At 39.2% G+C, this 57,671-nt stretch carries 52 protein-coding genes, 1 pseudogene and 1 riboswitch (1 of these 54 only partly in view); of the genes and pseudogenes, 36 read left to right on the forward strand and 17 right to left on the reverse strand.

Annotated features, from left to right (window positions below):
* The 3 genes from CEQ21_RS15070 to CEQ21_RS15080 all read left to right on the forward strand — a co-directional run.
* On the forward strand, positions 1 to 524 hold the end of the coding sequence (locus CEQ21_RS15070) for an endo-1,4-beta-xylanase (RefSeq protein WP_185765227.1). Its footprint begins 553 nt before the window's first position; the window shows 524 of its 1,077 coding nt (coding positions 554-1,077); the start codon falls outside the window, past its left edge; it ends in the stop codon at positions 522 to 524.
* Entirely contained in the window at positions 521 to 1,858 is a 1,338-nt protein-coding gene (locus CEQ21_RS15075) for a UDP-glucose dehydrogenase family protein (protein WP_185765228.1), read from the forward strand. The genes CEQ21_RS15070 and CEQ21_RS15075 overlap by 4 nt, the downstream gene beginning before the upstream one ends.
* A 140-nt stretch (positions 1,859 to 1,998) precedes the next feature.
* Entirely contained in the window at positions 1,999 to 3,186 is a 1,188-nt protein-coding gene (locus CEQ21_RS15080) for a nucleotidyltransferase domain-containing protein (protein WP_185765229.1), read from the forward strand.
* Between the two features lie 49 nt (positions 3,187 to 3,235).
* Here CEQ21_RS15080 and CEQ21_RS15085 read toward each other — a convergent pair whose 3' ends face one another.
* Together CEQ21_RS15085 and CEQ21_RS15090 are read right to left on the reverse strand one after the other, a co-directional pair.
* Complete coding sequence (locus tag CEQ21_RS15085) at positions 3,236 to 4,177, reverse strand: aldolase (RefSeq protein WP_419181618.1); 942 nt, start codon at positions 4,175 to 4,177, stop codon at positions 3,236 to 3,238.
* A 68-nt stretch (positions 4,178 to 4,245) separates the two neighbouring features.
* The gene (locus CEQ21_RS15090) at positions 4,246 to 4,437 is read right to left on the reverse strand and encodes a hypothetical protein (RefSeq protein ID WP_127738312.1); all 192 of its coding nucleotides are present in this window, start codon (positions 4,435 to 4,437) and stop codon (positions 4,246 to 4,248) included.
* A gap of 332 nt (positions 4,438 to 4,769) precedes the next feature.
* Between CEQ21_RS15090 and CEQ21_RS15095 the strand changes: the two genes are divergently transcribed.
* The 10 genes from CEQ21_RS15095 (at position 4,770) to CEQ21_RS15140 (ending at position 13,190) form a co-directional block, all read left to right on the forward strand.
* Positions 4,770 to 6,266, forward strand: coding sequence for a BglG family transcription antiterminator (locus CEQ21_RS15095; protein ID WP_185765231.1), 1,497 nt, complete (start codon positions 4,770 to 4,772; stop codon positions 6,264 to 6,266).
* 30 nt (positions 6,267 to 6,296) lie between these two features.
* Positions 6,297 to 6,773, forward strand: a complete 477-nt coding sequence (locus tag CEQ21_RS15100) for a PTS sugar transporter subunit IIA (protein ID WP_185765232.1) — start codon at positions 6,297 to 6,299, stop codon at positions 6,771 to 6,773.
* 15 nt (positions 6,774 to 6,788) lie between these two features.
* Positions 6,789 to 7,106 carry a PTS fructose transporter subunit IIB gene (locus tag CEQ21_RS15105; protein WP_127738309.1) on the forward strand — a complete coding sequence of 106 codons (318 nt, stop codon included), beginning with the start codon at positions 6,789 to 6,791 and terminating at the stop codon, positions 7,104 to 7,106.
* 16 nt (positions 7,107 to 7,122) lie between these two features.
* On the forward strand, positions 7,123 to 8,205 hold the full coding sequence (locus tag CEQ21_RS15110; protein ID WP_185767287.1) for a PTS fructose transporter subunit IIC: 1,083 nt from the start codon (positions 7,123 to 7,125) through the stop codon (positions 8,203 to 8,205).
* 18 nt (positions 8,206 to 8,223) lie between these two features.
* Positions 8,224 to 9,078: a class II fructose-bisphosphate aldolase gene (locus tag CEQ21_RS15115; RefSeq protein WP_185765233.1), complete on the forward strand. Its 855-nt coding sequence runs from the start codon at positions 8,224 to 8,226 to the stop codon at positions 9,076 to 9,078.
* Between the two features lie 28 nt (positions 9,079 to 9,106).
* The gene (locus tag CEQ21_RS15120) at positions 9,107 to 10,006 is read left to right on the forward strand and encodes a ketose-bisphosphate aldolase (protein WP_185765234.1); all 900 of its coding nucleotides are present in this window, start codon (positions 9,107 to 9,109) and stop codon (positions 10,004 to 10,006) included.
* A gap of 141 nt (positions 10,007 to 10,147) precedes the next feature.
* Positions 10,148 to 10,429 carry a hypothetical protein gene (locus CEQ21_RS15125; RefSeq protein ID WP_185765235.1) on the forward strand — a complete coding sequence of 94 codons (282 nt, stop codon included), beginning with the start codon at positions 10,148 to 10,150 and terminating at the stop codon, positions 10,427 to 10,429.
* 238 nt (positions 10,430 to 10,667) lie between these two features.
* A complete protein-coding gene (locus CEQ21_RS15130; RefSeq protein ID WP_185765236.1) occupies positions 10,668 to 10,814 on the forward strand; it encodes a hypothetical protein in 147 nt (48 codons plus the stop codon).
* Positions 10,815 to 11,342: 528 nt separating this feature from the next.
* Complete coding sequence (locus CEQ21_RS15135) at positions 11,343 to 12,521, forward strand: processed acidic surface protein (protein WP_185765237.1); 1,179 nt, start codon at positions 11,343 to 11,345, stop codon at positions 12,519 to 12,521.
* Between the two features lie 3 nt (positions 12,522 to 12,524).
* On the forward strand, positions 12,525 to 13,190 hold the full coding sequence (locus CEQ21_RS15140) for a class D sortase (protein ID WP_185765238.1): 666 nt from the start codon (positions 12,525 to 12,527) through the stop codon (positions 13,188 to 13,190).
* 119 nt (positions 13,191 to 13,309) lie between these two features.
* Here the strand turns inward: CEQ21_RS15140 and CEQ21_RS15145 are convergent, their stop codons facing one another.
* A complete protein-coding gene (locus CEQ21_RS15145; RefSeq protein ID WP_235907385.1) occupies positions 13,310 to 16,384 on the reverse strand; it encodes an Ig-like domain-containing protein in 3,075 nt (1,024 codons plus the stop codon).
* A 282-nt stretch (positions 16,385 to 16,666) separates the two neighbouring features.
* Here CEQ21_RS15145 and CEQ21_RS15150 point away from each other — a divergent pair, with 282 nt between their 5' ends.
* Positions 16,667 to 18,976 (forward strand): hypothetical protein, encoded by a 2,310-nt coding sequence (locus CEQ21_RS15150; RefSeq protein WP_185765239.1) that lies wholly within the window; start codon positions 16,667 to 16,669, stop codon positions 18,974 to 18,976.
* Positions 18,977 to 19,055: 79 nt separating this feature from the next.
* On the opposite strand, the gene CEQ21_RS15155 is transcribed toward CEQ21_RS15150, so the two are convergent.
* From CEQ21_RS15155 to CEQ21_RS15165, 3 genes are all read right to left on the reverse strand, one after another.
* On the reverse strand, positions 19,056 to 19,478 hold the full coding sequence (locus CEQ21_RS15155) for a hypothetical protein (RefSeq protein ID WP_185765240.1): 423 nt from the start codon (positions 19,476 to 19,478) through the stop codon (positions 19,056 to 19,058).
* A gap of 65 nt (positions 19,479 to 19,543) precedes the next feature.
* Positions 19,544 to 20,026 (reverse strand): competence protein ComK, encoded by a 483-nt coding sequence (locus CEQ21_RS15160; protein ID WP_185765241.1) that lies wholly within the window; start codon positions 20,024 to 20,026, stop codon positions 19,544 to 19,546.
* 159 nt (positions 20,027 to 20,185) lie between these two features.
* Positions 20,186 to 20,431, reverse strand: coding sequence for a helix-turn-helix domain-containing protein (locus CEQ21_RS15165; protein ID WP_185765242.1), 246 nt, complete (start codon positions 20,429 to 20,431; stop codon positions 20,186 to 20,188).
* Positions 20,432 to 20,763: 332 nt separating this feature from the next.
* Here CEQ21_RS15165 and CEQ21_RS15170 point away from each other — a divergent pair, with 332 nt between their 5' ends.
* Positions 20,764 to 21,561, forward strand: coding sequence for a hypothetical protein (locus CEQ21_RS15170; protein WP_185765243.1), 798 nt, complete (start codon positions 20,764 to 20,766; stop codon positions 21,559 to 21,561).
* A gap of 37 nt (positions 21,562 to 21,598) precedes the next feature.
* Here the strand turns inward: CEQ21_RS15170 and CEQ21_RS27265 are convergent, their stop codons facing one another.
* Positions 21,599 to 21,727, reverse strand: a complete 129-nt coding sequence (locus tag CEQ21_RS27265; protein ID WP_268878991.1) for a hypothetical protein — start codon at positions 21,725 to 21,727, stop codon at positions 21,599 to 21,601.
* A 349-nt stretch (positions 21,728 to 22,076) separates the two neighbouring features.
* On the opposite strand from CEQ21_RS27265, the gene CEQ21_RS15175 reads away from it, so the two are divergent.
* The 5 genes from CEQ21_RS15175 to CEQ21_RS15195 all read left to right on the forward strand — a co-directional run bounded on the left by CEQ21_RS15175 (position 22,077) and on the right by CEQ21_RS15195 (position 27,572).
* The gene (locus CEQ21_RS15175) at positions 22,077 to 23,054 is read left to right on the forward strand and encodes a glycosyltransferase family 2 protein (protein WP_185765244.1); all 978 of its coding nucleotides are present in this window, start codon (positions 22,077 to 22,079) and stop codon (positions 23,052 to 23,054) included.
* Positions 23,055 to 23,084: 30 nt separating this feature from the next.
* Positions 23,085 to 24,173, forward strand: coding sequence for a polysaccharide pyruvyl transferase family protein (locus CEQ21_RS15180; protein ID WP_185765245.1), 1,089 nt, complete (start codon positions 23,085 to 23,087; stop codon positions 24,171 to 24,173).
* 12 nt (positions 24,174 to 24,185) lie between these two features.
* On the forward strand, positions 24,186 to 25,712 hold the full coding sequence (locus tag CEQ21_RS15185; RefSeq protein WP_185765246.1) for a lipopolysaccharide biosynthesis protein: 1,527 nt from the start codon (positions 24,186 to 24,188) through the stop codon (positions 25,710 to 25,712).
* A 15-nt stretch (positions 25,713 to 25,727) separates the two neighbouring features.
* Positions 25,728 to 27,047: a glycosyltransferase family 2 protein gene (locus CEQ21_RS15190; RefSeq protein WP_185765247.1), complete on the forward strand. Its 1,320-nt coding sequence runs from the start codon at positions 25,728 to 25,730 to the stop codon at positions 27,045 to 27,047.
* A gap of 189 nt (positions 27,048 to 27,236) precedes the next feature.
* Positions 27,237 to 27,572: a hypothetical protein gene (locus tag CEQ21_RS15195; RefSeq protein ID WP_185765248.1), complete on the forward strand. Its 336-nt coding sequence runs from the start codon at positions 27,237 to 27,239 to the stop codon at positions 27,570 to 27,572.
* 366 nt (positions 27,573 to 27,938) lie between these two features.
* Here CEQ21_RS15195 and CEQ21_RS15200 read toward each other — a convergent pair whose 3' ends face one another.
* Positions 27,939 to 29,327, reverse strand: a complete 1,389-nt coding sequence (locus tag CEQ21_RS15200; protein ID WP_185765249.1) for an amino acid permease — start codon at positions 29,325 to 29,327, stop codon at positions 27,939 to 27,941.
* Between the two features lie 530 nt (positions 29,328 to 29,857).
* Between CEQ21_RS15200 and CEQ21_RS15205 the strand changes: the two genes are divergently transcribed.
* Complete coding sequence (locus tag CEQ21_RS15205; protein ID WP_235907263.1) at positions 29,858 to 31,135, forward strand: ATP-binding protein; 1,278 nt, start codon at positions 29,858 to 29,860, stop codon at positions 31,133 to 31,135.
* A 42-nt stretch (positions 31,136 to 31,177) separates the two neighbouring features.
* Here the strand turns inward: CEQ21_RS15205 and CEQ21_RS15210 are convergent, their stop codons facing one another.
* The 5 genes from CEQ21_RS15210 to CEQ21_RS15230 all read right to left on the reverse strand — a co-directional run bounded on the left by CEQ21_RS15210 (position 31,178) and on the right by CEQ21_RS15230 (position 35,908).
* Positions 31,178 to 31,315 carry a hypothetical protein gene (locus CEQ21_RS15210; RefSeq protein ID WP_185765250.1) on the reverse strand — a complete coding sequence of 46 codons (138 nt, stop codon included), beginning with the start codon at positions 31,313 to 31,315 and terminating at the stop codon, positions 31,178 to 31,180.
* Positions 31,316 to 31,395: 80 nt separating this feature from the next.
* Positions 31,396 to 33,339: an ABC transporter permease gene (locus tag CEQ21_RS15215; protein ID WP_185765251.1), complete on the reverse strand. Its 1,944-nt coding sequence runs from the start codon at positions 33,337 to 33,339 to the stop codon at positions 31,396 to 31,398.
* Positions 33,329 to 34,090: an ABC transporter ATP-binding protein gene (locus CEQ21_RS15220; RefSeq protein ID WP_185765252.1), complete on the reverse strand. Its 762-nt coding sequence runs from the start codon at positions 34,088 to 34,090 to the stop codon at positions 33,329 to 33,331. The genes CEQ21_RS15215 and CEQ21_RS15220 overlap by 11 nt, the downstream gene beginning before the upstream one ends.
* 127 nt (positions 34,091 to 34,217) lie before the next feature.
* Positions 34,218 to 35,222, reverse strand: a complete 1,005-nt coding sequence (locus tag CEQ21_RS15225; protein WP_185765253.1) for a sensor histidine kinase — start codon at positions 35,220 to 35,222, stop codon at positions 34,218 to 34,220.
* The gene (locus CEQ21_RS15230; protein ID WP_185765254.1) at positions 35,219 to 35,908 is read right to left on the reverse strand and encodes a response regulator transcription factor; all 690 of its coding nucleotides are present in this window, start codon (positions 35,906 to 35,908) and stop codon (positions 35,219 to 35,221) included. The genes CEQ21_RS15225 and CEQ21_RS15230 overlap by 4 nt, the downstream gene beginning before the upstream one ends.
* 129 nt (positions 35,909 to 36,037) lie before the next feature.
* Between CEQ21_RS15230 and CEQ21_RS15235 the strand changes: the two genes are divergently transcribed.
* The 3 genes from CEQ21_RS15235 to CEQ21_RS15245 all read left to right on the forward strand — a co-directional run bounded on the left by CEQ21_RS15235 (position 36,038) and on the right by CEQ21_RS15245 (position 37,305).
* Positions 36,038 to 36,859: a methyl-accepting chemotaxis protein gene (locus CEQ21_RS15235; RefSeq protein ID WP_185765255.1), complete on the forward strand. Its 822-nt coding sequence runs from the start codon at positions 36,038 to 36,040 to the stop codon at positions 36,857 to 36,859.
* Positions 36,860 to 36,936: 77 nt separating this feature from the next.
* Positions 36,937 to 37,113: a hypothetical protein gene (locus CEQ21_RS15240; protein WP_185765256.1), complete on the forward strand. Its 177-nt coding sequence runs from the start codon at positions 36,937 to 36,939 to the stop codon at positions 37,111 to 37,113.
* Complete coding sequence (locus tag CEQ21_RS15245) at positions 37,114 to 37,305, forward strand: YwbE family protein (RefSeq protein ID WP_185765257.1); 192 nt, start codon at positions 37,114 to 37,116, stop codon at positions 37,303 to 37,305.
* Between the two features lie 46 nt (positions 37,306 to 37,351).
* Here CEQ21_RS15245 and CEQ21_RS15250 read toward each other — a convergent pair whose 3' ends face one another.
* Complete coding sequence (locus tag CEQ21_RS15250) at positions 37,352 to 37,738, reverse strand: UPF0715 family protein (protein WP_185765258.1); 387 nt, start codon at positions 37,736 to 37,738, stop codon at positions 37,352 to 37,354.
* 228 nt (positions 37,739 to 37,966) lie between these two features.
* Here CEQ21_RS15250 and CEQ21_RS15255 point away from each other — a divergent pair, with 228 nt between their 5' ends.
* From CEQ21_RS15255 to CEQ21_RS15270, 4 genes are all read left to right on the forward strand, one after another.
* A complete protein-coding gene (locus CEQ21_RS15255; protein WP_185765259.1) occupies positions 37,967 to 38,581 on the forward strand; it encodes a PH domain-containing protein in 615 nt (204 codons plus the stop codon).
* A 166-nt stretch (positions 38,582 to 38,747) separates the two neighbouring features.
* The gene (locus tag CEQ21_RS15260) at positions 38,748 to 39,554 is read left to right on the forward strand and encodes an alpha/beta fold hydrolase (RefSeq protein ID WP_185765260.1); all 807 of its coding nucleotides are present in this window, start codon (positions 38,748 to 38,750) and stop codon (positions 39,552 to 39,554) included.
* Positions 39,555 to 39,573: 19 nt separating this feature from the next.
* Positions 39,574 to 40,776, forward strand: a complete 1,203-nt coding sequence (locus CEQ21_RS15265) for a SpoIIE family protein phosphatase (protein ID WP_185765261.1) — start codon at positions 39,574 to 39,576, stop codon at positions 40,774 to 40,776.
* A 111-nt stretch (positions 40,777 to 40,887) separates the two neighbouring features.
* Entirely contained in the window at positions 40,888 to 42,048 is a 1,161-nt protein-coding gene (locus CEQ21_RS15270) for an MFS transporter (protein ID WP_185765262.1), read from the forward strand.
* A 40-nt stretch (positions 42,049 to 42,088) separates the two neighbouring features.
* Here the strand turns inward: CEQ21_RS15270 and CEQ21_RS15275 are convergent, their stop codons facing one another.
* Together CEQ21_RS15275 and CEQ21_RS15280 are read right to left on the reverse strand one after the other, a co-directional pair.
* Positions 42,089 to 43,810, reverse strand: coding sequence for a sensor histidine kinase (locus CEQ21_RS15275; protein ID WP_185765263.1), 1,722 nt, complete (start codon positions 43,808 to 43,810; stop codon positions 42,089 to 42,091).
* The gene (locus CEQ21_RS15280) at positions 43,811 to 44,512 is read right to left on the reverse strand and encodes a response regulator transcription factor (protein WP_185765264.1); all 702 of its coding nucleotides are present in this window, start codon (positions 44,510 to 44,512) and stop codon (positions 43,811 to 43,813) included.
* 150 nt (positions 44,513 to 44,662) lie between these two features.
* Here CEQ21_RS15280 and CEQ21_RS15285 point away from each other — a divergent pair, with 150 nt between their 5' ends.
* The 8 genes and pseudogenes from CEQ21_RS15285 (at position 44,663) to CEQ21_RS15320 (ending at position 57,037) form a co-directional block, all read left to right on the forward strand.
* Positions 44,663 to 44,845, forward strand: a complete 183-nt coding sequence (locus tag CEQ21_RS15285; protein ID WP_185765265.1) for a hypothetical protein — start codon at positions 44,663 to 44,665, stop codon at positions 44,843 to 44,845.
* A 61-nt stretch (positions 44,846 to 44,906) separates the two neighbouring features.
* A complete protein-coding gene (locus tag CEQ21_RS15290) occupies positions 44,907 to 45,596 on the forward strand; it encodes an ABC transporter permease (protein ID WP_185765266.1) in 690 nt (229 codons plus the stop codon).
* Positions 45,596 to 46,498: an ABC transporter ATP-binding protein gene (locus tag CEQ21_RS15295; protein WP_185765267.1), complete on the forward strand. Its 903-nt coding sequence runs from the start codon at positions 45,596 to 45,598 to the stop codon at positions 46,496 to 46,498. Before CEQ21_RS15290 ends, CEQ21_RS15295 begins: the two co-directional genes overlap by 1 nt.
* A 329-nt stretch (positions 46,499 to 46,827) precedes the next feature.
* Positions 46,828 to 51,924 (forward strand): PA14 domain-containing protein, encoded by a 5,097-nt coding sequence (locus tag CEQ21_RS15300; protein WP_185765268.1) that lies wholly within the window; start codon positions 46,828 to 46,830, stop codon positions 51,922 to 51,924.
* Positions 51,925 to 52,106: 182 nt separating this feature from the next.
* Positions 52,107 to 52,208, forward strand: a riboswitch (purine riboswitch).
* A 116-nt stretch (positions 52,209 to 52,324) separates the two neighbouring features.
* The gene (locus CEQ21_RS15305) at positions 52,325 to 52,933 is read left to right on the forward strand and encodes a xanthine phosphoribosyltransferase (RefSeq protein ID WP_185765269.1); all 609 of its coding nucleotides are present in this window, start codon (positions 52,325 to 52,327) and stop codon (positions 52,931 to 52,933) included.
* A complete protein-coding gene (locus tag CEQ21_RS15310) occupies positions 52,933 to 54,228 on the forward strand; it encodes a nucleobase:cation symporter-2 family protein (protein ID WP_185765270.1) in 1,296 nt (431 codons plus the stop codon). Before CEQ21_RS15305 ends, CEQ21_RS15310 begins: the two co-directional genes overlap by 1 nt.
* Before the next feature lie 423 nt (positions 54,229 to 54,651).
* The gene (locus CEQ21_RS15315) at positions 54,652 to 55,833 is read left to right on the forward strand and encodes a NupC/NupG family nucleoside CNT transporter (RefSeq protein ID WP_185765271.1); all 1,182 of its coding nucleotides are present in this window, start codon (positions 54,652 to 54,654) and stop codon (positions 55,831 to 55,833) included.
* Positions 55,834 to 56,090: 257 nt separating this feature from the next.
* Positions 56,091 to 57,037: pseudogene (locus CEQ21_RS15320) on the forward strand (M42 family metallopeptidase).
* Positions 57,038 to 57,075: 38 nt separating this feature from the next.
* Here CEQ21_RS15320 and CEQ21_RS15325 read toward each other — a convergent pair.
* A complete protein-coding gene (locus tag CEQ21_RS15325; protein WP_185765272.1) occupies positions 57,076 to 57,567 on the reverse strand; it encodes a sigma-70 family RNA polymerase sigma factor in 492 nt (163 codons plus the stop codon).
* Between the last annotated feature and the right edge of the window lie 104 nt (positions 57,568 to 57,671).

The raw sequence follows: 57,671 nt of genomic DNA on the forward strand, positions 1-57,671 counted from the left end.
TTGAATGGTCATTTCAATGGGCACATGAGGCCGATCCTAATGCGTTATTATTTTATAATGATTTTGGAATAGAAATGGTGAATTCTAAATCAATTAAGGTTTTAGAAACATTAAATAGTTTAAAACAAAAGGGTGTACCGATTGATGGAATTGGACTCCAAATGCATACGCATTTAGCTAGTAAGATTAATATAAGTAACTTGGAAAACGTTATGCAGAATTTTAGTTCTGTAGGATTGCAAATTCAGATTACTGAGTTAGATATAGGAATAGCTGAGGGAAAAGAGTCAAAGAATATAAAAAGTAAATTACAAGCTAAGTATTATTCGGATATCTTTAAGATATGCTTGAAAAATGAGGATTGTACTGCAATCGTACTATGGGGTATCACTGATAAGTATACTTACAGAATAAAAGAAGAAGAGCCTTTAATTTTTGATACTAAATATAAACCTAAAGAAGCATATTGGTCTATTTCAGAAACTTTACAAACAATAAAAAGGAAAATGGAGGGAAACAAATGACTAATATCACAGTAGCAGGTACTGGTTATGTAGGGTTAGTAACAGGTGTCTGTTTAGCTGAAGTGGGTCATTCGGTTACATGCGTAGATAATATTAAGGATAAAATTAACCTTTTAAGAAAAGGTATATCTCCTATTTATGAGCCACAGTTGGATGAATTGATAGTAAAAAACTCACAAGCTGGCAAATTGAATTTTACTACAGATTATGAATGTGCCTATAGTCAGTCAGATATTATCTTCATTGGGGTAGGAACTCCTGAAAATGAGGATGGATCTGCTAATTTAAACTTTGTATATACGGTTGCCCACCAAATTGCAGAAAATATTCAAAGAGATTGCCTAGTTGTAATTAAGTCAACAGTGCCTATTGGTACAAATGATAAAGTAGAAGTCTTTATTAAAAATCACCTGAAATATGATGTGAATGTGGAAGTTGCATCCAACCCAGAATTTCTTGCACAAGGCACAGCCGTTAGAGACACACTAAATGCATCGCGAATTGTTATTGGAGTTGAAAGTGACCATGCAAAAAAGGTGCTGTCTGAAATTTATGAACCATTTAATCAGCCAATTCTTTCTATGAACCGTCGAAGTGCAGAGATGGTTAAGTACGCATCGAATGACTTCTTAGCATTAAAGATTTCGTTTGTTAATGACATTGCGAACTTATGTGAAGCAGTCGGTGCAAATATCGAGGATGTAACTAACGGTATGAGCTATGATTCTCGTATTGGTAATAAGTTCTTAAATCCTGGTATTGGATATGGTGGGTCCTGTTTCCCGAAAGATACAAAAGCATTACATTGGCTATCAGAGGAAGAAGGCTATGTTCTAAGAACTGTTAAAGCAGCTATAGAAGTGAATGAAAAGCAGCGCTTTAAGCTCATTAAAAAGGCAAGGCATGATTTCCCTACTTTCCAAGGGTTAAAAGTTGCTGTGCTTGGATTGACTTTTAAGCCAGGTACAGATGATTTAAGGGAAGCTCCGTCTATTCCTAATGTGCGTCTATTGTTAAATCAGGGTGCTCAAGTTCATGCTTATGATCCAGTAGGTACGGAGAACTTTAAGAAGATTTATCCTACACAAGTTGTATATGAGGACTCACCAGAATCTGCTTTGAAAGATGCAGATATATGCTTTGTTTTTACTGAGTGGGAAGAAATAAAATCACTTGATTTGAAGCTCTTCAGAGAAAACATGAGGACTCCTTATGTATATGATGGCCGAAATTGCTATACTTTAACTGCTGCCAAGGAAGCTAGTATTAACTATTATTCTATTGGTCGCCCAGACGTTAAGGAATTCAAATTAAGTTTACAAGAAACAACATAATAATGATGGAACCCATAAAGGGTTCCATTTTTTATTTTTAATTAAAGTTGCTGTATTGATAAATAGAACGAATTGATGTAAAATTGTTCTTATTAAAGAACGAGATTATGATAGTGCGGTAACTAAGCAAGGAGGATTAGATGAAGCTAAATAACCAATATAGGGAATTGACATCTCAAGTGACAGTTGAAATGAATTTATTGTTAGATATTATCAAAGCTATTACGGATGAAGAAAAAATAGAGAGTTACAAATTAGAAAGAATTAACTGGGAAAAATTTTACCAACTTGCTCTGCATCACAGAGTTATTCCATTGGTATATTCCAATATAAATAGAAATAAAGTGAAATGGATTCCGAAAGAGGTAATAAACGTTCTTAAAAATAAATATCAGCAAAATGTTTTCTCTATGCTGAAACTAACCTCTGAAATGGATTTAATTGCAAAGCATTTTAATAATAATAATTTACCAGCATTATTCTTAAAGGGACCAATACTCGGTGAACAGCTCTATGGAAATATATCTTTAAGAACTTCAAAGGATATAGATATACTGATATCTAATAGGGATATAAATACGACAAAAAAACTGTTATTTGAGATGGGTTACATAGAAAAAGAGGAGCCGGAATTTATTTTAAATGAGCACAAGTTAAGAACTCATCATTCTGTTTTTTTTCACCCAAACTCTAAGTTTTCTATTGAAATTCACTGGAGACTAAACGATCTTCCGGACAAAGAACCTCACTTTGATACTCTATGGGCACGAAGGAGAACAAGTCAATTAACCAATGAAACCATTAGCATGTTAGGGGAAGAAGATTTATTTTTATACTTAGTATCTCATGGAGCTAGACATGGCTGGTTCAGACTAAGATGGTTAGTCGATATTGATAGGTTAATATTGAAAGGGGTAATTTGGAAGAAATTGATCCCGGTTATGAAAGAGTACTCGAACGAGCATATCGTGGGTCAAGCACTATTATTAACTAAAGGGCTACTAAATACGCCTATAAATAAAGATTTATCTTTTTTGATAACTTGTAAGGCAATAGAACTTTCTAACCTTGCGATGATTTATATAAAGAGCATACAGTATGATCAACCTTTTCCTGAGGATTTAATTCCATATAATCGGTATGGTTGGGTACTACAAAAAAGTATTGGTCAAAAATTTAAATATTTTTTAATTTTATCATATCCGACCTATAAAGATTATCAAGTATTTAAGCTTCCAAAGAGTATGCATTTGCTTTATTTCCCTCTCCGCCCATTCATATATACGGGAAGGAAACTAGGTATACTAAAGCTAAAAGAAAATGGGTAAACAAAAAAAGGCTTTGAAGCCTTTTTTGTTTACCCTATAGAATTAAAAGTTAATTAGCAATAACCCTCCCACCAACAATCTCTCCCAAAACACAATCAACCAACTCCCCAACACTAAACCCCAACCCAGGCCTCCGCAGCTGAAAAATATCCACATGATTAATCACCTTCACCGCAGATTGAAAATGCCATTCTCTCAAATACATACCGTCAATAAAGTTATTGCGGTATGTATGGTTAAAGATGGTCTGCAGTCGATCGAGCTTTTGAATTGGCATTAGTGTTATATGGTCTTCCTTTGTTTTTACTAGTTCAAAGATTCCTGCTAGTGGGAGTGGCTTGTCGGAAAATTGGTTTGTGACTGGTACGGCGAATTTTGTTTTTCTGTTGATGAGTGGCTTGTAGTTTGATGAATCATGTCCAAAGTGTGCTAGGCTTTGCTGCCACAGTTTCTGCTGTGGGTATGTCGGTATTACGGATGGTTTGCCTGACTCCTTGGAAAAGGTCAATGGAATGATGTCATCTGTTAACAGGTCATATCCTTCTTCGATAAAGGCAGAGGCTAGTGTTGATTTGCCTGCACCTGAGTGGCCGACTATTGCGTATGCTTTGCCGTCAATAGCAATAGCACTGCCATGGAGAGGGAAGACTTTTCGCTGCATCAGGATGGCCCCCATACAAGATCCTAGTATATAAAGGCGCAGCTGTGATTCTTCTGTTCCTTCCATTGGTGATACGATTATCTTATTGCCGTTTTCTATGTTGTAGATGGCGATATGTGCTAAATGGAACATGATTTGCTGTTTGGATACAAAGAATCGGTTAGAAGGGGTTGAAACAGAATTCCATGCTTCTGTAAGGTTGCCGAATTCAATTTCAATATCAACAGTGTCTAAGGATGAGGGTATGCTTTTTAGTTCTGGTAATGAGATGCTGCTTTTTATAGTAAATCCGAATGCTTTATAATAATTTGCTGTTTCTTTCATGATTATCAACCTCTCTTATTGAAAAATAACAGCCCTTCTTTTAATAAAGAAAAGGGCTGATTCGTAGTTAAAAATTAGGAGTCTAAGATTGGATCGTTGTCAGTGTCATTGCAGTCGTCGTCATCCCAATGCCACCAATCATGCCCGTTTCCATGACCTTTATCCTGTCCATGGCCAGTATTATGATGCCAATTGTCTTTCATATGACCAAAGATTGATCCTAAATCTAAATGCTCTAAAAATGGAATTTCCCACAGTTTTTTCATTTCTTTTCCCCTCCGACTAGAATGCTGAAAAATACGTTATATTCTATTTAAAGAACGAAGTTATAAGGTTTTACTGAATATAACCCTAAAGTGTTCTTTATAAAGAACTTATCATTATTCTAGTAGATACAAGAAAAACTGTCAACTAATCTAACAAAATATTTGTATTTAATCAGATATCTTAATGAAGCTCCTTATTAAAGATAAAGAACTAGTTTACTATATCGAACATCTCCCTCCAATAAGGACACAAAATCCTCACCAAAATTGTAATTGTGTATCCGCTTACACGTTGGTAAGATAAGAGCATAGAAACGAGGTGATGGAAATTCATGAATAAGCGTCAATGTGAAATCATTGATATTTTGCTTGGGGAAAGGAAGTTTGTGACGGCTTCTGAATTGGCAGTGAGGCTGTCTGTGTCGAGGAAAACGATTTATCGTGATATGCAGGATATTGCGGATAATTGCTCTGATTACAGGCTGACGAAGAAGGAGAATAATGGCTATTTGCTTGAGGAAGTGGATAGTGTTTCTCTTAGTGATCAGTTTGAGCATCCTGATGAGAGGCGGCTGGATTTGCTGTTGTTTCTTCTTTCCATCGCTCCTTGTAAGACCTCGATTCAGAAAATATCGGAGCGGTATTTTGTCAGCCAAAGCTCGATTTTGAATGACTTTAAGCATATTGAGAGGAAGCTTGCTCCTTACAAGATCAAGCTATTGCGGACAAATGAAGGAACCTTTATTAATGGTGATCAGTTCTCTCTTTACCGACTGATGGCTGTTATTATTGAAAGCTATTTAACGCAAATAGGTGATCTCTTTTGTCAGTATGATATTCCTGATTCCATTAAGGACATTCAAGTGAGGAACAGCAAACTGGGTGAAATTAAGCAAATTCTCCATGAGTTTCAGGAGGAACAGGACTTGCTGTTGGATCAGCCCTATTATTTAACCTTATTTTGTTCGCTATTAGCTATTGTTGAAAAGCAGACACACCAGCTCCAGCCGTTTCCGAATGAAGAAATGATTTATGAACTAATAGACACCAATTCTGCCATTTATCCGATGACTATCGCATTAGCTAGAAAGCTAGAACGGCAGTATTCCTTCCAATTGAAGCAAAATGAAATGCTGAATCTCTACTATATATTAAAAGCGTATAAGCTCAACTCCCGCTTCCTGCTTAATCAGCAAACAGAGGTTGTCTTGAACAGCCAGGTAATTACCTTGGCAGACCAGCTGATTTTAAGGGTTGCGAAAAACAGCGGCTACCGGTTCACAGAGGACAGGGACTTGCGGGAAAGATTGACGATGCATCTTCACTCCATGGTTTACCGACTTAATCATCAAATTTATATTATTAATCCAATTTTGAAGTCCATTAAATCAAACTTCTCGAATATCTTTCAGCTTGTGAAGTTTTCGGCTAATGAGCTATTGGCAGAAAGCATCTATGATAAGCATTTAACAGATGAAGAGATTGGCTATATTACTCTCTATTTTCAAATTTCCTATGACGACCGCTTTGCAAACCAGATTCCAATTCTAATTGAATGTACGAGTGGAGTTGGCACATCTCATTTGCTGAGTGAAAAAATTAGGAAAAACTTTCCGAATATTCACATTAATAAAATCATCGCTCAAGAGCGCATTAAGCAGTCTGATTATGATGATGTCGAGCTAGTCATTTCAACAGTGAAGCAGCATAGCATCAGCGACAAGCCGACAATTCTTGTCAGTCCAATATTAAATGAAGATGACAAGTACAAGATTGACCAGTTCATTAAGGATTACTACAAAAATCAGGTGATTATCTATAACAGATGATTACGGTACTTAAGTAAAGGGAGGATTACGATGGATGTACAAATGGATGATTTAGATTTTACGAAAGTAGTGACAGAGGATTTAATCAGTCTCGACTTGAAGTCGACGACAAAGATGGGTGTCATTGCTGAATTAACCAACCTGTTATTTGTAAACGGTTGCGTGACAGATGAAGCTGCTTTTATAGAGGATGTTCTTTACAGGGAAAGTGCTGGACCAACTGGTTTAGAGAAGGGCATCGCCATTCCGCACGGCAAATCGGATTCTGTCCAGAAAACGTCGATTGCGATTGGGAGGACAAATAAGGAAATAGAGTGGGAGTCTCTTGACGGAGGGCCAATCAATATTATTATTTTGTTTGCTGTCAAGAATAGCGACAAGACAACAACGCACATAAAGCTGCTGCAAAAGGTTGCTGTGCTCCTTGCTGATGAGGAGAAGATTGAGAAGTTTCAAACAATGCAGACGAAAAGGGAATTCATTGAAATCTTTGCTGAAAACAATTGATAGGAGGAAGAGGTTATGAATATTGTTGGAATTTCTGCTTGTACATCTGGTATCGCTCATACGTATATTGCGAGGGAAAAGCTGATTAAGGCAGGGCAGGAGTTTGGTCATAAGGTCCGGATTGAGACACAAGGGACAATCGGGATTGAAAATGAGCTAACAGCAACGGAGATACAGGAGGCCGATCTTGTTATCATTGCCGCAGACATTAAGGTGAGTGGGAAGGAGCGGTTCAAAGGCAAACGGATTATCGAGGTGCCGACACATATTGCCATAAAAGCGCCAAAGCAGTTATACAAAAAGATTGAAGCTGAATTAAACAAAAACCAGTGAAGGGGTCTTTTCTATGCTGAAAAAACTGCAAATTAAAAAGCATGCATTAACTGCTATATCCTATATGCTTCCATTAGTAGTAGCGTCAGGGCTATTAATTGCCATTGGTAATCTGACAGGCGGGACAGTCATTGAAAATTACCAAGCAGGATTTTCGATTCCGTCTGCTCTTGTCTCCTTAGGTGTTTTGGGAATGGGCTTGCTTGCTCCGGTCATAGCTGGAGCGATTGCCTACTCGATTGCAGATAGACCAGGGATAGCGCCAGGCTTGCTGATGGGTCTTATCGCAAATGCGATTGGTGCTGGGTTCTTGGGTGGTATGCTTGGCGGTTTTATCGTTGGTTACTTTGTTCTTTTCCTGAAGAATAACTTGAAGGTGCCGAGATGGGCAGAGGGACTTATGCCGATGATGATTATTCCGCTCATCTCGAGCCTGGTTGTTGGTCTCCTCATGTTCTTCGTGTTAGGAGTGCCAATCGTTTGGGCGACAGATGGAATGACATCGTTCCTAACGAGCATGCAAGGCTCGATGCGCTTTGTGTTTGGGGCGATATTAGGCGGAATGGCAGCATTTGATTTCGGTGGTCCAGTCAATAAAGTCGCCTCCCTGTTTGCCGATGGTCTGTTACTGGAAGGAATTTACGAGCCAGAGGCAGTCAAAATTTTGGCATCGATGGTGCCGCCATTCGGTGTCACGATTTCATGGGTATTATCTAAAGCTTTGAAAAAGAAAAAATATACGAAGTCAGAAGAGGATAATATAAAAATTGCCTTTCCGATGGGAGTTTGTATGATCACAGAGGGTGTTATCCCGATTGCTGCGGTTGATATTGTCAGAGTAGTTGTTTCCTGTACACTCGGTGCCGCTGTCGGCGGAGGCTTCTCGATGCTGTGGGGTGTGGGCTCGCCTGTGCCATCTGGCGGTATGTTCATCGTACCGGCAATGAATCATCCAATATTGTTCTGTTTGGCATTGCTGATTGGCTCTGTCGTTACGGGCTTGATGCTGTTCTTCTGGAAGAAGGAGCCTGTTGAGAAAGCGGAAGAAACAACAGAGGAAGAGGAAATGGACTTATCTGATATTAAAATCTCATTCTAACTTGGAGGGAAAAAGCTTATGTATGTTTCCATGAAAGGCATGCTTGCGCGTGCCAACAAAGGGAAGTACGCAGTGATGGCTATTAATTGCTTCAACTTAGAGACAGCAAAGGCAGTGATACTTGCTGCTCAAGAATTGCGAGCGCCTGTCATCATTGATTTGCTGCAGGACCATTTGCAGGCACATCTTGGCAGTAACCTGCTGACGCGTCCAATCATTGAAATGGCTCGGAGTGCAAGTGTGGAGGTTGCTGTTAATCTCGATCACGGCAAGGATGTAGGCTTTGTGAAAAGATGCTTAAGAGATGGCTTTTCAAGTGTGATGATGGATGCGTCAGCATACCCCCTCGAACAAAACATCGAGATTACAAAAAGGATGGTTGAGTTTGCCCAAACCTATGATGCTAGTGTAGAAGGGGAAATCGGCAATATCGGCTCTGTTTCCCGCAATAATTTGACTAGTGATGAAATGTATACAGACCCTGATGCAGCGATTGAGTATGCGAGACGGACAGGAATTGACGCACTGGCGATTTCTTATGGCTCAAGCCACGGCGATTATCCAGATGGTTATGTACCGCCATTCCGCTTTGACATTGTCGAGAAAATCAAGGCCGAAACAAATATCCCACTTGTTCTGCACGGCGGGTCAGGCTGTGGGGAAGCTAATATAAAGCAGTCAATAGCGCTTGGCATTAACAAGATTAACGTTGGCTCTGACTTTATGAAGGCACAAGTGAATAGCATTCAAGAATACTTGAAGGGTAATGAAAATGTCGATTATGTTCGCCTTATACAAGGAACAGTCGATGCTGGCAAGGAAATGGTCAAATATTATATCGACCTGGCAGAATCTACAGGAAAATCACTATAAAAAATTCTAAACGGAAAGAGGAGAGACAATGTTAGTTAATATGAAGCAGTTATTAGAAGTGGCACAGGAGCATCAATTTGCGGTGGGAGCCTTTAATGTGGCAGATAGTAATTTCTTAAGAGTTGTTGTCGAAGAGGCAGAGAAGAACAATTCTCCGGCTATTATCGCAGTCCACCCGACAGAGCTTGACTTTACAAAGGATGATTTCTTCCATTATGTGCTTGCTCGAATTAAAAACAGCCATGTCCCATTTGTACTTCATCTCGATCATGGTGACAGTGTGGAAAATATCATGAGAGCAATCCATGTTGGCTTCAGCTCTGTGATGATTGACGGCTCCCTTCTGCCCCTTGAAGAGAATATCAGGATTACAAAGCAAATTGTTGATATTGCCCATCCCCTTGGTGTTTCTGTTGAAGGAGAACTTGGAACAATCGGCAATACTGGCACAACAATCGAAGGCGGTGTGACAGAGGTTATTTACACAAGACCAGAGGATGCTCAGGAATTCGTGAAAAGCACTGGTGTTGACACATTGGCAGTCGCAATCGGTACATGTCACGGCATTTATCCAAAGGATATGAAGCCAGAGCTGCGCATGGATATTTTGCGCCAAATTAAAGAGGTTGTTGATATCCCGCTCGTCCTGCATGGCGGCTCTGCCAATCCAGATGCAGAAATCGCCGAAGCAGTTAAAATCGGTATCCAAAAGGTTAATATCTCGTCTGATTACAAATACGCCTTCTACAAAAAATGTCGTGAAATACTGGCTGAAACGGAGCTGTGGGACCCAAATGCTATATATCCTGATTGCATTGATGCCGCAAAGGAAGTTGTTCAATACAAGATGAACTTGTTCCAATCGATTGATAAAGCGGATGTGTATAGACAAGAGAATGTTCTGGCGTGGAGAACGGCCCAGTTGTAAGAAAATATCATTAATCAAACCTGAAAGCGGACAGTTATTGTGAAGAAACTCACAATAACTGTCTTTTTTTTTCGAGAAAGGCAAAACTCCAAGGCCCTCAACATAAAATGTACTATTAATAACGATTGAGGGTGATGGAAGATGAAAGGCTTTAGCCGTCTCGCAGAGCTTTGGTGGCAGGGCATCACTTTACAGCATGTCTCACATAAAGGAATTATGATACCGTACTTGGCTTTTCTGGTTGTTGCCTTAATGTTTGAATTGTTTTTAGCCGTTCTTATCGTTGTGTCCTGCTTTATCTTCTATGTAAATCACCATTGGCCGGCGACCCCGTTTTATATTGGTGCCGCAATTCTGGCATTGTTAATTGGTATCACCATTTCCTCCGTACTTGCCATTCTTCAGCGGAAAAAAATCACCTAAAAGCAGCAACTAACTCCTCGCACTATATAGCGGCAGTTAGTTGCTGCTTTTTTATTTGTTTGTGCAAGCTACCAGTTTAGCAATCAAGAATTATGGGAAAGAAGAAGGGAATTGGGCACTTTGTTAAAGGAAAGGGCTTACCACAAGATAACGTTCCGCTCGTATCGGGCATATGATATTAAATATTTACTATTAAGACCTGTCTGTTGAAATAAAAAAATGAAAATGGAGCGATCACATGGCTGACAATAAAGACGAATTCAAGACATTATTGCTGAGTGTATACAATAAAGGCAATGAGGGTGCAACAATGAAGGAATTGATGAGCCTGTTAGAGTCTGAATTGGCAAAGTTGAATAGCAATGTAGGGCAACGTATCCGGTAGAGGGTTCCTATGTACTTTTGCGTTACTTGCCTATGCCCAGGATGTATTCTATGTCATTTGGGCGTATTAGGTGCAAATTTTTTTTTGAGAAGCTCCGAGCATTTTTGGGGCTTTTTTTATTGCTCAAGAGTTAGAGTATGCTTGCTTGTTTGAAAGTGTTCGATGCAACTTAAAAGAAGAATTTTCACAGAGTATTGTGCTGGTATGGTAATTTGAAAATGTTCATAGAAAAAAGTACATACTTAGCTAAATATGAAGGTGATTACAAATGATGTCCGATTAAGCAGAAAATGCTAGATTTGGTTAATATCGTTGACTCTGACTAGATTTCCACGCTATTTAAACGAGCGTAATAGAAGTACTCATAAGGTTGATTATGTAAAAAATATACTTTTTTTACTTCGTATGGAACTCTAGTAAAATTGCAACATAAATATTTTATTTTTACAAATTTTTTTTATTCCTATTCCCTTTTTCTGCAAGTATAATAAATTGAATACAAAAATATAGAATATTCAGGGGGAACCAATGAAGCGTTTATTATGTTTATTTACGGCTATTTTGTTGGCGTTAAGCCTTCAGCCTGCTGCTTCATTTGCGATGGGATCTAATGATAAGGATTTCGAAGCATACTTAGCAGAAATAGGCTGGGAGAAACAAGATTATCTTGATTATTTGAAAAGCAAAGATTGGTCTATGAGTGATTTCGAATCTGTTGATGAGTTAGGCACACCGTTAACAGAGGAATCTATTAAGCCAATATTGACAGACTATGATTTAACAAGAGAAGAATTAAATGATCTTCTTATTGAATTTGGTATTATAGAAGAGGGACAAGACGTTTTAGATAGTGAATATGATATCTTCGCTGAGGAACTTTATGAGACTGTAGGCTACTATTTGGAAGAAGACTTTGGTACGCCAATTAATGATGAAAACCTGCAGCAGCTATTGGATGATTATGGCTTTGCATCTGCTGATGAATTAGAAGAATATCTGCAGCAGTTCGATGAGTCTATCGACTACTATGATTATATTGAAGATCTTGACTACACTGTTGACTATTACATCAATGGCGGAGCAGATTTAGAAGCAGAAATGGATGAGCTGTTCCAATCATTAAAGCTGACAGATGCAGAGATGGAAAGACTGTTTGAGCATTTCATGACAGTTTACGAGGAAAATCCTGATTTTGAGGATCAATTATTAGCTTTAAGTGATAGAATGATGGCATTTGCTGAATTTGAATCTGCGGACGAGCTGACAGCAGAGCAAATTGCGGAGCTTTTGAATATTTCTAACGATATGCTTGATATCCTGCAGCTTGATGTGAAATATTATCTTGTTAAAGATGGTGTGAAGCAACCATTATCTATTCAAGCAATGATGACAATGACTTCAACAAATGGAGCAGACCTGCTTATCGAGCTTTACAATAAACAAGGAGATTTCCTTGCTGATGTTATTCTTACTAAAGAATTGTTTGGTTCTGATTTGATTAATGAAACAGGTAAGGACCTTCAAGAAGCAGAAAAGATTGTGAAGGAAGCACCTGTTAAAACAGCTGCAAAAGCTGTTCAAAAAACAGTTAAAGGCGGAAAGCTGCCAAACACTGCATCTGACTACCTGCAAAACACAATGATCGGACTTGTGATTGTTCTTGCTGGTGTTGTATTGTTTAGACGTGTTTGGGTGAAAGGACAGTAAAAAATGCGAGCAGCCAATAAAAACAGAAGAGGAAATAGTCGTAAGCAATGGATTCTTCTTTCATTGACTGCTGCTGTCATATTAATTGGAGTCTGGGTTGCCAGCTCCAATTTTTATCCTTTTTTAAAAGGCTATTTCCTTTATAAGACAGAGCAAGTGAAGGCAGACGATTTGCCAAAGGAAGAAAAAGCAGAAACTCCTCCACAGGAGGAAAAAGAAGAACCAGCTAAAAGCGAACCGCTTTATACAGAAATGCCGGCAGTAGGGGAGAATATGGGGGAGCTCATTATTCCGAAGCTTGATGCTGTGTTGCCGATTATTCACGGAACAGATGAAGACGAGCTGGAAAAGGGTGTTGGTCATTTTGCCGGCAGTGTAATGCCTGGCGAGAATGACAACACTGTTTTGTCGGGACACAGGGATACTGTGTTCAGACGGCTCGGCGAAGTCGGTAAAGGTGATCTGCTGACAGTGAAGACATCTGCTGGTGAATTCACGTATAAAGTGAAAAGGGTAAGGATTGTTGATAAGGACGACCGTACTGTGATTGTGCCAAAGCCAAAAGCAACCTTGACCGTAACAACCTGCTACCCGTTCAACTTTATCGGAGATGCACCAAGGAGATATATCCTTGTTGCCGATTTAGTTGACGAGGAGCTTAATAGCTGATAAAAAAACGAAGCTTCCAGTAGAGAGGCTTCGTTTTTTTTACTGGTATGGGCATTAATCAAACGTTTGTTTAAAATAAAGAAAAAGGCGTTCTGAAGCTGTGTTCAGAATGCCTTTTATTATTTTACTTTGATTGTTCGGTAATTACTTTTGTTGCCTGCCTTGTCTTTTGCGTACAGCTTCAAGGAGGTGCTTTTTTTCTGCTTGCTGATTTTTACAGTATAGGTTCCTTTCGAGTTGACAGAGGCTTTTCCTAAATACTTGCTGCCTCTGTATACATATACAGTCGCATATTTCTCCGCACTGCCAGAGATGCTCGTCGATTTATATGTGACTGTTTTTGCACTTGGTATGCCAGGAGCTGTTTTGTCTGCTACCTTAATCGAAACGGAACTGCTTTTATTATGGGCTGCATCCTCTGCGTACACCGTTAAATACGTGCCAGCCTTTTGTTTGGCTATTTTAACTTTATAGGCGCCCTTACTGTCTGCCGTTGCACTTCCAAGTGTTGTGCTGCCTCTTTTAACATACACCTTTGCCTTTGCTTCTGTTTTGCCTGTCACATAGGTTGTTAAATCACTGATAGAGGTAACACTTGGCTTGCTTGGTGGTGTTTTGTCCAAAACGGTGACAATGGTGTCCTCACTCTTATTGCCAGCTTTATCCGTTGCATTCACATAGAGCTTTGTGCCGGCCTTCTGCTTCGTTATCGGAACTAAATAGCCGCCATTTGCACTAACTGTTCCTTTGGCAATTATCGTATTGCCTGACCGTATTTGTATAATAGAGCCTGCTTCAGCACTGCCAGTCATCGCTGTTGATGTGTCAATAACAGTTAGCACCTTTGGTTTTGCTGGTGGTGTCTGGTCGATAACCGTGACAGTTGTGTCCATTCCCTTATTGCCAGCTTTGTCTGTCGCACTCACATAGAGCTTAACGCCAGCCTTTTGCTTGGAGATCGCTATCTTAAAGGCACCCTTGTCACCTGCTGTGGCTTTTCCGATTGTCGTATAGCCAGAACGGACTTGTACAGTCGCACCTGCCTCAGCGGTTCCTGTAACTGTCGTTTGATTATCACCAACAGAGCTGACATACGGCTTGGCAGGTGCAGTTTTGTCTTGCACAGCAATAACTGTCTCTGAACTGCGGCTGCCCATGGCATTGACCGAATAAACAGCCAGCTTTGTGCCAGCCTTTTGCTTCGGAATTGTTATTTGGAAGATGCCATTGCTTGCTGCTGTTCCACTGCCTATAATGCTGCCATTTGCTGTGATTTTAATCGTGGTGTACGGCTCGGCAATTCCACTTAATTTCGTATCAGTATCTGCTATTGCATAAACAGTTGGTGTCGTCGGTACGGCTGTGCTGCTTCCGCTTGTCAGCATTGTATAGGTTATATCGGCACCCTTTGCGGCTGGTACAACAAAATTTTCTGGCGAGCTTAACGCCATAACAACAGCGCCGCCGCCCTTTAAGGAAAGTGTGCTTGTGTCACTATACAGCTTCACCTTTAGTGCATCAAAAGCAGGTACACCGTTAAAGCCATACGGACCGGAATCCTTCTTTAATACAAGTGCTGCCCGAAAGTTGGTCATAAATTGCCCGAACGATATATTTGGGTCAATATATTTGTGAATGACATCCTCAACAGCTTTGTAGTTGCTGTTTGTGTCTGCAATGATTTCCTTAAAGATGCTGTCACCTTGACCTGCTTGATACTTCAAGTATTGCAGGAACAAGTAGGAGAGGGAATAGTTTGCTAGTGTGTCTCCATAATAATCCCAGTTAAGTAAGGACTGTCCTGCTGTAATGCTCGTGCTTGTATTATAATAATCAATCCTGCTTTGCAGGGCATTCTTTGCGTACATTTGCTCTGCTGCCATCGACATGCCTTCATCAAGCCATGTGTCTAGCTGTGTTTTTCCTTGAACGAACACATTTTGATTGTAGCTGACCATATGCTGGAACTCGTGGGCAAGTGTCATATAGGCTTCAGACACATCTGGTTCGCCGCCGGATTTTTCCATGAGCGGGTACGTATCAAGATAGAAAATCTCTGACTTATTTGAGTTTGTGTAATTATATAAATCAACAGGCGAAAAGTAGCCGGCAACAAAACCGCCTGTGCCATTGAAGCCGTCCTGAATATCAAATGTCAGAATGTTAACCTTTCCATCATTATTAACATCTGATTCGGTCCCAAAATTCGCTGTCACCGTGCTGTGAATGGAATTATCAAATTCCTGCCCAAGCTGTGCAGCCTCCTCAGCTGTTAACTGATTATTGTATACCCATACATTATTGTGTGTGCCGCTGTACAGGAGTTTTGCTGTTAGCTGGTAATTTTGCTCTGTTTCCATATTTGTGACCCAAAAGGATTTACTGTCACCTTCTTCATAGGAGGCAAGAACGGATCTAGTATTTCGTGCTGTTACTTTATCCGCATCCTCTGAATCGAAGGGAATAACATAATCAAGCATATACGCTTCTTTTCCGAGATTTTTGTTAAGTGTATATTCATCATTGTTTATTTCCAATGAACTCGTGCTTTCACTCATATAGGCATTCGTCGATTCATTGCTGATTAAGCTGTAATAGCTTGTCCCGCTGCTGATATCCAACGCTTTTCCTGCATAAAAAGGATTTGTTACTTTAAAGTAAATAGTGTCCGTATAATACAATTCAGACTGGGTCTTGGAGGTGCCAAGCCGAATGTATATGTAGGGACTATCATGATAAAGTGATTTAGGAACACTAATATCGAGATTCATGTTTCCGAATGAGGAAGACATGTCCTTTGAAACGCCTCCAATATATGACATTGCTCCGTTACTGTTCGTATAAAATTCAATTGCCAGGTAAGAGTCCTTTATCGTACTGGCGTTCTGCAGAGAAAGATGCATATCCATCGCGGAGTCCATTGTATCAGATGAAGTTGCACCAATATAAGTAACAGTATTCGTGCTGCCGACACTATCTGTTAAGCTTCCAACAATTGCACCATCTCTTATGAGCGGATAATCCTCAGCACTGTCAAAATCAAAGCTTTTGCTTGTAGCAAGGCGCGGAATCATATTCATGTTCAAGCTTGTGTTAGCAGCCGCCGCTCTCAAGGATGTTTCCTCAGAGGATTGGGCAAAAGCACTACAAGGCACGGAAAAGAGTAAAAAAATCGCAGACACCCCAGAAATCATTTTCCTCAATTGTCATTCATCCTTCCTGAATAAAACCAAATAAAAAACTTGTTTTCTATTCTATCGGAGGTTTTTAAGTAGATTGTAATAGTAAAAGATTCCTGAGTATTGACGAATTTTGTCGGAAAGTTTAACTAGTAAATATTTCCTAGTGGAAATATGATATGAATGGAATCTTTAGGTATTTAGAAGGTATAACAGTGGAAGGGAAATTACTGTTTAGTGTTTTTCTATTACAAAGAGTTAGGTTACTAGAATCTAAAAAAGGGGAGACTGAGGAAATTGAAACAGAGGAATATTTTAGTTGCAATCATACTAGTGCTTGGATTATTGATATTTAGCAAAGGTAATGCTGTACTTGCAGATGCTGGAGATGCCGTGTCTATTAACACAAATCAATCATATAGCAGCACGCTTAAAGATTATGATGATGAGGACTATTATAAAGTCACATTGGCGGAGGATGGAAACATAATTCTATCCATGAACCAGAAGGCTAATGTAAGTTGGTATGCAAGTATTGAAAACAGTAGTGGGGAAGTTCTTGAGGACTTTAATACAGATGACAGTGCGATGGTTTCTGGGGCTGCTTCAAGACAGGTAGGTTTACCAAAAGGCACATATTACATAAAGATAGATAATTATTATAATGCAACAGGCGTAAAATATACTTTTTCTGTACAATTTACTAAAAGTAGCTTTTACGAAAAAGAGAGTAATAACAGTATAACGGCAGCAAATGCAATTGATACAGACAAGATATATAAAGGGACTATCAGAGATTATGATGACAGCGATTTTTATAAATTTACCATTAGTGAAGACGGCAATATTGCGTTGTCAATAAAAAACAAAGCAGGCACAAGCTGGTCTGGGCATATTCAGGACAGCAAAGGCATCATTTATGAAGATTTGAATTCCGATGACAGTGAGTTAGTCGATGGCTATTCAATAACAGAGGTAGGTCTTCCAAAAGGCACGTACTATATTAAACTAAATGGGTATTCATCCTATAGTCATGTTCCTTATGAATTCAAAGTTGGCTATACAAAAAGTAATTTTTATGAAAAAGAAAGTAATAATAATGTGACATCCGCAAATAGTCTTAGTTTAAATCAGACGTATTATGGAAGAATTAGTGAATATGACGATGATGATTTTTATAAATTTACACTTACTAGTGATGGGAAAGTTGTACTTTCTCTAAAAAATTTGGCGGGATCAAGCTGGGAAGCTAAAATTCATAATAGCAAAGGGGAAATTTATCAGACACTGTATTCCGATGACAGTGAATTAGTGGATGGGTATGCTTCTGCCAGTATTGGCCTTCCAAAAGGTACATATTATATAAAAGTGACAAATTACAGCAATACTGTTAATAAGCAATATGAATTGAAAGCTGCATTTACAGGCAGTAATAATTACGAAAAAGAGTTTAACGATAATCTTGCAACAGCTAATTTAATGAATTTAAATCAATTGTATTACGGTAATAGTAATACTTCTTATGATAAAGATATTTATAAATTCACCCTTCCTGCGGACGGTAATATATCGGTCAAGTTAAAGCAGGTTCCAAACATGGAATGGCAGGCAACAGTGCAGAATAGTTCAGGTACAAGCTATGTAGAATTAGAAACAAATGACAGTGAGCTAGCAACAGGATATGCTACGGCAAACAAAATGATGAAAAAAGGTACCTACTATTTAGTAATAGAACGTAATTATGGTGATTACTTTAATGCAGCATATGCAGCGAGTGTAACTCTTCAAACGAGTCCAATAAGTGCCTCCAAGGTGAAGTTAGAGAATAATAAGGGGAAAGACGATAAAATATCAGTATCTGGTCTTGTAAAGGGAGATGTTATCAAGGTCTATAATGCAAGTTCAAAAGGACAGGTAATTGCCCAAAATACAGCAGGCAGCAGCACACTCACGCTTTCTGTTAAGCAAATTGGCTTGAAGTCAGGAAAAGTGTATATTTCTGTAACAAAAGCCGGCATGACAGAAAGCTCTAGAGTTGGTATTTCATATACTGGTGAACAGTCAGATCCACTAAAGACAAGCCAAGTAAAGGTGTATAACAATAAAGGGAAAACTGATGCTGTGAATATAAGCGGTGTGTCTAAGGGAGATACTATCAAAGTGTATAATGCAAGTTCAAAAGGCAAGTTACTTGCAACAAAACAAGTAACTGGAAATTCAGGAAGTATTTCTATCAAGCAGTTAGGAACAAAATCAGGGAAAGTGTATGTAACGATTACGAAAAGCGGCATGAAAGAGAGTGGCAGAACGGCAGTTTCTTATAAAGGAGAGCAGACAACTGCACTTAAATCTGCACAAATCAAAGTGACAAATAATAAAAAGAAAAATGACACTATCGTCGTTAAAGGAATAGCAAAGGGAGATACAATAAAGGTATACAATGCAAGTAAGAACGGGAAATTGCTTGCTTCTGGTACATCAAAGGCAACATCATCTACACTAACAGTTAAACAATTGGGCACAAAATCAGGAAAAGTGTACATTACCATTACAAAAAGCGGTATGACAGAAAGCAGCCGTACTTCTGTAAGTTTCAAAAAAAAATAGTTTTAATAGGTTACGGGCAGAAATTTTGGCTATAAAAACAGAAAAGGAAGAACTGGGAATTTGCGGTTCTTCCTTTTCTTCATCCTGATCTTCTCGTCCGCCCAGCCTTCGCTTTTTTCGTTGATGCTCTCCTAACAGAAAAACGGATAATTCTATATATCACATAGATGGCGAAAAACAGTAGAAACCCGTAAATGCCAACAACTGCATCTTGGAATTCCATATTGCCTCTGCCTGTGATGCCTTGCTGTATTTCGATTGCGAAAACAAGAACTAAGATGAGTGTGAAGGTATAGATGAAGGAAATGCTTGTGATGCTCCATTTGGCGAGCCTTTTGAAGATGAAATGAACAATGAAAAAGGAAAGGATTCCAATGATGCCGATAATCCACAGATGCAAATCCTTATCTGTCGCTTGCAGGCCAAGACGGACGGCTGCATGCATGATTATGTCATGTATTTCGTTCATAATTGCTGCGATAAACCGAATAACATCTGCCATATATTCCTCCTGATTAACACTGATTAATACCATTAATAACTTATTTTATTATTGTTGGCAAGGAATTATGGCGTTAAAGGGGAATCACCGCTTAATGCTTTCACACACATCCATGTTCTGTACATCTGCTTATCAAGAGTATGAGCGGATGCCTTCAGCTGCAATTTTTGGCCATTTTGAAACAAAACCGTCGTCTCTTTATTTGAAACAGAGGCAGCAGCAGAAATATGGTTTACATGGGAGAAAAATATCCAGTGGCAGTCCATTTGGCTTGGAGATTGGGTCGGAAAGGCATAGATGTTTTTGCGCGGGTTGATGGGGATAGGGACTTTCCTTTTTATCCCTGTCAAAAAGGACATCGATGAGCGGCGTCCGTCGTACTCTGCTCCGCCGATTAACGCTGCGTGCTTAATCAGCTCCAGCGGTGTTTTCTTAACGTAGTATTCCTCTTTTCCCTCCATAGCAATTGTGCCGAACTCCAGGTTGTATGCCGGTATAAGGGCAAGCGTTTTTTCACTGATTTCATAATCATTACAAATCTTTTCCATAGCCATACACTCCTTAATTGGGATTAAAGGGAGGTTTGTATGCAGCCGGCTCTTAGAAAGAGAAAAATTTTTTGCGGAAGGTATTCTCTTGTATTTCTTGGATAAAGTAAAAAATACAGGATTAGAGAGGATTTAAAGGGGGAAGGAAGCTCGAAAAGACTAAAACTGTTCCTTGTACTCCTTTTCTGCCTGTATGAAAAGAAAACTAGGATTGATGCCGAGTTCCTTGCATAGCTTATATAGTGTAAAGGATTTTGGGATAGATGTGCCTCGTTCAATTCTGCCGATGAAATTTGGGCTCATGCTTGTCCGCTCTGCAAGCCCTTCAAGGGATAAGCCTTTTTTCATTCTCGCATAGCGGATTTGTTTTCCTAATGAACTCGCAAAAAATTTTTCATTAATCATGTCAAACCTTCTTTTAGCATTATTATCCATTAAAAAAGAAGGCGTTTCCACAACCGAGAGTTAGTGATTTTACATTAATAGTAAATAGTTTGTGGAAAATTAGGAACACACATCTTTTTCATGTAAATCTCATTATGGCAGGTTTCGACATGGACGTCTTCGGCATTTCGCATCATTCTTTAAAAAAAGTTTGTAAGAGGAGAATTTTTCGGAAGGGAAAAAAGAAATAGAGGTCGAAATATTTAGGAGAGCAGTACTTTTTTTAAATTCTTGAAAGGGTGATTTTTATTGTTATTCAATCAGCAAAACTAACCAGTCTAGCTAAAGAATGTTTGGAAAACTACGAACTGAAAAAAGATTTATCTCATGTTGTAAAAACTTCTATGCCTATTTTGTACTTTGGCAATATCAAAAAATATTTTGATTCCCCGATCCGTATTGTTACAGTCGGTTTGAATCCTTCCAAGAAGGAATTCCCTGACCCAGACCCTTTCCTACGCTTTCAGTCAATGAAAAAAGACCAATACTATGATTTCAATCAGCAATATTTGGCTGCCCTAAACGAATACTTCCAAGATAATCCATATAAAGAATGGTTTGATCCAGCCTATGAGCCGTTATTGAACGGTCTTAATGCCAGCTTCTATGGAAGTATGGAAAACACGGCAATTCATACAGATATTTGTTCGTCCCTTGCGACTACTCAAACTTGGGAAACGCTCAGTAAAGAAGAGCAACGCAGCCTAGAGGCTAACAGTGTCCAGCTTTGGCACAAGCTTATTGATTATTTGGAGCCTGATGTTATTCTTCTGTCCGTTGCAGGCGAGCATCTTTCCAAAATCCGCTTTGAAACAATTAATGACTGGGAAACAGTCTATACGACACAAATGGATCGTCCGTATTTACTGAACAGTAAAAGGATCGCCTTAAGCAGTGGCAAGCAGTCATCCATCTATTTCGGACGAGCAGCAGAATTACCGTTCGGTTTCATTTCAAGTGAGACGAAATACTCAATCGGAAAACATTTGAAGAAGCTGACAGAAAGGCAAGAATACAACCCGGCCTTTGGTCAAGCCTATATGTACTCTGCATTGAATATCGACCAAAACGACAGCGAGATTTTTGGGTAAACAAGAAGTAAGCCTCCAAGCTTTGGAGGCTTATTTTTTATTCTTTATCCTTTTTCGCATCAGATTCCTTTTGTTCTTCTTTTAAATTGTTGACCTGATCTTCGACTTTGTTTTCATCAAGTGGACGGTCCACTGTTTTGTCTTTTAAATCATTAGGTTTAACCATTTCGGACAGCCTCCTTTAAAAGTTTGTACTATATATATAGACGCTGTGAAAAAATTTAAACCCATATCTGAAATGTAGGTGTACTGCAAAGCCTGTGTAAATTTCTAAGGAGCCTTTTTAAGGAGATGTTATGGTTATGTGGAAAGAGCAGGAAAAACATTAAAAGCAACAGGAGATTTTTTAATTTAGTGTAAAGAATTATGTTGTTTATACTAAAAAAATTCCATTTCCGTTTTTGCTTTTATTATTATTTGTATAATAGATTGGTAATCAACAAGTAAAGCTTTCTTATGAATGAAACATTGAAAACTCACGAGAATGTACAAGCTAGTGGAGGTTAAAACAATACATGACTAATCCGTTAATAAGCATTATTGTACCGATATATAATGTTGAGGCATATATGGAAAGATGCTTTACTTCTATTAGCAATCAAACGTACCGAAATATTGAAATAATTGCGGTAAATGATGGTTCAACAGATAACTCCTTACGTATTTTAGAGGGGCTTGGGAAAGAGGACGATCGAATACATATTTTACATAAAGAAAATGGCGGGCAGGCAAGTGCCCGCAATCTTGGCATGAGTGTGGCTAATGGTGAGTATTTCCTGTTTGTCGACAGTGACGATTTTATGGACAGCAATGCTGTTCAAGCTTGTGTGGATGCAGTAAACAATCAGCCCTGTGATTTAGTTGTGTTTGACTATTACAAGCATAATAACCAAGGTCAAAATGAGCGGGTTTTCCTCGGCACAGAGCTGCATAACTGCACGACAGCACCTTGGAATAAACTTTATAACAGAAAGCTATGGGAGAAACATCGTTTTCCTGAGGGCTATTGGTATGAGGATCTCGGCATCGTGCCAGTGGTAGTTGCGAACGCTAATAATGTAGTGAAAATTGATAAAGCACTCTATTATTATGACATTTCAAGAGATTCCTCACAGACGAACACGATAAATCCTTTAAAGCTGAAGGATAAGATTGTTATGGTGGAAAATGTGTATCGAGAATTAGAAAAACAAGGGCAGCTTAATAAAAATATTAACAAGGTTGAACAATTGTTTATTGATCATCTTTTAAATGGACTACTATTTAAGCTCATGTATGTGGAGGATATGTCGGTAAGACTGGAAATATCACGCAGTATAAGAAGCGCGATGAATCGCTACTTTCCAAAGTGGAAGGCTTCTGTGAAGCATAGTAATAAGGGCATGAAGAAAATAATGAAAAGAGTCGTTATCCATCAGTATTTGCAGGGGCAGTTTCTGTTAGGAGATATTTTGTTGAAGTATCCGAAGCAAATGAAAAAGAAGAGTATGTAAGGTGGAAAACTGAAAAAACGAGGTGCTTCTTTGAAAAAGGTTTTAATATCAGCATATTTAAACAACAACTTAGGAGATGATTTGTTCGTTAAAATTCTATGTGAAAGATACCCTCAAACTCAATTTTATATTTATGAAAATAAAGCAAAGCTTCGTGCTTTCACAGACATAAACAATTTACATGTTATTTATCCAAATCCGCTTTTTAAGTTGATTGATAAAATTCCGCATAAGCTGTTCAGCAAGTCATTCGTTAGAACAGTAATCGGTATATTTATGGATGCACATGTATGTATCGGCGGCTCTCTTTTTATCGAAAATAACAATTGGAAAACAAAGATAAAAAGAGATAAGGGAAAACTGATAAATAATAAACCTAATTTTTTGTTAGGGTGTAATTTTGGACCATATAAGAAAACGCAGTTCTATGAAAGCTATCAAAACATCTTTTCGAAATATGATGATGTGTGTTTTAGAGATATGCAGTCATATGAGCTGTTTAAGGAGCTGCCAAGTGTCCGCTTAGCGCAAGATGTCGTGTTTAATTTGGATTATCAAGGTGAGGAAACATCTGAGAAAACGGTTGGTATTTCCTTGATAGATGTGAGTAACAGAGACAATTTAGCACCATATAAAGCGGCTTATTTACAAAAGATGAAACAAGTTTGTGAATACTATATTAACAAAAACTATCAAGTAGCTTTATTCTCCTTTTGTAAATATGAAGGCGACGAAACAGCGATAGCTGAATTGTTACAGTTACTTGATACTAAATATAAGCCTAAAGTGAAAGTAGTTCCTTATGAAGACAATTTAGCTTCAGCATTAGCCGAACTGAATAAAGTGGAAATAATGTATGCTACAAGATTTCACTCCATGATTCTTGGCTTTTTATTTAATAAAAAGGTTTTTCCAATCATATACAGTAAAAAAATGACCAATGTTCTGCACGATATTAATTTTCAAGGCAATTATTGTGAGATCAAGGATATAGATAGGCTTGAAATCGAGGAATTGGATCAGTTGGATTATAAAGAGCTCGATATGCAGCATATTATCAAGGATTCCAACCAACAGTTTCGACAGCTTGATAAATACTTAGTGAATGACTGGAACTAAAAAGGAGTCAGTATGAAAGCGAAAAGAAGTCTAATAAATTTAGCCTTTGGATTAATTAGCCAAGGATTAATAATCGCATTAGGTATCTTAATCCCGCGTTTGCTTTTAGTGAATTTTGGTTCTGAGGTGAATGGGTTATTATCCTCCATCGGGCAAATTATTATTTATATGTCTCTTCTAGAAGCAGGGGTTGGCGCCGCCTCCTTGCAAGCTTTATATAAGCATGTGGCAGGCAGCGGTAAAGAAAATATAAATTCTATTCTGTCCGCTACTTCAAGCTACTATAAAAAAACCGGGATTTACTATTTTATCTGTATCATTCTTCTGTCTGTTATTTACCCGCTTTTTATTGATTCATCGATCGATAAAATGACAATCATGTTCGTCATTCTCGTTACGGGGATGGGAGGAGCTATCAATTTCTATTTCCAAGGCACCTTTAAGGTCTTCTTAGTTGCGGAAGGAAAAAGCTATATAGACACCACCATCACAACGCTGATAAATATCGTCATAAGTGGCTTAAAGATAATCTTTATCCTTAAAGGCTATAATATTATCGCGATTCAAACGACACACTTTGTGTTAATGATTGTGCAAATTATCATTTATCAAATTTATATGAAGAGAAATTATAAATGGTTAGATTTAAAGGTAAAGCCTGATTTTGATGCCATTTCACAAAAAAAATCAGTGATGATTCACCAAATCTCTTATTTAATCTTTAATAATACTGATGTTCTTATCCTCACTATCTTTACGAATTTGAAGGTTGTTAGTGTGTATGTGCTGTACAATATGCTATTTTCTGTCCTTGATAAAGTTATCAGCACGGTTAATAGCAGTGTCACATTTGCACTTGGACAAACATTTCATGAAGGCAAGGAAAAGTTCATAAGCTTGTATAATGCGTACGAAGTCTGCTTTATGTCCTTTGTTTTCTCGTTATTTACTGTTGCCTACATTTTCATATTACCGTTTATGGAGCTGTACACACGCGGAATCAAGGATATAAACTATATTGATTTTTGGATTCCAACATTATTTGTCATCATCAAATTATTAGTGAATGCGCGAGCGACTTCTAATAATGTTATAAATATTGCAGGCCATTTCAAAAAGACGCAAAACCGTGCCATATTGGAATGTATCATTAACCTGGTTTTCTCTATCACTCTCGTTCAGTTTCTTGGCATATATGGCGTATTGCTTGGAACGATTGCAGCACTGCTTTATCGCTCAATCGATATCGTTCTTTATGCAAATAAAAAAATTCTCGAACGAAATGCGTGGATGACGTTAAGACGATGGCTCACAAATATTGTGATATTTTTATTCGTTGTAACGGCAGCAAAAATGGCTGATATTTATCCGACTTCTTATGTGAATACGATTATGAGTGCTATTTTAGTTCTAGCTATTTCAGCTGTTATTTTTGTCGTTGTTAATGCACTTCTGGATAGAGAGGTTTATCACTACACAAAAGCTATTGTTGTTAAATTGGTTCAGAAACAGAAACGAAAAAGAGCTGTTTCAACATAAGAGAGGGGGATGTATATGGATTTAGAGCATGAATTAAAACAAGCTGGAGTATTGATTAATAGCTGTTTTCATACTCATTTTAGTGAAATGAGTGCAATAGATAGTGTAACTGATCTTGAAGTATTTCTAACTGAAAAATTAAGCAGTAAGAGCACTTCTTCCCAAACCTATCTCGAGAATTTTATTCGGGTATTATCTGCTCTTTTAAAAGGGAAGCTGTCTGCAGAAGTTTTTCGTTTCTATGTAGAAGCACAATTTTCTATAGAGCGGGAGGATGCCCAACAATTATTCAACCAGATAACCCATTTAAACGTTATTAATGAAGGCTCTTTTCATCAGCGAATTACGTTCCCTGACACCAGCAAGGCTCCAAAAGTGAATGTAATTATCACGACATATAATAGAGAAAGATATTTAGAGCAAGTCATTGATAGCATATTGCAGCAGGATTATTCCAATATTGAACTAATCGTGATAGATGATAACTCAAAGGACGGAACGCATTCGTTAATGGAGCGAAAATACGCTGACGCTTCTAATGTCATTTATATGAGAAATGACAAAAATGAAGGACCTGGCACAAACCGCTTAAAGGCCTTTGTTACACATGGAGATGGCGAGTATATTCTGTTTTTGGACGATGACGACTATCTCATCGATACAAATTATATAAGCAGGGCAGTCGCTTTTCATCAGCACCATCCGCAAGTTTCCTTTGTGGCAGCAAATGTATTTATGGAAAAAACGGGAGTGAGTGAATTAGCTATTTCCGACTTGAAGCTGAGCAGAGTTGTCAGCAAATATGATTACTTCATTAACTTTGAGAAACAAGGCTACCCAAAGCCTGCATCTACCTTAACAACAATCTTTAAGCGCAAGTCTTTAATAGAGATGGATATTTTGAACATGAAAATGGTCAACGATTCTGCCATCTATTTAAGGTCATTACTCGTTGGCGATGCCGGCTTCATCGATACAGTTGCAGGTGTATATAGAATCCACGGCAATAATATTACCTTTAACCTAAAAAGTGATTTTATTATTGAGAACTTAAGAGAAAAGCTGATGATAAAAAATATGGCTGTAAGTCGCTTTAACTATGATGCTGCAGCAGTGGAAGCATGGTTTGGAAGCAGTGTGTATGTCACCATCATGTACTACTTAAAATACTCTGCTAAAACCAAAAGTGATTATACTGCAATGTTTACTTGGACGAAGGTAAACTGTCCCGATATGTATAACAAGCTAAAATACGATGCGATGAAATTTAACGTGATGAGGGGCTTGTCCCGACTGCGGAAATTCGGCCGGAGTGCGGTTGCGCAGAAAAGCTAGCGATTAATTAAAAAAGGACTTACTGTTGTTTCCAAAGCAGCAGTGAGTCCTTTTTTTATGCTTATTAGAGAAATAGAACTAGGTGCTTTTTAATGTGAATAGCCTATCTTTCATGACCATTTTGTGAACTCACAGGAATAGGGGAGTTCTAGCAGGAATTTCAGAAAAAGAAAGGAGGGGTGAGCAATCATGCTGGATTTCCCTGGAAGTGTTAGTGATTATTTCTATGAACCTTTTTATGTGGTTGTATTGTTATTATTGTTAGGATTACTCTATTTTCCATTATTTTTATATTGTGCTGTAAATATAAAATTCAATATAATCGGCTATTGCTTGCTGGCAATATCAATTATCACCTATTTGCTTGTCGGCATCTATATGGTTGGCACTGGTTATTATTATGATACAGACCCAAGAGAAGGCCATATTATTAGAGAATATGGATTTTTAGAGCTGATTCTATTAACATATCCATACATCTTCCTATCACTTGCCTGTTGTATAGGTCAGAAAAAATCAAACTAGTGAAAGAGTGAAATAAGGATATGTGTATTTAAGTCTAGGTTAAAACTGGACTAATATAGCAGCTATCGAGTGGCCTCCGCTACATTCCACTAAAGTTTCTAATTATTGTATTTTGAATACCAAATTAAAAACAAACTCTACTTCCTCCCCGCGGAAAGCGAGTGGGTGCATCGCAATGAAACGACCTCACTTTAAAGGAATACTTTATATATTTTCAGGGACTAAAGGATCAAAGGTAGATGAAATTATTATTGTTCGTGGTTAGATATGATTTATTTTGTTTTTCCAAACTGGTTCTTTAATCTTAAAAAAACAGCACTCCTTGTTGGTTATATCCACCAACAAGGAGTGCTGCTCTTTTTATATTTAACGTTTTACCGCTGTTGTACTGTCTTGTTTCTCTGGACGTTCCTTGCCGATGCCAAAAGCGAAGAAGCTGATGATAACGAGGATAAGGAAAATAATTCCGACAACAAGGGAAACTTGTGTGTCTTTGTTGAAGCCCATGCCGACAAGGACGAACAATAAAAATGCAATGGATGCGTAATTTGTGAACGGAGCAAGTGGCATCTTAAATGGATGATTGCTCATTTCAGCAGCGTGCGCTTGTCTGAAACGGATTTGGCTGATTAAGATAATGAACCATGGCACCATTCCAGGAAGTACGCTGGCGCTGTAAACATAAACAAAGATGTTTGCTGGTGCAATATAGCTTAAGATAACACCGACTAATAAGCCGGCCATAACACCGATTGTACTGAACAACGGTACGCCGTTTGATGTCAGCTTTCCGAAGAAAGCCGGTGCCTGTTTGTTCATTGCTAATGTGTACAGCATGCGGCCAGCGCTGTAAATACCGCTGTTGCAGCCTGACATTGCCGCAGTGATAACAACGAAGTTGATGATACCGGCAGCAGCTGTGATGCCGACCTTAGCGAATGTCGCAACAAATGGACTTCCAACAGAGCTAAGCTGATCCCATGGATAAACAGTAACAATAACAAAAATTGCGCCAATATAGAAAATAAGAATACGCCAGATAATGCTGTTAATGGACTTTGTCAGTGTTTTCTTTGGATCCTTCGCTTCACCAGCAGTGATACCGATCAATTCAACCCCTTGGTATGCACCGATGACAAGGGAAAGGGCAAAGAAAAATCCTGTGAAGCCGCCTGAGAAGAAGCCGCCGTGTGCCCATAGATTAGAAAATCCGATAGCTTGTCCGCCGTTTCCAAATCCGAAGATGATAATACCTAAGCCTGCCACGATCAATAGAACGATTGTGACTATTTTAATCATTGCGAACCAAAATTCAAATTCGCCAAAGGATTTAACAGAAACTAAGTTAGCAGCGCCAAGGATTGCCATGGCGATTAAACCTGGAATCCAGGCTGGCAAGTCAGGGAACCAGTAGTTCATATATTCTCCAACTGCGATAATCTCCGACATTCCGACGATTACCCACTGGAACCAGTTGCTCCAAGCAGTCATATAGCCTGCTAGTGGGTGAATGTATTTGTGGCCGAATGTTGCGAATGACCCTGTACTTGGCTCTAAGTAGAGCATTTCTCCCATTGCACGCATAATAAAGAAGACGAAGATTCCTGCAATGGCATATGCGAGCAGGACAGAAGGACCTGTCCAGCCAATTGTTTTAGACGATCCAAGGAATAACCCGACACCGATTGTTCCGCCCAGTGCAATCATTTGGATATGGCGTGATTCCAAGCCTTGTGACAATTTATTATTTGACATGTATATTCCCCTCTTTCACGATTAAGCAGCCGTATTTTTTATAAGTAAGAAAAGCTCATGCAGTAGTTATTCGGCAACGAAATGATGAAGACGGAGTGAAATCTATCTTCTGACAATCTTCATTTCCTGCAATATATGAGTTGCATCTTGTAAGCTGATATCTATAAATGTTCATTTAACTTAACCTATCATAATAAATTTATCTAGAAAATACAATTGTATTTATGGGGAAGACATAAAGAAAGGGTTTTCGTGAACAGGTATTCCTTATTTTGCAATAGTGTACTAGAATGGTAATAGCTTGCCAAACCTTATAACAACAGCAAATAAAATAAATAATGCTATATAACAATAAAAAAAATTCCTGCTAAAAATTTCTTGTGATTTTTTAGAAATGGACAGAGGAAGGTGTGTGAAAAAAACAATATTAAAATTTTTCCAATTCCATGGTATAGTTGGTAGCATATAGAGATGTTTTGATAATAACAGCATAAGAGAGTTAATAATTTGAGATACAGGAGACAATGGATATGGTGGTGAAATCTCCAAAAATGAGAAGAAGAGGACAAGTAGTGTTAGTGCTAGTTTCAATCATTTTTACTTTGTATCAACATCTAGCAGACAATGAGTCTTTTTTTACGTTAGACTTCTTTATTTTTACAGCCATTGCCTGGTTTGTCGGTTTTCAAATTGACTTAGGCAGCTATTATGAGCAGAAAGCCCGTTTAAGTGAGGAGAGCTATCGTTTGTTAGTAGATTCCTTGCCAGAGCCGATTTTTATTCATCATAAAAATAAGATTATTTATGTGAATAAGGCAGCCGTTATGATGATGGGAGCAAACTCCACGCAAGACCTGATTGGCAGGAGCTTCGGAGAGTTTATTGCACCTGAGCATAAAGAACGCTGGGAAATGCGGATGAGTCTCGTCAAGACGGAAAATAAGCCGCTTCATCATATAGAATATAAAATGATGCGTCTTGATCAATCGGTTTTTTATTTTGAAGTGAGCTGCTTGGCGATTACCTTTGACGGTAAAAACGCGGTGCTTGCCCTTGGCACGGATATAACAGAGCGAAAAGAACGGACGAGCCAATATGTCCAAAAGTCAGAGAAGATGGCAATGCTTGGGCAAATGTCTGCAGGAATTGCTCATGAAATCCGCAATCCACTGACAGCGATAAAAGGCTTTATCCAGCTGTTAAAGTCTGATGATGACAAAAATGAATATTTAGAAATAGTCTTGTCTGAAATTGAGAGGATAAATACAATCGTAGGAGAGTTTCTGTTTCTTGCCAAGCCGACAGCAGATGTATTTCAAAAGAAAAATATAAATAACATTATTAATGATGTGGTCACCTTTATAAATGCACAGTCCAATCTATACAATACTCAAATTTATACGATGATGGACGATAATATCCCGTTGATATTATGTGAAGAGAACCGCTTGAAGCAAGTATTCCTTAATCTCCTGCAAAACTCGATTGAAGCAATGCCAAACGGTGGAATTATTGCAATAAGCGTAAAAATGATTGAGGGCGAGCAAATTGTCATCCAAATTGCAGACCAAGGGATGGGCATTGAGGAGGAAAGATTGGCAACACTCGGTGAACCCTTCTATACGACAAAGGAAAAGGGAACAGGACTTGGATTGATGACATGCTATAAGATCATTGAAGAAGGCCATCGTGGCCAGATGAGCATCCAAAGCACTGTCGGTAAAGGTACAACCGTACAAATCATCCTGCCAAGCCTAACACAGGAAATGCTTGGGACAAGCATACATACGAAATTTGCAAAAGAATAGAAGAAAAGCAGGCCAAGGGAAAATGGCCTGCTTTTTGTTTGTTTATTTATTAAATTTAGTCTTCAGCTTATCTGTTAACTTTTCGCCCATTTCTCGTTCTTTGTCGCGAACCTTTTCATTCCTCTGGGCCTTTTTGGCAGCATTTATTGCTTTGTCTTTGTATTGGTCAAAATTACTCATTTCTATCATCCTCCTAAAAGGTTTATATCGTATATATAGACCTTCTGGCAGAAGATAAACTGCCAATAATAGGTAAACTGTTAAAGTGCGCTATTAATTACTTTTTTATAGTATAGAACAGATAATAGTCCAAAGATGGAATAAAGAAGGGTGTAGACAACCATAACAGTCAGCATTGGTGTCCAAGCTGTTCCGAAAAAGAACCAGCCTGATTGGACGGCGAAATAACTGTGCATAAGACCGATCAAAAGTGGTATGCCAAAGCTGAACAATTGCTTGCCTCGAATGCCTCGCAGCAAATCACCCTTCGTATAGCCAAGCTTTCTTAAAATCGTGTAGTTATGCTTTTCTTCTTCTCCTTCATCCATCTGCTTAAAGTACAAAATACAGCCTGATGTGATAAGGAAGGTAAGTCCTAAAAAGCCGACAATAAACATGGTTAGTCCCATATTAGCTTTGTTGGTTGTGGCCATGTCGAGTCGGGAAAGGCTGAATTCCTGCTCTTCTAGTTTAAGGTCATGATAAATATCATTAGCATTGGCAATTTCACTGTTTTTGTTTATATCAATTCCATAATAGGTGCTTGCTGCTAGCTGCAATTTATCATTTTTGTTTTTGCTAAGCTGATCATAAACTTTGTTGTCGACAATTACTGTCGGCATGCCGCCAGCTGTGTACTTATAGGAAATGACTGGCACGTCATCCATACCAATGAGGCGCAGCGGGATTGAATCATCCTTTGTTTCAAGCGTCACCTCGCCAGTATTTTTCATCGGCATAAACTCCTTTAATGCACCATCATAGTTCGTAAATAATGTTTCGCCTGCCTCTAAATCTACCCCTTTAACACTGTTTTCGCTCACAACAGCAAGTGTCGTCATATTCGGGTCGAAGTTAAGATTGTTAAAATCAGCCTCTAAGATTCTGCCGATATTAATATCAGCCATCACCATATCAATCTTCGTTTCATCATATGCTATCTCGTTTTTTGTTAATTGATCTGTAAATAACTTTACTTCCTGACTGCTTCCGAATGAAAAATTAGCAGGGATACTATTCTCTGCGTTCTTCTCGGCAGAATAGTAGGAGATATAGCTTAATGACAGCAAGGCGATTGCAAGTGCAGATACAGTTGTAATGATTGTCAACAGGAGCGAGTTGGATTTCATCTTGAACATAATGCTCGATAAAGACAGCACTTCGTTAATGTTTAAATAGCCGTTTTTGCTTTTGCGGACAAGATTAAACAGAAAGCTGACAGAGCCCTTATAGAAAAGGTAGGTGCCAAGGATGACAGTGCCTAAGATAAAGGCCATTGCCCCAAACAGTTCATTCATTGTCTGAAAATCGCCATCAAACAGCTTTGAGGAAACATAATAGCCTGAACCGATTCCTGCTATCCCGATAATCCCAATAATAATCTCTATTACGGACATTTTTTTAACTCTGCCTTCCGCAGACGAGGTTACTCTGAACAGGTTTAAGATTGTTTGTCTTTTAATGAAGATATAGTTCATCAGCATAATAAAGACGTAGATAACTGCAAACACAAGAATGGTCTGTCCTAACGCCTCTGTTGAAAAGTGAAGTTTGGCAATACTTTTTACGCCAGTTATCTTAAATAAAACTAAGATAATCAGCTTGGAAAAGGAAAAGCCGACAAAGGTGCCGATAAGAATTGCCCCAAAGTATAACAAGAAATTCTCCACACCTAAAATCCAAAAGATTCTGTCCTTCGTCATTCCGATTAACTGAAACAGTCCGATTTCCTTACTGCGTCTTTTAATGAAAATAGTATTCGCATAAAAAAGGAAAATTGCAACAATCACAATTAGCAATATTGAAGTAACTCGGATTGCAGCTCCACCCTTGATCGTTCCTTCGACAGCATCCATCGACGGATCATATTGAAGAGTAACGAAAGCGAAATACAAGCACACACTGAAAATTAACGCAAAAACATACAAGTAATAATGCTTGATGTTTTTGAGGAGATTGCGAAAAATGAGCTGATTAATGTTCATATTGCACCCCGCTCAATATTCCTTGTGTTTTCATAATATCCTGGAAGAAGTGTTGTCTGTCTTGCTCGCCTTTATTCAATTGAGTATAAATCTGTCCGTCTTTAATGAAAACAACTCTGCTGCAGTAGCTTGCTGCAAGCGGGTCGTGTGTGACCATCAGGATTGTTGCCGCAAGTGTTTCGTTCAGGCTGCTCAGCTTGTTCAAAAGGTCTGAGGCTGATTTACTGTCAAGCGCGCCTGTCGGTTCATCTGCGAAGATGATGCTCGGTTCATGGATAAATGCTCTTGCTGCAGAGGTGCGCTGCTTTTGGCCGCCAGAAATTTCATTTGGATATTTGTCTTTTATCTCATAAATGCCAAGTTCATTTGCAATTCTTGTGAAGCGGCTGTCTGCTTCCTTTCTTGGCGTCTTAGTAATGGAGAGGGGAAGGAGAATATTCTCCTTAACCGTCAATGTGTCAAGCAAATTATAATCCTGAAAGATAAAGCCAAGTTTATTTTTGCGGAACTGAGCAAGCTGCTTTTCCCTCATTCCAGTTATTTCACTTCCCTCAATCTTAATGGTGCCATTACTGACCTTGTCGATGGAGGATAAAACATTAAGCAAGGTAGTTTTTCCAGAACCTGAAGCGCCCATAATGCTGACGAATTCACCCTTTTCAATCGAAAGGCTGACACCTCTCAGTACCTCTTGTTTATTAAATTTGTTTCCGTAGCTTTTTTGAATTTGATTTGCTTCAAGTATTTTCAAATCAATTACAACTCCTTTTGCCTTGTTATTTATCTTCATTATAGGTATCTGAGAGAATTCCATCCTTCGAATCAGCGAACAAAACAGAAGAAGCATGTGACAGTTTTGTCACATGCACGTCATAAGGCTATCTGCTTAACAAATGGACAAAGTCATTCTTTTTCGGGAAGGTTAACGTGAATACCGTCCCTTTTTGCGGGATGGAGTCCACTTCTATTCTTATATGCAAAGCATCTGCTGCTCTTTTTGCCAAATATAGTCCCATGCCTGTTGCATGATTGTTGTGGTGATTCGCTGTTGAGGTGAATCCTTTTTCAAAGATGCGGGACAGATCCTGCTTGGCAATCCCAACCCCAAAATCCTTAATTTGTAAACAAACTTGATCATATTTAATACTGCTTGTAATAACAATATCGGAGGCTTCGCTGTACTTTACGGCATTTGTCAGCAGCTGTCTTAGAATAAATGACAGCCATTTGCTGTCTGTCAGCACCTCGGATTGTGCAAGCTCCACCTCAAATCCGATGCCCTTTTGCATGCACCATGTTTGCAGTATGCGAATTTCATCATATAAAAGTGGTTCGATTGCAATCTTTTCAATATATAAGTCATTTTGCATAAACGGAAGGCGTTTGGAATGAAGCTGCTGGTCAAGCAGATGATGAATGCGCAGCCATTCATACGTTAAATTGCCTCGCATTGCTTTATTCTCAAGCCTGTCAATTAACAGGCGCAATGTTGTCATCGGTGTCTTCACTTCATGAATCCAAGAAAGCAGGTCATCCTTTTCCTGCTCTAATGCGACAGTATTTGTGAGCATTTCTTTTTTTAACAACATCGTCTGTTGGCGCAGACTTTCTGAGACGATTTCCTCAAATGGACTTTCAGGTGAAGCGATAGCCGACAAATCAAGATTATCCTCCCTTTCTGTTAAAGTCTTATAAAACGGAGTTTCCTTTTGATAGCGCCAAAACAGAAACAGCAGGAAAATCAGTGAGGATAAAAAGACTGTGTACAAAACAGATGTGAAAGCCAGCGTTTCATCAAGTGCTGCTACAATAAGGCTGAATGCCTGCAGAAAAAGAAACATAATAATCCAGCTTCGTTTTTCAGAAATAAACTTACCAATCATGACAGTTCCTCATCAATGGCGATATAGCCTTGTCCGACCTTTGTCTCAATAAACCTGCCAATTCCGATTTCGTCGAGCCGTTTGCGGAGACGATTAACATTGACAGTAAGCGTGTTATCACTAATGAAGCGGCTGTCATTCCAGAGATGCTCGATGAGTGTGTCGCGGCTGACGATTTTATTCTTATGCTCGACAAGCAGTCTTAATATAAATGCTTCATTTTTTGTCAGCTCAATTGTGCCAGTTTCATTAGCAACTGTATTTGTTTCATAATCAAGGGTTGCATTACACCAAGTCTTCTTTTCTGTTTGCTCAAGGCTGTAGTTGTATACTCGGCGGAGTATGGCTTGTATTTTGGCAATCAGCACCTCGAAATGGAAGGGCTTTTGGACAAAATCATCTGCACCGAGCTGCATCGACATCACCATATCTGTCGGATGATCTCTTGACGATAGAAAGATAATCGGAACCTTTGATTGTGCTCGAATCATGCGACACCAATGAAAGCCATCAAACCTTGGAAGCTGGATGTCGATAATGACAAGATCAGGCTTCATCTCACTAAAGTCCTCCATTACCTTTGCAAAATCAGTAATCCCATATACTTCATAGGACCACTGACTAAGCCGATCCTTAACTTCTGCGAATAATGTTACATCATCTTCAATTAATAAAATTTTAAACAAAAAATCACCGCACTTATAATTGGTTATATTTGTATTATAAACCTGTTGCATCTAAAAAGGGTAGGCATGTTTAGTAATTCCTTGCTTAAGTGATACTAATGGTAACGAGATCGGAAGGGAGCTTGAGATGTGTTAAACAAAGCAGAATCATTAGAGAGTATTATCGCTGTCATCCCAATAATGAAAATAGCCATTCCGATAGACTTGTCGATTGCCATTTGTGATAAAGAAAAGTTTATCGCCTATTTTCCTGGAGATACAATCGATTTGAATATTAAAGTAAACCAGCCACTTTCAAAGGAGGAGCCTCTTGCGGTTGCTTTAAGTCAGAAAAAAACCCTCAAGGCCACTGTTCCAGCTGATTACTACGGCTTTGAATTCACAGGTACAGCAACACCAATTGTGAATCATAACAATGAGGTGATTGGCGGGATTGCGGTACAGGTTCGCCGGCAAACAGAGCTTAGGGAAATTGTCCAGCAAATCCAAGCCTCCTTGTCACAAGCAAATGAAAGGATAGTCCAAATGACGGGCAGTTCTGATTCATTGGCTGATTCCTCCCATGATCTTCTTCATCAATCAAAACAGACAGAAGAAGAAGTTAATAAATCGACTGAAGTGCTGTCGCTCATAAAAAGGGTGGCAGATCAGACAAATCTGCTTGGCCTTAATGCGGCAATTGAAGCAGCAAGAGCTGGGGAAAAGGGGAAAGGCTTTGAAGTTGTTGCAAATGAAATAAGAAAATTTTCGAAAGAAACGGTGCAATCAACCCAGCAAATCAATAAGACGATGGAGCAGATAAAGGAAGCAACAAGCAGGATGAATTTGTCGATAGAAAAAATCGCAGCTATCGGACAGTCACAGGCAGATTCTGTTAAAGAAACAAGCGCATATATGGAGAAAATTCAGGAAATGGCGGAAAAGCTGAATCAATTCGCAAATGAATTGTAGAGAATGATTTCTTCCTATTTAGGTGTGTGATATAGTAGCAATAGCAAGTCCAGAAAATGTAGTGGAGGTACTAAAAAATGTCAGAACAAGAAAAGAAAAAAGTTAGTCTTAAGGATGCAATGAAGCAGCAGCTTGCCAAAAAAAAGCAACAATCTCAACAAGATCAAAACCTGAACGGCAATACAAAAATGCAAAAAATGAACAGTCAGCAAACGAAAAAGACGAATAACCAAAGAAGAAGAATGGGTGTATAAATGAACGGTCAAAACAGGAAGGATATCACACCTGGTTTAACGGTCGAAATCGTTTTGAAGGCAGACCAGAAAACCGGGAAAAGGACAGTTGGAGTCGTAAAGGATATCCTAACGAATTCCTCCTTCCATCCACATGGAATTAAAGTAAGATTAACAGACGGGAAAATCGGACGAGTGCAGGCCATTCGCTGATTTTCTTTTTTTTGTAGAAAGGAAGAAGCGATGGATAACGCAAGAACTAGCTTTCTTCCTTCTTTTGCAGCAAAACGGAGTCATATACCCAAAAGATAACTGTAGACGTGCCAACGAGTATATAAAATGCCGCCGAGGTAAAAGGATTCGCCTGTCCATATAGCATATACAGAGCTGTCACCACTGCAGAGGCTACACTATAGGTAAAAAGATACACAAGACTAAAGCTTTTAGGCTTTTGATTTAGTTTGATTTGCAGCGGTGTAGCAATAAATAGATAAAATAAAAAGAATATAAATGAAAAAATGCCAAGCATTAAAAAAGAGAATTCGCTAGATATAAATGAATAAACAAGACTAAGCGTAATGGCTGAAAGAAGAGAACAAATGAAAGACTTGCCGATTAGGTCGGAGTCCATATAAACTTTTTCCAAACGGAGCACCTCTACTGACTTTGTAATTAAATGACAATATTACCTACAGTATATAGTATATGTTTCAAAGCTTGTGATTGTAAGAATCTTTTTTCCTAAGTAGCTAGTAGGACATCCATTAAAAAAATAGGTTCCAACGAGTGATTGATTCGTTTAAAATGAAAGGTAGTTATTGTAAAAAGGTAGATGAATGTACAAGCAGATTCCAATTGAGGAGGAAGTAATCCAATGTTCAAAAAAATCGCGTCAGACGCATTAGGTTTAAGTGATGTAGGCAGTGTTATCCACCCATCTGATTATGATAAAGTAGATGCTGATGATTATATCCTGCATGAGGATAATGAAAAGATTTACTTTTTGATTAAATCAAAGTCAGATGAATATTGTTTCACAAACAGAGCGTTAGTTCATCTTGATGGAACGAGTGCGCTCAGCAAAAAGAGAAGTTTGAAAAGATATTCGTACAAAGAGCATGCGATTTCAGATGTGCTGATGGAAACAGCTGGCACGATTGATCTTGATGTGGAGATTAAGTTCTCGATGGGCTCTGTTCCATTTAGCATTGATGTTCATAAAAACCATATTGAAGCAATCAAAGACCTTTATAAAGCATTAATTCGAATCAGTGAACTGACACACGAAAACGAAATTTCGATGGAATATGCAAAAGAAAGTCTGCAAATCACATCGAATACTTTAGTGCGTGCTTCTATTCAAGAGGGAAGTGTTTCTGAGCATTTCCGTCATATTAATGACCATGTATTCAACTGGCTGATGAACAGCCGCAAGAAATATAATGTGAAGGATTTCGGCTTCGTTTTTGAAAAATATATTAATAATTAATAGCAATAGGCATCTTCCTTGAGGATGCCTATTTATTTTAGCCGAAACTCGAAAGCTAAGGATATTTTGATTTTAAACCATATTGTTTTAATTTTTGCTTATTTCTATCATATAATTAACCTAACAAATATAATAGAAGAAAACGGTTTCTTCTGAGAGGATTATAATGGAACGGACAATAAGGCAGCGTAATAATGTTAAGGTAAGTGGAGAAGGGACAAAAACAATCATTTTTGCCCATGGATTTGGGTGTGACCAAAATATGTGGAGGTGGACGGCTCCCGCTTTTGAAAAGGACTATCGAGTTGTCCTATTTGATTATGTTGGCTCAGGTCAATCTGATATTTCCCAATACGATAAGGTTAAATATGACAGCTTGCAAGGCTATGTACAGGACGTTATTGATATTTGTGATGATTTGCAGCTGGAGGATGCTGTGTTTGTCGGTCATTCCGTCAGTGCGATGATAGGGATGATGGCAGCAAATCAAAGGCCTGAAAGCTTTGATAAGCTGATTATGATTGGACCTTCTCCGTGCTATGTGAACAACCCGCCATACTTTGGAGGGTTTGAGGAAGCAGAGCTTCATGGGTTAATCGATTTGCTCGACAAAAACTATATTGGCTGGGCTAAAGGCTTTGCAGCAATGGTCATGGCAAATGAGGAACGCCCCTCTCTTGCAGAGGAGCTGATGATGAGCATCTGTTCAACAGATCCAGTCATTGCCCGCCAGTTTGCAATCGCGACCTTTTTCTCTGATTACCGCCATGAACTGCCAAATGTAACAGTGCCTGCTCTTATTATTCAGTGTTCTGATGATATGATTGCACCAGCAGCTGTCGGTGAATTTGTTCATCAGCAAATCCCGAACAGCACGCTAAAAGTAATGGATGCTGCAGGACATTGCCCTCATTTAAGTCATCCGGAAAAAACAGTGGAATATATAAGGGAATACTTAGGAGCATTTTTGTAGGAGAAGGGACTGTTGATTTTTGGATAGACAACTGGATGAGATGCCTTGCGGGTATTTGCTGCTCTCAGATGAGGGCGAAATTTTGTCAGTTAATAAAACATTGCTAGAACTGTTAGGATATGAACAAGCTGATATGGTGAACAAGCATTTTCATCAAATACTGACGAAAGCCTCAAGAGCATTTTGCCAGCTTTATTTTTTTCCGCTTTTGAAAATGGAGAAGAAGATTGATGAAATGCATTTTGCTTTTCTGAAAAAAGACGGGACAGAGATGCCTGCCCTTATTTTTGCCCGCCGAAAGTCAAAGGAAGGCGGAGTTGTGAATGAATGTATTTTTGTGCCGATGCTGCAACGGCTTGAGTTTGAAAGTGAGATATTAAAGGCGAGAAATATAGCAGACGCTGCACTAAAGGAAGCAGCAACGACAAATGCAGAGCTGACAAAGGTTCTGGAAGCATTAAAGGTGAAGCAGGAAGAGCTTGTCAAACTGAATAAACAAAATGAGGACTATCAGGAGCGGATCACAAGGGAGCTGGAGCTCGCGAAAAGCATCCAAGGCATTTCACTTTCAGTACCTTTTGGCAATGAAGAAATTGCCATTTCTGCTTACTATCAGTCCTCTACTGAACTGTCTGGCGATATGTACAGCTTTTATAACATATCCCCGGGGAAGTATGGGTTTATCATCTTAGATGTGATGGGGCATGGCATTTCATCTGCATTAATTTCCATGTCCTTACGTTCCTTGTTCCAAATGCTGATAATGAAAAAAGCTTCAGCAGCAGAAATTATGAGAGAGCTTGATACACAGCTGCATCTTCTATTTAGAAATGGAGATGGCATAAAGCATTACTGTACAGCCATCTTTTTGACGATTGACACGAACAAAAAGGAGATTGAGTATATAAATGCTGGCCATCCACCGGCTGTTTGGATTGGACCTGATAAGGAAGTGACGGAATTCAAAGCAACAATGCCTCCAATTGGTATGTTTGAAAATTTGAATTTCCCTAAAAAAAGTTTTTCTTATCAGGAATCTGGCAGGCTGTTCCTATATACAGATGGAGTAACAGAGGCAATCTCTTCAAATGCTCTTCATCTATTGTTGAAGGAAAAAGAACCAAGTGAAATGACAAAAGATAAAATTGTCCATTTTCTTGAGCTTGATGAAGAAATGGCAATAAAGGTCGATGATCGTTGCTTTCTGCTGATTGATTTGTAGAAAGCAGCGTGTACAGCGGCTCTTTTTTTTGTTTTTTTATTAAGATCGCAGCCACAGCTTTTGTTTTTTCGATATAATGGTTTTTATTTAGTATTTAGAAAGGGGAAATATATGAACAAAAAATATCCAGTAGCATTATGGACATTAGTAATTGGCGCATTTGCCATCGGCATGACAGAGTTTGTCATAATGGGCTTGCTGCCAGAGGTGGCTCGCGATGTTAATTCATCCATTGCCGCAGCCGGCCAGCTGATTACTGGCTATGCCCTTGGCGTTGCGGTTGGCGGACCAATTCTTGTCCTTATTACATATAAAATGTCACAAAAGAACTTATTAATGTTGTTAATGTTAATATTTATTCTAGGCAACTTAATGGCAACAATTGCTTCAAGCTATGGTGTCCTTATGGCTTCCCGACTGCTGACGTCATTGGCTCATGGGTCCTTCTTTGGAGTCGGAGCAATTATGGCAGCGAGCCTTGTGGAGTATTCCCGCCGTGCGAGCGCAATGGCATTAATGTTCACTGGTTTGACTGTCGCTAATATTATTGGCGTACCATTCGGGACATTTGTTGGCCAGCAATTCGGCTGGAGAAGCAGCTTCCTTATTATAGCAATTATTGGTTTTATCACACTTATAGGCATATACATGCTTGTCCCGAAACCGAAGGAACAGAAAAAAACCGACTTAAAGAAAGAGCTTGCTGTGCTTAAGAACAACCAATTATGGCTTGCCCTGTTGATTGCAATGTTCTGTTTTGGCAGTGTGTTCACATTATTTACGTATATCACACCAATACTGACAGACGTAACAGGCTTTCAGTCGAATGCAGTCTCATGGATGCTCGTCGTCTTTGGTATTGGTGTAACAGTTGGTAATATCGTCGGCGGCAAGCTGGCAGATTGGAATATTAACCTGTCCTTGCAGTATATTTTAGTTGTCTTTATTCTGTACTTCTTTGTTTTATATGTACTGCAATTCTCAATGGTCTTAATGATCCCAGGCATATTTATATTCGGTGTTCTTGCCTTTTCAATGGTGCCAATGCTTCAATTCCGAATTCTCGGTCTTTCAGCCGAAGCACCAACAATTGCCAGCACACTTAACCAATCAGCAATGAACCTCGGCAACGCAGGCGGAGCATTTGCAGGCGGCTTGTCTGTAACATATTTACCGCTTCATGATCTTGTTTTGGTAGCACCCATTATAACTGTGATCGGCTTTATTCTTTTGTTTGTTCAGATGAGAGGAGTTAAGGCGAGGGCAGCTTGACTATGTGAAAAGGATTCTTCCTATGCGGAAGAATCCTTTTTTAATCGCCGAGCAATGGCAATAGAATTCGAATACTTGTGCCTTGTTCTGGTTCGCTTTTCACATTGATGGAACCTCCGTGGAGTTCTATCAGCTTTTTGGTAATTGCCATGCCAAGACCTGTTCCGTTATTGGAGCTGCTTGTATTTGTTCCTCTGTAATAGCGTACAAACAGTCTATTCAATGTTTCTGTATCCATGCCAACACCGTTATCCTCAATTGTAATTGTCAAAAGATACTGGTCAATTAGTCCGGTTGCTACCGTAATAGTCGTTGCAGGTGCATTATATTTGATTGCATTTTCAATCAAATTTTCCATAATACGACGGAACCATTTAGGGTCAACTGCTGCGATAATCTCACCATCATATGGCAGGAACACAAACTCATTTTGAGTTCCTGTCGGACTATTAATATAGTGAATGATAATACGTCTAATCTGCTCATTTATTCCCACTTTTTCTTTGGCAATAGGGAAGGCATTGCTCCTAAGCTGGTAGGTTAATGTTAAATCTTCTAGAAGCTCCTTCATGTACTGAGACTTTTCTGCAATTGTTCCGGAGAATGTCCTGATTTCCTCTTCAGACCAAGAATATTGGTCTGAACGAAGCATTTCTGCATAGCCTCCGATTGTGGCAAGTGGTGTTTTCAAGTCATGTGATAGTCCGCTGATCCATTCATCTCTTACTTTAGTTGCTTTTTTTCTTGTCTGTTTATTTTTTTCTAAAGTTTCCGTCAGTTCTGTTAGCGTTGTAATCAGTTCCTTATAGATCCTATATTTCTTTTTTAGCTTGCCTTTTTTGTTGTGCAAGCTGGAGCGGTTATTAGAACCTTGAGTATAAAGACCATTCCCTAACTCACCAATCCATTTAATGATTGTCACAAGTGGAGCACCGAATTTATAACCATACCAAATCGTTATTGTTAGTAATAGAAGGAGGATAACGACAAAAATGATGAAGGCAGTGCTGCCGACTGTTTTTAATAACTCGTTTGCGATTTGCTCATGATTCGTTTTTTCAGTGCTAACAAGAAGAACCTGGCCTGTCTGTTCATGATAATAGGCAGCGGAATCACTGTCTTCCTTCTGAGTAAGCTCCAGCAGTTCTTCAAGTGAATAGTTCGCTTTTTGTTTATCTGCCAAATAACCGTCCTGACTGGTGCCATTTTTGCCGACGAGCTGTATCCAGCCTTGGCTGCTTTTTATTGTTTCTTGTGCAGTCTCGGAAAGATTCAACAATCCTTTTTCCCAATTCACATCTTCTTTAACAGTAGATAATATTGCCTTGCTGCTAGTCTCCGTTCCAAAGATAATAATGAGTGGATTTTTCGTATCTGTCCTTATTGTCCAAACTTTATAATCATACGACATTGGCTCATTTCCAGAAAAAAATGCGCCATAATCATTATTTGTGAACGTGAATTCAGCAGGTGTGTTGTATGTCTTCAAAAGCTCGCCATCCTTAGAAAGCACTGCAAGCCATCCGTCTTGTTTCTTTGTCAGATTTTTAATATCTGAATCAATCCTTACTTCCCCATTGTCTATTGAAAAGGAAGCTTCTATGGAAGATGCATCTGCTGTTGTTAAGTCACTTGATACTTCAAAATTTGTTAAGGAGTAGCCGACGAATATCCAAAAGGTAAGAAAAATAATAGCTAAAAAAAAGGACACAAGCAGAAGCTGAAAAAAATACTGCAAATAAAATCGTTTTGGCATATTCATTTAACGGTGACCTTCTGTTGCTAATTTATAGCCGAGCCCTCTCACTGTCACGATATACTGAGGTTTACTTGGAACTATCTCGATTTTTTCCCTTAGTTTGCGAATATGAACCATAATTGTATTGTCTTCACCGAGAAAGTCCTCTCCCCAGACATTTTCATAAAGCTGTGCCTTACTAAAAAGCTGATTTGGATGCTTGCAGAAAAACAGCAATAGCTGATAAACCTGTGCAGGCAAGTTAACCTTCAAGCCTCTCACACTCACTTCACCAGAATAACTATTAACGACCAAGTCGCCATAATGAAAGCTGACAGCTTCCTTAGCATTGGTGCTTATATGTCTCCTTAAGTGGGCTTTGACTCTTGCAACTGCTTCAAGGGGATTAAACGGTTTTGTTATATAGTCATCTGCACCTAATGCGAAGCCGGACAGCTTATCAAGATCTGTTGACCTTGCTGTTAGGAAGAAGATGGGGGCATTACTTCTTTCTCTTATGAGCGGGCAGATATCAAAGCCGCTTCGGTCTGGAAGCATTACATCAAGAAATATCAAATCATAGCTGTTTGCCATGCAAAGGCGTAGTGCTTCCTCTGCTGTTTCGGCAGTATCAATCCGCTGGAAACCTTCTTTTTTCAAGATGACCGTCAACATTTGGTGAATCGCCTGCTCGTCATCCACAATTAATAGCCTTTTATTTTCCATAAATCTAATCTCCTAATACAGAATATATAAAAATATCATATCACTTTTTTGGTAAAAATTTTGAAATTAAGGAAGAATTAAGGTTCTGTTTCTAAAGAGGTAAGGTACGATAGATATAATCCTTTATAGAAAAGGAGCAGGAGGTGCAATTTGAAAAAAGTATTTAGTATTATGGCATCAATAACTGCAATTCTTATGTTCTCCAAACATTTTGGCAATGAATTCGCAGATCAACATTATAATAAATTGGCTATTTTATTGATCATAGGTTTGTTGGGTCAAGGTATCTTTCAGTTTTGGGGCAAAAAGGCCCACAATCCTACTGGAGAATAGACCAGTTTTCGAATGATATGAAAGAGTTTTTTTGTATTCTACATGACGGAGGGAAGCTAACATGATTGAAATAGGAAAAAGAGAGTTTTTACAGCTATTTAAAGGAGTCAAATCAGTTCTGATTATTTTGTTGTTTTTAGTGACTTCCTATTATTCTGCTAAGTTTGCAGAACCATTAGCTGCGGTAACAGAGATGACAGCAAAGGAAGCGGCCCAGGCTCATGTAGCGGGATTAATGTTTTTAATATTATTATTCGGTCAGCTTTTTGTTACAAGCCTGTCCCATGACAGCATCAATAGGGAGATACATGAACGAACGATGCGTTTTTTAGTGACAAAGACAACAAGGCGGTCCATTTTACTTGGGAAATTTTTTGGAATTTGGATGTTTTGGTTTGTTAGTCTGTTTTTATCCTATCTAATTATCAGTATCATAACAAAAAAGGTAAGTATATTATTGTTCAGCCAGACAATGAGTCTGCTCACATTCCAGGTGGCTTTTGTACTCTTGTTATCGGTTTTGATTACAAAGCCGGGCATTACGATGTTTTTTGGTATCATAAGCAGTCTAATCTTTCCGATTATCGGAGGATGGTTAGTGCTTACTTCCAATCCGACAATTAGCTGGTTAAAATATTTAACGCCATATTATTACATGGAAAATGAAGACTATAATTTTTTGGTTATTTTTGGATTTGCAGCTATCCTTATTTATCTTGCTGATCTTGTGTTTAAAAGGAGGGAATGCTGATGACGGTCATTAAAGCAGAAAAGGTTACAAAAGCATATAACGGAGTAAACGTTGTCGATGGCGTTGACTTAGCAATTTATAAAGGAGAGATATTCGGTTTTCTTGGCAGAAATGGGGCTGGAAAATCAACCTTTATTAACATGCTGACAGGTATTATACAGCCGTCATCAGGTTCTTTTACGTTGCTAGGAGAAGATGGCAAACAATTAGATGTTAAAAGGAGAATTGGAGTGATGCCTGATTATTCCACCTTTTATGGCTCATCCACTGCTCTTCATCATCTGCGGTTTTTCTCTGCACTGTCTGGTAATCCCGCATCAAAGGAGGCATGTCTAAAAGCATTGGACGCAGTCGGTTTAGCCGGGCATGCCAATAAAAAGGTGGGGAAGTTTTCCTTTGGAATGAAAAAAAAGCTTGGAGTGGCACAGGCAATCATTCATGATCCTGAACTTCTGTTTTTAGACGAACCTACCTCTGGGATGGACGCTGAGTCTGCGATTCAAATTCAGCATTTAATTAAAAGTCTTCATAAAATGGGGAAAACAATCTTTTTAACCTCACATAATTTGGATGAAGTGGAGAAGCTCTGCACAAGAATAGCCATTATGAAAGAAGGAAGGATAGTCAAGATTGGAACAATGGACGAACTTCGTGCCTATTATCGTACTACTATCATTGTCAAAATAAAACATGGTCCAATCCCATTATCAGAAGAACAAAAGCTTTATGATTGGCTTCAAGGGAAAGGGAAAGATATTCAGCTTGGAGAAAAAACACTTGAGATTACCGTGGATGAAGAAAGAAAAATTGCTGAAATCACAAGAGCCTTCACTGCCTGCAATACAGATATTTATCGTGTTGAAGTAGAGGAACCGACGTTGGAGGAGATATTTTTGGAATAGTGAAGGACCCTCTGATGAAGGGTCTTTTTTGTTTGCAAATGGAGAAGTGATAAATGTCATCTCAAAGAATCAACTGGTCCAGCTCAATCCATCCCTCAAATTTTCTATCTTTTTAGTATGATAAAAAAACCAAATCCTATCAATTAATGACAAAATAATGCAAAATATCCTATATCTTTACAAATTCTCTAAGTAATTCGAACTATTTTGACAGAAGAACTAAAAGTCTTATTAACAATTTTCGGGTAATATTGCATAATTATAGGGGGTTAATCGCTAAGACTATTTTATCAGACGAATCTTTTTAGGAGGTGCCTCGGATCAAGAAGTTGTTACCCATAACTATTTTGACTGCAGCGATAGGGATTTCTGGTTTTTTCCTTCCGGCTAGTCATGATGCAGAAGCAGCAACTGCTGCAAAATGGTCAGTTAGCTACTATAACAATACTGGTATGTCAGGAACTCCTGTGCTTAAAGAGGAGATTTCTCAAAATGAGCTGGGATTGAAGGTAGATAACGGCAAAAATTCTCCGGCAACTGGAGTAAACAGTGACAACTTTTCTGCTGTTTATCAGTCCGACCAAGTGATGCCTGCAGGGAAGTATATTCTGCGGACAAGGGCGGATGACGGCATTAGAGTATATGTGGATGGCAAGAAGATAATAGATGATTGGACTGCAAGCAGCTATTGGAAAAGTGAGAAGTCCAAAGTGATTACAGTCTCAGATCTGACGAACCAATCCAACAAACAGCTTCATCGCATAAAGGTAGAATACTATGATAAGACTGGCGGCAGCGGTCTTGAGGTTTATCTTCATCCATATGAGGATGAAACAGAGGACTCAAGCTGGCTAGGACTCTATTATTCTAATAAATCTTACTCCGGCACTCCCGCATTAGTGGAAGGCGGAGCTACAGCTGGCACAAAGCTGACACAGCTCCTTAAAGACTGGGGACGAGAAAGCCCGGCAGACGGTTTGCCTGCTGACAACTTTACAGCTACTTATTTAAAGAAGCTTGCTGGTGGCAAGGATTATTTTGTCCAATCCTATGCAGATGACCAGATTGAAGTGAAAATAGGAAACCAAACCGTCATTAAACAGAACTACAATTCTTCTGGCGCGATTAATACAGGTGTCGCAGTCAATGTTGGCTCTGGCGAACAGACGATGAAGGTAAATTACCTTGAAGCGACTGGCAGGGCAAGATTTGCTGCAGAAGCAGTTGAATTTGGCGACTGGATTGGCTGGTATTACGACAATACCTCCTTAAGCGGAACGCCGAAAAGACAGAATGTTATTCAGGGAGACGGTAAGTCTCTTAAAGTAGAAAACGGTTCAGGCTCTCCAATAAGCGGCATTGGCAAGGATAATTTCTCTGTCAGATATTCAACCGCACAGAGAATTAAAGCAGGTAAATATATTTTGCGAACGCGTGCTGATGACGGCATGCGCGTTTATATTGACGGCAAGCTGGCTGTGGATGGCTGGAAATCAAGCAGCTATTGGAAAAGTGAACAAGTTAAAATGATTGATATCAAGGATAAGAGCACGAGTGGTTCTAGCAAGGACGTTCATGAAATTACGATTGAATATTATGAGAAGACAGGCGGAAGCGGTCTGGAATTCTACTTGAACTCTATTCAAGAAGAGGCAGCTACCAATAAATGGCTTGGCTTATATTATAAAAATACTTCTTTAAGCGGGCTTGCGGCAGTAATTGAGGGAGGCGCTACTGCAGGAACAAAGCAGAGTCAGCTTTTCCACAATTGGGATAAAAACAAGCCGTACCCGAATGTAAATGAGGATAATTTCACGGCAAGCTATTACAAGCTCCTTGATGGAAGCAAGGATTACTTTATTCAGACATTTGCGGATGACCGTATTCGGGCGAAAGCAAATGGCAAAACCATCATTAATCGCTGGACTAATTCCTCTGGAATAGTCGATTCAGGCATCATCACTGATTTGGCTGCTGGAAATAATCTTCTTCAAGTTGATTATATGGAAGCAGGCGGCAGAGCAAGAGTAGCTGGAGATGCGGTGCCACTTGGCAACTGGATTGCTTGGTATTATAACAATACCTCCTTAAGCGGCTTCCCGGCGGCACAAAACACAATTTCAAGTGATGGTAAATCCTTGAAGGTTGAAAACGGCTATGGTTCACCTGTCAGCGCTGTTGGTGGAGATTATTTCTCTGCACGCTATGCAACAGCACAAAGAATTAAGGCAGGAGATTATATTGTAAGAACAAGAGCAGACGATGGAATGCGTGTTTACATTGATGGCAAGCTTGCAGTGGACAGCTGGGAATCAAGCAGTTATTGGAAGAGTGAACAAACGCGTGTCATTTCTGTTAAGGATCATACGACAGGCAATGCAGACCAAAAGGATATCCATACGATACGCATTGAGTATTATGAGCAGACAAAAGGCAGCGGACTGGAATTTTATCTGCAGCCTGCGAGTGCTGAACTGGAAAAGGACAGCTGGCTGGAGCTTTATTACAATAATACCAATCAGTCTGGAACTCCTGTTAAGGCAGTCGGGGGCGCAACGGCAGGCACTAAGGTGAAGGAGCTTCTTCATAATTGGGGAACAGGCAAGCCTTATGCAGAAGTCAACGCCGATAATTTCTCTGCTAAGTTCATGAAGCTTATTGCGGGCGGCAAGGATTATGTTTTGGAAACATATGCAGATGACGGAGTGAAAGCAACTGTAGATGATAAGAGTATTATCAACCGCTGGTCCAATTCATCTGGAAAATCAGATTTTGGGACAATCACAGGCTTAAGTGCAGGTGATCACCGTTTGACTGTAGATTATTATGAAAATACCAACAATGCAGGAATTGCAGCAACAGTGGCACCATTCGGAAACTGGATTGCATCCTATTACAACAATACTTCATTGACTGGAATGCCTAAGTCTGTCAAGACGGTTTCCGGCAATGGAACAAGCCTGAAGGTGGAAAACGGCAATGGATCACCAACTGCGGGGATAAATGCCGATAACTTCTCTGTAAGCTACAAAACGGCTCAGAGAATCAATTCAGGCAGCTATATTTTGCGCACAAGAGCAGATGACGGTATCCGTGTCTATCTTGATGGCAACCTAGTTGTGGATAAATGGAGTCCAACCAGCTACTGGAAGAGCGAGTCTACTGACATTATTCAGGTAAAGGATCGCACGACAGGAATTGCAGCAGACAAAAATGTTCACACGATTGAAATTCAATACTATGACAACACAGGCAGCAGCGGTCTTGAATTTTATTTGCAAAATGCAGATAAAGAAGTAGAGAAGAACAGCTGGTTTGGTCAATTTTATCCGAACAGCACATTGTCAGGTAATTATGTCAACATTGTTGGCGGAGCGACATCTGGCAATAAGCTTGATACAATTCGCTACAATTGGGGCACATCACAATCCATTTCCGGTCTGCCTGCAGATAATTTCTCTGCACGCTTTAGGAAAGTGATAACAGGCGGCAAGGATTACTTTGCACAGGCTTTTGCTGATGATGGCATCCGAATGAGCCTTGATGGCAGTAAGTTCATTGATAAGTGGACAAACTCCTCTGGCGATATTTACCGTGCAACATTGCCGTCGGTGGCAGGCGGTGATCATACAGTTACGGCTGAATACTATGAAAATACCGGCAAGGCAGCAGTGTTTGCAGATGTAGTGCCGTTTGGAAATTGGATGGCCTATTATTATGATAATACAGAAACATCTGGTGCACCTGTAAATGCGAAGATCATGGAGCCAAACAGCAACAACGGTTTTACAGAGGACTTCGGCTATGATGCGCCGATGGCTAATGTGCCTGCCAATAACTATTCAACGCGTTATGTTACGGCAAAGCGGTTGACTGCCGGCGATTATTACATCAACACGATTGCAGATGACGGTGTGCAGGTGCTTATTGACGGCAAGGTAGTCATCGACAGATATACTGCAGGCAACAGCAAAAATGATGCAGTCAAGTATTCTGTTAAAAATGGAGCAGAAGGAGATATTCATTGGATTGAAGTGAGATACCTTGAAAAAACGGGTAAATCGAATATCGACTTCTCGATAACACCATTTAAGGAAAGCAGCCTGGTTAATAAAGATACGTGGACGATTCAATATTATCCAAATGTCATCAATCCAAGCAACCCTGTAGCATCTACAGGACTTGTGGAAATTGACCAAGAAGCTGATGTTAACTTCAACTGGGGCTCAGGGTCTCCGGCAAGCTCTATTCCAAATGACAACTTCTCAGCAGTCATGAGCAAACAAGTCTATTTCTCTAAGAGTACGAATTATGACTTCTCTGTCAATGCAGATGATGGTGTTAATTTGCTTGTAGATGGAAAAACGGTCATTGATTCATGGGTAGCGAAGAAGGGCTTAAGAGAAGAAAAGGCGAAGTATATGGATAAGGGTTATCATACTGTTACAATCCAATACTTTGAAAGTACAGGAAATGCGAGCATCAGCCTGGATATTAAAGAATCAGTTAAGCAGGAAGTTATTAAAACATACAGCGACTTCAACCTAACACTTGACAGAATGACGACGATACAGGGCAATTCGGCTCCGAAAACAGATAAGCGCTATGACATCTATTTGCGCGAGGATGCTTTTTATACGAAGAGCAATGGCAGGTTAGCTGTTGAAGGCGGCTGGAATATCCGAACAGGACCTGGAACAGATTATGGTTCACATGATCTCCGCTTCTTAGCAGGAGACAGTGACTTTACGGTCTTAAGCACAGTGAAGGGAACGGACGGCAAGAACTGGATGAAGCTTGGTGGATGGGTACCGCCATCTTTAGTAGATTTAAAGTACTACATCAATCCTGCCAACTTCCAAAATACGTTGAAAGCACAGCTTCAATTCGTTAAGCTTTCTGAACCAGGAACAATCAACGTGAACGAAGTAAACCAAAAGGTTCTTACCGGAAAAGGTATTCTATCTGGAAAAGCGAGCAGCTATCAAAAGGCTGCAGAGCAATATGGAGTTAATGCTGTTTACTTAATGGCGCATTCCTTCTTGGAAACAGGAAACGGAACAAGCCAGCTGGCTAAGGGCGTCACATATAATGGTAAAACAGTTTATAATATGTATGGAATTGGCGCGACAGACAATAATGCCCTTTCAGGCGGATCTGCCTTCGCTTACAGTGCAGGCTGGTTCACACCGGAAGCAGCGATTATTGGCGGTGCTGAATTCGTGAGAAAAGACTATATCGACAGAGGACAGGATACTATATATGAAATGAGATGGAACCCAGTGGGCGCAGCTGCAAACGGGTATGCCACACATCAATATGCAACAGATATTGGGTGGGCTTCCAAGCAAACATCGAGCATGTATAATATTTATAATATTCTAGAGTCATATAGTATCACCCTTGACATACCAAGATATAAATAAGAAAAAGCCGCCAAATTTTTGGCGGTTTTTTTGTGGTCAGATTTTCCAGACGGAAAGGGAAAGGGGAGTAAACACACTGCCAGCAAGGTATTACCTTCTCAGGATATTTGTACTTTGTCGAAATATAAGACTTTATGCAAAAATTCAGTTTGCAAAAGTCGAATCTTCGGATTATAATTCCTATATAACAATTATATTCATCTCGTATAATAGCAGGGATATGGCCTGCGAGTTTCTACCAGATAACCGGAAATTATCTGACTACGAGTAAGCCTTATTAATATTAGGATACTATTTTCTTTTGTGGGAATAGTGTCGTTAATTATGCTGGAGACCAGCACGCTTACTCTTTTTAAGTAAACGTGCTGGTCTCCTTTTTATTTTCAGGGGGATGAACGCAATGAAGCTATTAACAGACAAAATTGAAAGAGAAGGCATTGTGTTAGACAGCAATGTGCTTAAAGTAGATTCTTTCATCAATCATCAAATGGATCCACAGCTTATGAATGAAATTGGCTTAGAGTTCGCAAGAAGGTTTAAAGACGCAGGAGTTACAAGAATCTTAACAATTGAATCTTCAGGGATTGCACCTGCTATTATGGCAGGATTGGCAATGAATGTTCCCGTCATTTTTGCAAGAAAAAGAAAATCACTGACGTTAACAAGTGATTTATATACATCAACTGTTTATTCCTTTACAAAGCAGGAATCAAACGAAATAACTGTATCAAAGAAATATCTTCTGAAGGAAGACCGTGTTCTGATTATTGATGACTTCCTTGCAAATGGACAGGCCGCAATCGGGCTTGCTGATTTAGTTGAACAAGCAGGGGCAGAAGTGAGCGGAATTGGCATTTTGATTGAAAAGTCCTTCCAGCCTGGAGCAGATGAACTTCTTAACAAAGGCTACCGTTTAGAATCTTTAGCAAGAATCGCATCACTGCAAGACGGAAAAGTAAAATTCGCTGCAGACAGAGAAGTACAAAGCATCTATTCAGGAGGTTACTAATGAATAATTTAAAGACATGGTCAATTGGGTTTCAACACGTTCTGGCAATGTATGCCGGAGCAGTGCTAGTTCCCTTGATTGTAGGGGGAGCGCTGAACTTAACATTCGAACAATTGACGTACTTAGTTTCAATCGACCTGTTAACATGCGGAATCGCAACACTGCTGCAAGTTTGGAAAAATAAGTTCTTTGGGATTGGTCTTCCTGTTATGCTTGGCTGTACGTTTACAGCAGTAGGACCGATGATTGCAATCGGAGTAAACCATGGTGTGACAGCCATTTATGGAGCGATTATCGTTTCAGGTCTTATCATTGTTATTATCTCTTCCTTTTTCAGTAAGCTCGTTAAATATTTCCCGCCTGTTGTAACAGGATCTGTCGTAACAATCATTGGTTTAACTTTAATTCCTGTAGCAATTAAGGATATGGCTGGCGGCGAAGGCAGTGCAGATTTCGGAGATCCGAAAAACTTGCTATTGTCTTTCGGTGTATTGGTATTTATCCTGTTGTTAAATAAGTATGCAAAAGGCTTTATTAAAACTATCTCTATCTTAATCGGTCTAATTGTCGGCACAATTGTTGCAGCATTCATGGGCTTGGTTGATTTCGGAAAAGTAGCAGATGCTTCTTGGGTTCATGGCTTGAAGCCATTCTATTTCGGAGTGCCAACATTTAATTTCTCTGCAATCCTAACAATGACACTTGTAGCGATTGTAAGTCTTATTGAATCAACTGGCGTGTATTTAGCGCTTAGCGATATCACGAAAACAAAGGTATCAGAAAAGGATCTTGCAAGAGGATACCGTTCAGAAGGAATTGCCAGTGTTCTTGGTGGGGTGTTGAACTCTTTCCCTTACACGGCCTATTCTCAAAACGTTGGTCTTGTTCAGCTGACAGGTGTTAAAACGAAAAGCGCGATTTTCTCTGCTGGAATTATCCTTGTCATCTTAGGCTTCCTGCCTAAAGTAGCAGCAGTGACAACACTAATTCCAACAGCAGTTCTTGGCGGAGCATCATTAGCAATGTTCGGCATGGTGTGTGCATATGGAATCAAAATGCTTGGACAAGTTGATTTCAATCAACAAGGAAACCTCCTTGTTGTCGCATGCTCAGTCGGCTTAGGACTTGGTGTCACAGTAGTGCCTGATATCTTTAAAGAAATGCCTGAAACAATCCGCATTTTAACAGAAAGCGGTATTGTCGCAGGAAGTCTTACAGCTATTATCCTTAATATTTTGTTTAACCTTCTGCCAAACAGAAAACCAGCAGTTAAAGCAGAACAAAAGGCAGCTTAATAAGAACCTCTCCAGTATCTAACTGGAGAGGTTTTTTTTGCAGATGGAGAAGGGGGTGAAACTAGTTTCTTCCTTATAATATAGAAAGTGATTTCAAGGCTAATAGGAAGAAAAATTTGATTCGTTGATCTGCTACTAATAAACCTTGTATTCTGCCCTTTTATAGAGATGTGAGTATGGTTGTTTTTGGTATTATAAACAAATGTTGAATAGAAATAACTATATAAATCTTGTGAATTTACTATACTTTTTAGAAGAATAGAACTTTTGTTTATTTGTGAAAAAGCAGTGACATTCCCCTTCCTTTCCAGTATCATAAATCCTTGTGTACTATGTACGAAAACCGCCATTTAATGGCTTTTTTTGTAAGCTGCTATGCTTGCAATCCAACATTGTGATTAAACATCCAGGAGGGAAAGGGAAATGTCTATTTTAATTGGAATAGTAGGGCTGCTTTTGACATTAGGCTTGGCATATCTTTTGTCTAATGACAAAAAAGGCATTAACTATAAAGCGATCCTTATCATGATCGTATTGCAATTAGTAATAACTGTAGTGATGTTCAAGACAACATTTGGCTTGAAGATTATTGAAGCTACTTCGAACGGTGTATCAAAGGTATTAAGCTATGGGTATGAAGGAGTTAGCTTCGTTACAGGCGGTCTTGTTGCTGACGGAGTTAGTGTATTCTTCATCAATGTATTGATGCTGATCATCTTTACATCAACATTACTATCTGTGCTGACACATATTAAAGTTTTGCCCCTTGCTATCAAGTATATTGGTGGTGCGTTGGCAAAGCTGACAGGTCTTTCAAAGGTTGTTACATTCAACAGCATTAACTCTATTTTCTTCGGACAATCAGAATCTATTTTGGCGATTAAGGCACATTTAGATAAAATGAATGACAATAAGCTGTTTGTTGTATCTACGTCTGCAATGGCATCTGTGTCTGCCTCTATAATGGGATCATATATGAACATGATTCCTGCAAAATATGTACTTGTTGCGATGCTGCTGAACGCATTGTCTGCGCTTATTATCTCAACATTGTTGTGTCCAATTAAAAAAGAAGAAGATGAGAACATTGATATTAAAGAAGTTGCCACAACTGATTCTATCTTTGGAGCAATCTCTGCTGGAGCGCTTGATGGTGGACGAGTTGCTTTAATCGTTGCAGCTATGCTTGTTGCATATGTTGGCTTACTTGCACTAATTAATGCTTTCTTTGCAGCAGTGTTTGGCATCGGCTTCACAGGGATTCTAGGCTATATCTTTGCACCAATTGCATGGATCATGGGAGTTCCAGGCAAGGAAATTCTGGATGCTGGTTCTGTTATGGGAACAAAGCTTGCAGCGAATGAGTTTGTCGCAATGCTGCAGTTCAAGGAAATGATTCCTCATTTGTCAGAGAAGACAGTCGGTATTGTATCAACATTCCTTGTATCTTTCGCTAATTTCTCTTCTATCGGGATTATCTCTGGTTCTATCCAAGCGATCAACGGCGAAAAAGCAGGAGTTGTTTCTAAATTCGGCTTGAAAATGCTGCTAGCAGCAACGCTGGCATCTGTTCTTACAGCTACAATTGTTGGTTTGTTTATATAAGAAGAAAAGGCTGGTAGCAAAACCAGCCTTTTTATTTTGTCAAAAAACTCTCTTAATTATTGATTTTTCTGAAAAATAGATTACGATAAAAGAAGCGAGATTATTTCGTATTTAGAAATATTGTAAACTTCTTGGGGGTGGAACTATTGATAGAATTATTGAAAGAGTTAACAGAGCTACATGGACCATGCGGATTTGAAGATGATGTTGCGGCATTTATAGCAAACCGGCTGCGCAGTCATGTTGATTCAATTAAAGTGGACGGTGCAGGCAATTTAATAGTTACGAAAAAGGGCAGCAAGCCTGGCCCCAAAATCGTCATCGCTGCACATATGGATGAAGTTGGCTTTATCGTCAAAAAAATTGAGGATAATGGGCTGATTCGTTTTGAAAAACTAGGCGGGCATGATGACAGAATATTGCTGTCACAGCGTGTGCAAATTAAAACAAAACAAGGGATGCGAACAGGTGTCATTGGCACGATTTCTGCTCATATGGTTAAATTCGATGATGCACAAAAGGTTCGTACCCATAAACAGCAATACATGATGCTGGTGCTGCAAGCAAAAAAGAGGCAGAGGACCTTGGTATAGAAGTAGGAGATTCTATTGTCTGGCATCCGCGCTTCGACAGGCTGACAGAAACCCGCATCAGCAGCAAGGCCTTTGACGACAGAGCAGGGTGTGCTTGTTTAATTAAGGTGCTAGAAGAACTGAATGCAGATGACTTTGCAGGGGAAATCGTCGGTGCCTTCACTGTTCAGGAGGAAGTCGGTTTAAGGGGAGCAAGAGTCATCAGCCATCAGACAGATGCAGATGTTGCGCTTGCGCTTGATACAACAGCTGTTAGTGACACTCCTGAGGAGATTATGGACAAGACACTTGCCTTAGGTGCAGGCACTGGTATAAAGATTATGGACTTCAGTTTAATCTCCAATAGGAAGGTAAGAGACCAGCTTCAACTTCTTGCAAAGGAACAGAACATCCCTTATCAGCTTGAAGTGTTTCCTGGAATTGGCACAGATGCAGGCGAATTGAGCCTCGCAGGTAAAGGGATTCCCACAGGGGTGCTCTCCATACCATCGAGATATGCTCATTCCCCAAATGAAGTGATAGACATAAATGATTTCCAAGCAACAAAGGATCTGTTGAAGGTGTTTATTCTGCACATGAAGAAGGCAGATGAGTATAAGTTTCAAATTTAATAGTTTTTCAGGATGGGATGGCTTAGGCTGTCCCATTTTTATTTTGCAGCAAGCAGAAGCCTTTTCAGTTTTAGTATTGCTCCTTTTTTCCATCCCTTAACAGCAGATTTACTAACATGCTCTTTTGCAGCAATCTCACTTATAGTTAATTGCTGTATAAATGTATAAATAACCCATTTCGCTTCCTTTTTTGTGAGCGATTTGCACAATGTTTGTATATATTGCTCCTCGTCTGTGAAAGTAAAAGCACTAGCAACTGTTTCCCAAAAAGCCTCCTCAGGATAAACGATTCGCTGTTCTTCCTTCGAACGGCGCTTCAGTTCATCGAGAAGCCGTCCTTTCATGTGCATATATAAGTAAGAGCTGAACCTTCCCTTTTCTTCTTTGTAATTTTGGTGTGCTTCCCAAATACTGATTAGCCCTATCTGTATAAATTCCTCTTTATGCTTATAAATCGCTAGCTTCTTAAGCATATGATGAATCATTGGTGTATACTGTTCTGCTAATATTCGATACTCACTGTCTATCATGGGAACTTCCTTTTCTTGAAAAAGCGCCTTTTCCTTGTTTTTTCCTAGGTGCCTTAACCATATAAGAAAGCTAAGGAAGGAGCGAACAGGGAAAATCTATGTTT

The sequence above is a fragment of the Niallia circulans genome, assembly GCF_007273535.1.
GTDB classification, from domain to species: domain Bacteria; phylum Bacillota; class Bacilli; order Bacillales; family Cytobacillaceae; genus Niallia; species Niallia circulans_B.

Bases quoted from the DNA above. Each gene is read 5' to 3' on its own strand.
- CEQ21_RS15080 (WP_185765229.1), top strand. From the start codon at position 1,999: ATGAAGCTAAATAACCAATATAGGGAATTGACATCTCAAGTGACAGTT.
- CEQ21_RS15165 (WP_185765242.1), bottom strand. From the start codon at position 20,431: ATGATTAATGAAAAATTTTTTGCGAGTTCATTAGGAAAACAAATCCGC.
- CEQ21_RS15305 (WP_185765269.1), top strand. From the start codon at position 52,325: ATGAAGCTATTAACAGACAAAATTGAAAGAGAAGGCATTGTGTTAGAC.
- CEQ21_RS15205 (WP_235907263.1), top strand. From the start codon at position 29,858: ATGGTGGTGAAATCTCCAAAAATGAGAAGAAGAGGACAAGTAGTGTTA.
- CEQ21_RS15135 (WP_185765237.1), top strand. From the start codon at position 11,343: ATGAAGCGTTTATTATGTTTATTTACGGCTATTTTGTTGGCGTTAAGC.
- CEQ21_RS15270 (WP_185765262.1), top strand. From the start codon at position 40,888: ATGAACAAAAAATATCCAGTAGCATTATGGACATTAGTAATTGGCGCA.
- CEQ21_RS15325 (WP_185765272.1), bottom strand. From the start codon at position 57,567: ATGATAGACAGTGAGTATCGAATATTAGCAGAACAGTATACACCAATG.
- CEQ21_RS15280 (WP_185765264.1), bottom strand. From the start codon at position 44,512: ATGGAAAATAAAAGGCTATTAATTGTGGATGACGAGCAGGCGATTCAC.
- CEQ21_RS15295 (WP_185765267.1), top strand. From the start codon at position 45,596: ATGACGGTCATTAAAGCAGAAAAGGTTACAAAAGCATATAACGGAGTA.
- CEQ21_RS15200 (WP_185765249.1), bottom strand. From the start codon at position 29,327: ATGTCAAATAATAAATTGTCACAAGGCTTGGAATCACGCCATATCCAA.
- CEQ21_RS15105 (WP_127738309.1), top strand. From the start codon at position 6,789: ATGAATATTGTTGGAATTTCTGCTTGTACATCTGGTATCGCTCATACG.
- CEQ21_RS15290 (WP_185765266.1), top strand. From the start codon at position 44,907: ATGATTGAAATAGGAAAAAGAGAGTTTTTACAGCTATTTAAAGGAGTC.
- CEQ21_RS15120 (WP_185765234.1), top strand. From the start codon at position 9,107: ATGTTAGTTAATATGAAGCAGTTATTAGAAGTGGCACAGGAGCATCAA.
- CEQ21_RS15275 (WP_185765263.1), bottom strand. From the start codon at position 43,810: ATGAATATGCCAAAACGATTTTATTTGCAGTATTTTTTTCAGCTTCTG.
- CEQ21_RS15315 (WP_185765271.1), top strand. From the start codon at position 54,652: ATGTCTATTTTAATTGGAATAGTAGGGCTGCTTTTGACATTAGGCTTG.
- CEQ21_RS15130 (WP_185765236.1), top strand. From the start codon at position 10,668: ATGGCTGACAATAAAGACGAATTCAAGACATTATTGCTGAGTGTATAC.
- CEQ21_RS15185 (WP_185765246.1), top strand. From the start codon at position 24,186: ATGAAAGCGAAAAGAAGTCTAATAAATTTAGCCTTTGGATTAATTAGC.
- CEQ21_RS15160 (WP_185765241.1), bottom strand. From the start codon at position 20,026: ATGGAAAAGATTTGTAATGATTATGAAATCAGTGAAAAAACGCTTGCC.
- CEQ21_RS15090 (WP_127738312.1), bottom strand. From the start codon at position 4,437: ATGAAAAAACTGTGGGAAATTCCATTTTTAGAGCATTTAGATTTAGGA.
- CEQ21_RS15195 (WP_185765248.1), top strand. From the start codon at position 27,237: ATGCTGGATTTCCCTGGAAGTGTTAGTGATTATTTCTATGAACCTTTT.
- CEQ21_RS15155 (WP_185765240.1), bottom strand. From the start codon at position 19,478: ATGGCAGATGTTATTCGGTTTATCGCAGCAATTATGAACGAAATACAT.
- CEQ21_RS15260 (WP_185765260.1), top strand. From the start codon at position 38,748: ATGGAACGGACAATAAGGCAGCGTAATAATGTTAAGGTAAGTGGAGAA.
- CEQ21_RS15225 (WP_185765253.1), bottom strand. From the start codon at position 35,222: ATGATTGGTAAGTTTATTTCTGAAAAACGAAGCTGGATTATTATGTTT.
- CEQ21_RS15140 (WP_185765238.1), top strand. From the start codon at position 12,525: ATGCGAGCAGCCAATAAAAACAGAAGAGGAAATAGTCGTAAGCAATGG.
- CEQ21_RS15145 (WP_235907385.1), bottom strand. From the start codon at position 16,384: ATGATTTCTGGGGTGTCTGCGATTTTTTTACTCTTTTCCGTGCCTTGT.
- CEQ21_RS15215 (WP_185765251.1), bottom strand. From the start codon at position 33,339: ATGAACATTAATCAGCTCATTTTTCGCAATCTCCTCAAAAACATCAAG.
- CEQ21_RS15115 (WP_185765233.1), top strand. From the start codon at position 8,224: ATGTATGTTTCCATGAAAGGCATGCTTGCGCGTGCCAACAAAGGGAAG.
- CEQ21_RS15175 (WP_185765244.1), top strand. From the start codon at position 22,077: ATGACTAATCCGTTAATAAGCATTATTGTACCGATATATAATGTTGAG.
- CEQ21_RS15125 (WP_185765235.1), top strand. From the start codon at position 10,148: ATGAAAGGCTTTAGCCGTCTCGCAGAGCTTTGGTGGCAGGGCATCACT.
- CEQ21_RS15310 (WP_185765270.1), top strand. From the start codon at position 52,933: ATGAATAATTTAAAGACATGGTCAATTGGGTTTCAACACGTTCTGGCA.
- CEQ21_RS15100 (WP_185765232.1), top strand. From the start codon at position 6,297: ATGGATGTACAAATGGATGATTTAGATTTTACGAAAGTAGTGACAGAG.
- CEQ21_RS15095 (WP_185765231.1), top strand. From the start codon at position 4,770: ATGAATAAGCGTCAATGTGAAATCATTGATATTTTGCTTGGGGAAAGG.
- CEQ21_RS15255 (WP_185765259.1), top strand. From the start codon at position 37,967: ATGTTCAAAAAAATCGCGTCAGACGCATTAGGTTTAAGTGATGTAGGC.
- CEQ21_RS15245 (WP_185765257.1), top strand. From the start codon at position 37,114: ATGAACGGTCAAAACAGGAAGGATATCACACCTGGTTTAACGGTCGAA.
- CEQ21_RS15240 (WP_185765256.1), top strand. From the start codon at position 36,937: ATGTCAGAACAAGAAAAGAAAAAAGTTAGTCTTAAGGATGCAATGAAG.
- CEQ21_RS27265 (WP_268878991.1), bottom strand. From the start codon at position 21,727: ATGGTTAAACCTAATGATTTAAAAGACAAAACAGTGGACCGTCCACTT.
- CEQ21_RS15190 (WP_185765247.1), top strand. From the start codon at position 25,728: ATGGATTTAGAGCATGAATTAAAACAAGCTGGAGTATTGATTAATAGC.
- CEQ21_RS15210 (WP_185765250.1), bottom strand. From the start codon at position 31,315: ATGAGTAATTTTGACCAATACAAAGACAAAGCAATAAATGCTGCCAAA.
- CEQ21_RS15075 (WP_185765228.1), top strand. From the start codon at position 521: ATGACTAATATCACAGTAGCAGGTACTGGTTATGTAGGGTTAGTAACA.